Source organism: Streptomyces sp. CA-250714, from assembly GCF_050936705.1.
Lineage (GTDB): Bacteria > Actinomycetota > Actinomycetes > Streptomycetales > Streptomycetaceae > Streptomyces.
Genome location: NZ_JBNJMI010000001.1, coordinates 338,952 through 396,622, shown reverse-complemented (window position 1 = coordinate 396,622; position 57,671 = coordinate 338,952). Strand labels below are relative to the sequence as shown.

38 protein-coding genes and 2 pseudogenes (2 of these 40 cut by a window edge) are annotated in these 57,671 nt (G+C 71.1%); 19 read left to right on the top strand and 21 right to left on the bottom strand.

The window, feature by feature from the left end; genetic code table 11:
- A protein-coding gene (locus tag ACQEU8_RS01920) for an ABC transporter ATP-binding protein (protein ID WP_433102089.1) crosses the window boundary here: on the top strand, window positions 1-485 show its end. Its footprint begins 1,108 nt before the window's first position; 485 of the gene's 1,593 nt are visible here — the last part of the coding sequence; the start codon falls outside the window, past its left edge; it ends in the stop codon at window positions 483-485.
- Window positions 486-697: 212 nt separating this feature from the next.
- On the opposite strand, the gene amaB is transcribed toward ACQEU8_RS01920, so the two are convergent.
- The 3 genes and pseudogenes from amaB to ACQEU8_RS01905 form a co-directional block, all read right to left on the bottom strand.
- Complete coding sequence (gene amaB / locus ACQEU8_RS01915; protein ID WP_433096070.1) at window positions 698-2,227, bottom strand: L-piperidine-6-carboxylate dehydrogenase; 1,530 nt, start codon at window positions 2,225-2,227, stop codon at window positions 698-700.
- 37 nt (window positions 2,228-2,264) lie between these two features.
- A pseudogene (gene hglS / locus ACQEU8_RS01910) lies at window positions 2,265-3,661 on the bottom strand (2-oxoadipate dioxygenase/decarboxylase).
- A gap of 91 nt (window positions 3,662-3,752) precedes the next feature.
- Window positions 3,753-4,925 (bottom strand): NAD(P)/FAD-dependent oxidoreductase, encoded by a 1,173-nt coding sequence (locus tag ACQEU8_RS01905; protein ID WP_433096068.1) that lies wholly within the window; start codon window positions 4,923-4,925, stop codon window positions 3,753-3,755.
- A 175-nt stretch (window positions 4,926-5,100) separates the two neighbouring features.
- Here ACQEU8_RS01905 and ACQEU8_RS01900 point away from each other — a divergent pair, with 175 nt between their 5' ends.
- Both ACQEU8_RS01900 and ACQEU8_RS01895 read left to right on the top strand, forming a co-directional pair.
- Window positions 5,101-6,033, top strand: a complete 933-nt coding sequence (locus tag ACQEU8_RS01900; RefSeq protein WP_433096066.1) for a LysR substrate-binding domain-containing protein — start codon at window positions 5,101-5,103, stop codon at window positions 6,031-6,033.
- Between the two features lie 238 nt (window positions 6,034-6,271).
- Window positions 6,272-7,678 carry an amino acid permease gene (locus ACQEU8_RS01895; protein ID WP_433096064.1) on the top strand — a complete coding sequence of 469 codons (1,407 nt, stop codon included), beginning with the start codon at window positions 6,272-6,274 and terminating at the stop codon, window positions 7,676-7,678.
- A gap of 130 nt (window positions 7,679-7,808) precedes the next feature.
- Here ACQEU8_RS01895 and ACQEU8_RS01890 read toward each other — a convergent pair whose 3' ends face one another.
- On the bottom strand, window positions 7,809-8,726 hold the full coding sequence (locus ACQEU8_RS01890; RefSeq protein WP_433096062.1) for a LysR substrate-binding domain-containing protein: 918 nt from the start codon (window positions 8,724-8,726) through the stop codon (window positions 7,809-7,811).
- Between the two features lie 223 nt (window positions 8,727-8,949).
- Here ACQEU8_RS01890 and ACQEU8_RS01885 point away from each other — a divergent pair, with 223 nt between their 5' ends.
- From ACQEU8_RS01885 to pulA, 3 genes are all read left to right on the top strand, one after another.
- Window positions 8,950-11,931, top strand: coding sequence for an FAD-binding and (Fe-S)-binding domain-containing protein (locus ACQEU8_RS01885; protein WP_433102087.1), 2,982 nt, complete (start codon window positions 8,950-8,952; stop codon window positions 11,929-11,931).
- A gap of 29 nt (window positions 11,932-11,960) precedes the next feature.
- Entirely contained in the window at window positions 11,961-13,100 is a 1,140-nt protein-coding gene (locus tag ACQEU8_RS01880) for a Glu/Leu/Phe/Val family dehydrogenase (protein WP_433096060.1), read from the top strand.
- Between the two features lie 260 nt (window positions 13,101-13,360).
- Window positions 13,361-16,075 (top strand): pullulanase-type alpha-1,6-glucosidase, encoded by a 2,715-nt coding sequence (pulA, locus tag ACQEU8_RS01875; protein ID WP_433096058.1) that lies wholly within the window; start codon window positions 13,361-13,363, stop codon window positions 16,073-16,075.
- A gap of 82 nt (window positions 16,076-16,157) precedes the next feature.
- Here pulA and ACQEU8_RS01870 read toward each other — a convergent pair whose 3' ends face one another.
- Window positions 16,158-17,129: a glycoside hydrolase family 16 protein gene (locus ACQEU8_RS01870; RefSeq protein ID WP_433096056.1), complete on the bottom strand. Its 972-nt coding sequence runs from the start codon at window positions 17,127-17,129 to the stop codon at window positions 16,158-16,160.
- 214 nt (window positions 17,130-17,343) lie between these two features.
- Between ACQEU8_RS01870 and ACQEU8_RS01865 the strand changes: the two genes are divergently transcribed.
- Together ACQEU8_RS01865 and ACQEU8_RS01860 are read left to right on the top strand one after the other, a co-directional pair.
- Window positions 17,344-17,637: a hypothetical protein gene (locus ACQEU8_RS01865; RefSeq protein ID WP_433096054.1), complete on the top strand. Its 294-nt coding sequence runs from the start codon at window positions 17,344-17,346 to the stop codon at window positions 17,635-17,637.
- A gap of 139 nt (window positions 17,638-17,776) precedes the next feature.
- On the top strand, window positions 17,777-18,025 hold the full coding sequence (locus tag ACQEU8_RS01860) for a hypothetical protein (RefSeq protein WP_433096052.1): 249 nt from the start codon (window positions 17,777-17,779) through the stop codon (window positions 18,023-18,025).
- Window positions 18,026-18,227: 202 nt separating this feature from the next.
- Here ACQEU8_RS01860 and ACQEU8_RS01855 read toward each other — a convergent pair whose 3' ends face one another.
- The 3 genes from ACQEU8_RS01855 to ACQEU8_RS01845 all read right to left on the bottom strand — a co-directional run bounded on the left by ACQEU8_RS01855 (window position 18,228) and on the right by ACQEU8_RS01845 (window position 22,244).
- Window positions 18,228-19,658 carry a purine-cytosine permease family protein gene (locus ACQEU8_RS01855; protein WP_433096050.1) on the bottom strand — a complete coding sequence of 477 codons (1,431 nt, stop codon included), beginning with the start codon at window positions 19,656-19,658 and terminating at the stop codon, window positions 18,228-18,230.
- 341 nt (window positions 19,659-19,999) lie between these two features.
- Window positions 20,000-21,400, bottom strand: coding sequence for a glycoside hydrolase family 6 protein (locus ACQEU8_RS01850; RefSeq protein WP_433096048.1), 1,401 nt, complete (start codon window positions 21,398-21,400; stop codon window positions 20,000-20,002).
- 280 nt (window positions 21,401-21,680) lie between these two features.
- The gene (locus ACQEU8_RS01845; RefSeq protein WP_433096046.1) at window positions 21,681-22,244 is read right to left on the bottom strand and encodes a DUF2165 domain-containing protein; all 564 of its coding nucleotides are present in this window, start codon (window positions 22,242-22,244) and stop codon (window positions 21,681-21,683) included.
- Between the two features lie 113 nt (window positions 22,245-22,357).
- Here ACQEU8_RS01845 and ACQEU8_RS01840 point away from each other — a divergent pair, with 113 nt between their 5' ends.
- From ACQEU8_RS01840 to secD, 4 genes are all read left to right on the top strand, one after another.
- Window positions 22,358-23,866, top strand: coding sequence for a hypothetical protein (locus tag ACQEU8_RS01840; RefSeq protein ID WP_433096044.1), 1,509 nt, complete (start codon window positions 22,358-22,360; stop codon window positions 23,864-23,866).
- Window positions 23,867-23,929: 63 nt separating this feature from the next.
- Entirely contained in the window at window positions 23,930-26,596 is a 2,667-nt protein-coding gene (locus ACQEU8_RS01835; protein ID WP_433096042.1) for a hypothetical protein, read from the top strand.
- 248 nt (window positions 26,597-26,844) lie between these two features.
- Window positions 26,845-27,237 (top strand): hypothetical protein, encoded by a 393-nt coding sequence (locus tag ACQEU8_RS01830; RefSeq protein WP_433096040.1) that lies wholly within the window; start codon window positions 26,845-26,847, stop codon window positions 27,235-27,237.
- A gap of 456 nt (window positions 27,238-27,693) precedes the next feature.
- Window positions 27,694-30,003: a protein translocase subunit SecD gene (gene secD, locus ACQEU8_RS01825; protein ID WP_433102085.1), complete on the top strand. Its 2,310-nt coding sequence runs from the start codon at window positions 27,694-27,696 to the stop codon at window positions 30,001-30,003.
- Between the two features lie 153 nt (window positions 30,004-30,156).
- On the opposite strand, the gene ACQEU8_RS01820 is transcribed toward secD, so the two are convergent.
- A complete protein-coding gene (locus tag ACQEU8_RS01820; RefSeq protein ID WP_433096038.1) occupies window positions 30,157-30,921 on the bottom strand; it encodes a LysR family substrate-binding domain-containing protein in 765 nt (254 codons plus the stop codon).
- A gap of 59 nt (window positions 30,922-30,980) precedes the next feature.
- Here ACQEU8_RS01820 and ACQEU8_RS01815 point away from each other — a divergent pair, with 59 nt between their 5' ends.
- Window positions 30,981-31,403: a DUF5997 family protein gene (locus tag ACQEU8_RS01815; protein ID WP_433096036.1), complete on the top strand. Its 423-nt coding sequence runs from the start codon at window positions 30,981-30,983 to the stop codon at window positions 31,401-31,403.
- Window positions 31,404-31,507: 104 nt separating this feature from the next.
- Entirely contained in the window at window positions 31,508-31,933 is a 426-nt protein-coding gene (locus ACQEU8_RS01810; protein ID WP_433096034.1) for a VOC family protein, read from the top strand.
- Between the two features lie 114 nt (window positions 31,934-32,047).
- On the opposite strand, the gene ACQEU8_RS01805 is transcribed toward ACQEU8_RS01810, so the two are convergent.
- The 3 genes from ACQEU8_RS01805 to ACQEU8_RS01795 form a co-directional block, all read right to left on the bottom strand.
- A complete protein-coding gene (locus tag ACQEU8_RS01805; RefSeq protein ID WP_433096032.1) occupies window positions 32,048-34,291 on the bottom strand; it encodes a PIG-L family deacetylase in 2,244 nt (747 codons plus the stop codon).
- A gap of 495 nt (window positions 34,292-34,786) precedes the next feature.
- On the bottom strand, window positions 34,787-37,957 hold the full coding sequence (locus ACQEU8_RS01800; RefSeq protein ID WP_433096030.1) for a glycoside hydrolase family 2 TIM barrel-domain containing protein: 3,171 nt from the start codon (window positions 37,955-37,957) through the stop codon (window positions 34,787-34,789).
- A 215-nt stretch (window positions 37,958-38,172) separates the two neighbouring features.
- On the bottom strand, window positions 38,173-39,816 hold the full coding sequence (locus tag ACQEU8_RS01795) for a PucR family transcriptional regulator (protein ID WP_433096028.1): 1,644 nt from the start codon (window positions 39,814-39,816) through the stop codon (window positions 38,173-38,175).
- Window positions 39,817-39,992: 176 nt separating this feature from the next.
- Between ACQEU8_RS01795 and ACQEU8_RS01790 the strand changes: the two genes are divergently transcribed.
- Both ACQEU8_RS01790 and ACQEU8_RS01785 read left to right on the top strand, forming a co-directional pair.
- The gene (locus ACQEU8_RS01790) at window positions 39,993-41,483 is read left to right on the top strand and encodes a CoA-acylating methylmalonate-semialdehyde dehydrogenase (protein WP_433102083.1); all 1,491 of its coding nucleotides are present in this window, start codon (window positions 39,993-39,995) and stop codon (window positions 41,481-41,483) included.
- A 14-nt stretch (window positions 41,484-41,497) separates the two neighbouring features.
- Window positions 41,498-42,871, top strand: coding sequence for an aspartate aminotransferase family protein (locus ACQEU8_RS01785; RefSeq protein WP_433096026.1), 1,374 nt, complete (start codon window positions 41,498-41,500; stop codon window positions 42,869-42,871).
- Between the two features lie 38 nt (window positions 42,872-42,909).
- Here the strand turns inward: ACQEU8_RS01785 and ACQEU8_RS01780 are convergent, their stop codons facing one another.
- From ACQEU8_RS01780 to ACQEU8_RS01770, 3 genes are all read right to left on the bottom strand, one after another.
- The gene (locus ACQEU8_RS01780) at window positions 42,910-43,680 is read right to left on the bottom strand and encodes a sulfite exporter TauE/SafE family protein (protein WP_433096024.1); all 771 of its coding nucleotides are present in this window, start codon (window positions 43,678-43,680) and stop codon (window positions 42,910-42,912) included.
- 192 nt (window positions 43,681-43,872) lie between these two features.
- Window positions 43,873-44,505 (bottom strand): NADPH-dependent F420 reductase, encoded by a 633-nt coding sequence (locus ACQEU8_RS01775; RefSeq protein ID WP_433096022.1) that lies wholly within the window; start codon window positions 44,503-44,505, stop codon window positions 43,873-43,875.
- 174 nt (window positions 44,506-44,679) lie between these two features.
- Window positions 44,680-45,318: a COG4315 family predicted lipoprotein gene (locus ACQEU8_RS01770; protein WP_433096020.1), complete on the bottom strand. Its 639-nt coding sequence runs from the start codon at window positions 45,316-45,318 to the stop codon at window positions 44,680-44,682.
- Window positions 45,319-45,570: 252 nt separating this feature from the next.
- On the opposite strand from ACQEU8_RS01770, the gene ACQEU8_RS01765 reads away from it, so the two are divergent.
- Complete coding sequence (locus ACQEU8_RS01765) at window positions 45,571-48,081, top strand: SpoIIE family protein phosphatase (RefSeq protein WP_433096018.1); 2,511 nt, start codon at window positions 45,571-45,573, stop codon at window positions 48,079-48,081.
- A gap of 92 nt (window positions 48,082-48,173) precedes the next feature.
- Here ACQEU8_RS01765 and ACQEU8_RS01760 read toward each other — a convergent pair.
- The 4 genes and pseudogenes from ACQEU8_RS01760 to ACQEU8_RS01745 form a co-directional block, all read right to left on the bottom strand.
- A pseudogene (locus ACQEU8_RS01760) lies at window positions 48,174-48,544 on the bottom strand (glycosyl hydrolase); the annotation flags it as partial.
- Between the two features lie 100 nt (window positions 48,545-48,644).
- A complete protein-coding gene (locus tag ACQEU8_RS01755) occupies window positions 48,645-50,435 on the bottom strand; it encodes a hypothetical protein (RefSeq protein ID WP_433096016.1) in 1,791 nt (596 codons plus the stop codon).
- 192 nt (window positions 50,436-50,627) lie between these two features.
- On the bottom strand, window positions 50,628-50,987 hold the full coding sequence (locus ACQEU8_RS01750; protein WP_433096014.1) for a hypothetical protein: 360 nt from the start codon (window positions 50,985-50,987) through the stop codon (window positions 50,628-50,630).
- 312 nt (window positions 50,988-51,299) lie between these two features.
- Complete coding sequence (locus tag ACQEU8_RS01745; protein ID WP_433096012.1) at window positions 51,300-52,469, bottom strand: alpha/beta hydrolase family protein; 1,170 nt, start codon at window positions 52,467-52,469, stop codon at window positions 51,300-51,302.
- Window positions 52,470-52,553: 84 nt separating this feature from the next.
- Here ACQEU8_RS01745 and ACQEU8_RS01740 point away from each other — a divergent pair, with 84 nt between their 5' ends.
- A complete protein-coding gene (locus ACQEU8_RS01740) occupies window positions 52,554-53,534 on the top strand; it encodes an ArsR family transcriptional regulator (RefSeq protein ID WP_433096010.1) in 981 nt (326 codons plus the stop codon).
- 124 nt (window positions 53,535-53,658) lie between these two features.
- Here the strand turns inward: ACQEU8_RS01740 and ACQEU8_RS01735 are convergent, their stop codons facing one another.
- Entirely contained in the window at window positions 53,659-54,981 is a 1,323-nt protein-coding gene (locus ACQEU8_RS01735; protein ID WP_433096008.1) for a glucarate dehydratase family protein, read from the bottom strand.
- Window positions 54,982-55,797: 816 nt separating this feature from the next.
- On the opposite strand from ACQEU8_RS01735, the gene ACQEU8_RS01730 reads away from it, so the two are divergent.
- Window positions 55,798-56,721 carry a hypothetical protein gene (locus ACQEU8_RS01730; protein ID WP_433096006.1) on the top strand — a complete coding sequence of 308 codons (924 nt, stop codon included), beginning with the start codon at window positions 55,798-55,800 and terminating at the stop codon, window positions 56,719-56,721.
- Window positions 56,722-56,872: 151 nt separating this feature from the next.
- Here ACQEU8_RS01730 and ACQEU8_RS01725 read toward each other — a convergent pair whose 3' ends face one another.
- A protein-coding gene (locus ACQEU8_RS01725; protein ID WP_433096004.1) for an ATP-grasp domain-containing protein crosses the window boundary here: on the bottom strand, window positions 56,873-57,671 show its 3' portion. The gene runs 17 nt beyond the window's last position; the window shows 799 of its 816 coding nt (coding positions 18-816); its start codon lies beyond the right edge, outside the window; its stop codon occupies window positions 56,873-56,875.

Below are 57,671 nucleotides of genomic sequence, written 5' to 3'. Positions count from 1 at the left end.
TCTTCCAGGACGCGCGGGCCGCCTTCGACCAGCACCGTCCCGTCCACCACCAGGTCGCCCGCACCGCGGTCAGACTGCGGGGCGCCGACCCTGCGACGGCCGGGCGGGAGGCCCTGGCCACGCTCGCCCGGCTCGGTCTCCCGGCGGAGCCGGCCCAGCGACGCCCCGGAGAGCTCTCCGGCGGCGAACTCCAGCGGGCCGCCCTCGCCCGCGCCCTGCTGGCCCGGCCCCGGGTCCTGCTCTGCGACGAGATCACCTCGGGCCTCGACACCGTCGCCCGCCGGGGCATCCTCGACACCCTCGCCGGTCTGCTGTGCGACCGGGACGAGTTGGCGCTCGTCCTCATCACGCACGATCTGGACACCGCACGCCTGGCGGATCGCGTCGTCGTGGTGGACAACGGCGAACTCGTCGCGGAGGGGACCCCCGACGACGTCCTCCCCGGCCCCGCCACGGCACACGATGCGCGGGTGCCGATGACGTGACGCCGAGACACCGTGACGCCGAGACACCGTGATGCCGTCGCCCGGCGTCGCCGCTGCGCCGCCGGGGATTGGCATCGGGGCCGGTGGGCGAACGCGACTCGTCCACCGGCCCCGAAAGACCCACGGCCCACGCCCCACGGGCTACGAGCTACGGCCCACGGGCCACGGGCTCCCTCGCGCCGAGCCGGAAGCTCCCGTGGTGCCGCGTCGCTTCAGAGGAAGCTGACGTTCTGGGCCAGGGAGAGCTCGCTGGAGTAGTTGATCGTGTTGGTCGCCGAGCGCATGTATGCCTTCCAGGCGTCGGAGCCCGACTCGCGGCCGCCGCCGGTCTCCTTCTCGCCGCCGAAGGCGCCGCCGATCTCCGCGCCGGAGGTGCCGATGTTGACGTTGGCGATGCCGCAGTCGGAGCCGGCGGCCGAGAGGAAGATCTCGGCCTCTTGCTGGTCGCGGGTGAAGATGCTGGACGACAGCCCCTGCGGGACGTCATTGTGCAGCGCGATCGCCTCGTCCAGGGTGTCGTAGGTGAGCACGTAGAGGATCGGCGCGAAGGTCTCCTCGCGTACGACGTCGTTCTGCTCATCGACGCGGACCAGCACCGGCTCGGTGTAGGCGGCGCCGGGAGCGGCCTCGGACAGCCGTCGGTTGCCGCCCGCGAGGATCTTGCCGCCCTGCGCCTGGACCCGGGCCAGCGCGCTGTTCATCGCTTCGAGGGCCGTGGTGGAGATGAGCGGGCCGACCAGGGTGGTCTCGTCGAACGGGTCGCCGATGGGCAGTTTGCGGTAGGCGCTGGTGAGCCGTTCGACGAGCGTGTCCGCGATGTCCCGGTGGACGATCAGGCGGCGCAGGGTCGTACAGCGCTGACCCGCGGTGCCCGCCGCGGCGAAGACGATGCCCTGGACGGCGAGATCGAGGTCGGCCGAAGGGGCGACGATCGCGGCGTTGTTCCCGCCGAGTTCCAGCAGGCTGCGGCCGAAGCGCGCCGCGACCCGGGGGCCGACCTCCCGGCCCATCCGCGTCGAGCCGGTCGCGCTGACCAGAGCGACACGGGTGTCGTCCACCAGAACCTCGCCCACGGCGCGGTCGCCGAGCAGCAGGCGGTGCACATCGCGGGGCGCCCCGACCTCGTCGGCGGCCCGGGCCAGCAGCCGGTCGCAGGCCAGCGAGATCAGCGGCGTGAGCTCGGAGGGCTTCCAGACGACCGTGTCGCCGCAGGCGAGCGCCACGGCGGTGTTCCATGACCACACGGCCGCGGGGAAGTTGAACGCGGAGACGACACCGACCACACCGAGCGGATGCCAGGTCTCGGCGAGGCGGTGACCGGGGCGTTCGGAGGCGATGGTGCGGCCGTACAGCTGTCGGGACAGGCCGACGGCGAAGTCGCAGATGTCGATCATTTCCTGGATCTCGCCGAGGGCCTCGGAGCGGATCTTGCCCGCCTCGATGGTGACGAGATCGGCGAGGTCGCTCTTGTGCTCCCGCAGCAGTTCGCCCAGCCGGCGCACGAGTTCACCGCGGCGCGGCGCGGGCGTGGTACGCCAGTTGAGGAACGCCGCGTGGGCGTCGCCGACGGCGGCGTCGGCGTCGGCCGCGGTGGCGGCCTTCAGCCCGAAGAGCTCCTCCCCGGTGATGGGGGTGCGCGCCGCGAAATCGGCGCCTTCCGGAACGGTGACGCCGACGTTGCCGAGGCTGGTGAGCGCGCGGGCACGCAGGTCGTCCGTGGTGGGCAGAGCGGTGCTGGTCATGGTCATCCTTACGGGACGGGAGGGGAGGGGGGCGGGATCAGATGAGGGCGCCGTCGAGTTCCAGTTCGCGGGCGACCTGGGCCAGTGAGCGGTTCTGCTGCTGCTCGTAGAGGGCGAACGGATCGAGCACCTCGCGTCCGACGGCGTCGGAGAGCCACTCGGCGTCGTAGGCCGCGCCCTCCTGCGCGTTGTCGCGGGTGCCCTCCGAGCTGAGGTTGGACTGGAAGATGCCGGCGGCCGAGCGGGGCAGGAAGTCCTCGTAGACGATGGGCTCGGCCCGCGCCCATCCCCGCCGCAGCAGTTCGGCGAGGTCCGCCGGCGGAGCGCTGCCGTCGCGGGGCCGGCCGTCGGCCACCCGGTAGGTGAAATAGGCCAGTCCCTGGACGGCCAGTTCCTGTTCGGTCGGGGGCATGTGCTGCTCCCACACGCCGCGGGCGATGTCGCCGCGCTGTGCTCCGGGAGCCTCGGAGCTCTGCTGGTCGACGATGCCGAGCAAGCGGTCGTACAGGGCGCGGCCTTGCCGGGTGAGGGCGATGCCGCGCGCCTCGACCTCGCCGAACCGGACGCGCAGCGCGCCGCTGACGACGTCGCCGTCCGGGGTGCGCATCGCACGCGGCTCGGCGAGGGCCCGGAAGGAGGTCTGCCGCAGCAGGACATCCGGTCCTCGCCAGGCCGGTGGACCCTGGATGGTGTCGATCATCTCGATGCCGCGCTCGGTCATCCGGCGGTACAGCTCGTCGATGTCCAGGACGCGCGGGGTCAGGTGGTTGATGTGTGTGCTGCGTACCCCGCCGATGTCCGCGGCGACGGCGGAGATCCGCTCCAGCGTCTCGTACCAGGCCTTGTCCACCGGCTCGGCGGACAACTCGAAGGCTCCGACGGCCAGTTGGAGGAAGCGCTCGGCGTCCTCCTGGGGCAGCTCCCCTTCCGCTGCGGCGCGGTCGGCCAGTGTGAGCAGTTCCGGGGGAAGAGCTCACGGGCGGCGAGGAAGGACTCCAGGCGTGCGCGCAGATCGGGGTCGAAGAAGCGGGAGTCGGCCGGGGTGAGCATGGAGGTGAAGACACGGAACGGGTTGCGTGCCAGTTCCTCGTCGTCGACCGGCCGGAAAGCGGTGGAGACCACGGGCACGGCACTGGCGGCGGCCTCGCGCAGGTCGTAGAAGCCCACCGGGTGCATGCCGAGGGCGGCGAAGACGCGGGCGACCTGCCGCAGTTCCCGCGGGGTGCCGACGCGGATGGCACCGTGGCGTTCGGCCGTCACCCGGCCGATGGACCCCAGGCGCTCGGCGTCGGCGCCCCGGTCGCGCAGTACGTCCTCGTTGACCTCGCGGGAGACATCCACCAGCGTGGTGTAGGCGGGCACTTCCTTCCCGTACATTTCCGACAGCCGCGCGGCGAAGGCGGCCCGTAGCTGCCACTGGCTGAGCGTTGACATGGTTCGGCCTTTCGCTTCGGGAATTCACGTCGCTTCGGGGGTTCACGCGTTCCCTTCGGGCCCGCGCTGTCGCTTCGGGGCTGACGCCGGTTCACACCACGTGGGCCTCCGGTCGGATGTCCGCGCCGGTGCGGAAGCGGTCGGCGCTGAGCGGGGTGATGTCGGTGAACGGACGGCGTTCCAGACAGAGATCGCGCATGATCTCGCCCACCGCGGGTGCCTGGAGGAAGCCGTGACCGGAGAACCCCGTGGCGTACAGGAAGTTGTCGAGTTCGCCGGAGCGGCCGATCAGCGCGTTGTGGTCCGGTGTGTTCTCGTACAGCCCTGCCCATCCGCCGGCGGTCTCCATGTCGGCCAGTGCGGGGGCGCGGCGGCGGACGGCGGCGCGGAACAGCTCCAGCCACTCCGGGGTCCAAGTGGTGTCGAAGCCTTCCTCCTGCGCGGGGTCCGCCAGCCCGAACAGCAGACCGTCATCGCTGTTGTGGAAGTACGCGCTCGAGGAGAAGTCGATGGTGAAGGGGATACGGGGCGCGGGCGGGACGAGCGGCGTGGTGAAGGCCAGTTGGCGCCGAACCGGCCGTACGGGAAGGCTGACGCCGGCCATGTCACCGATCTGCCGGGACCACGCCCCTGCCGTGCAGACGACAGTGCCGCAGGAGATGGACCCGTGGCTGGTGTGCACCCGGGTCACCCGAGAGCCGGCCGTGTCGATACCGGTGACCTCGGTGTGCTCGGCGATGGTGACGCCCGCCCTGGCCGCGGCTGTCGCGTATCCCTGGACGACGAGCCCCGGGCGGGCGTGGCCGTCGGTGGGGGAGTACGCGGCAGCCACCAGGCCGTCGGTGCTGACGTAGGGGCACAGTTGCTGTGCCTGTGCGGGGTCGATCATGCGGGTGGGCACATCGAGGCTGTTCTGGACGGCGACACTGGTCTCGAAGTCCGCCGCCTGTTCCTCGCTGGTGAGCAGGAACAGATAGCCGACGGTCTCCAGCCGGATGTCGGTGCCCGGGCGGACCGGAAAGTTCTGGTACGCGTGCAGGCTGCGGCGGCCCAGCTCGATGTTGAGCGGGTCCGAGAACTGCGCGCGTACGCCGCCGATCGGTTTGCCCGAGCTGCCGCCTCCCAGCTCGCCGCGCTCCAGGACGACGATGTTGCGCACCCCGGCTTCGGCGAGGTGGAAGGCGGTACTGGCACCCATCACGCCGCCACCGATGATCACGACATCGGCGGAGTGCGGAACGGTGCGGAAAGCGGAGGAGGGCATGAGGCCGATCCCTTCCAACGGCCGGCAACGGGGCGGGCGAGGGGCGGCCCGGCCCGGGCGCGGCGTGGCTGTCAGTGCGTGGCGGAGCTGATCAGCTGTCTGCGCCACATCGTGCAGCAGCCCGACCGTTGACGTCCATGAACAGTTTCTGCGGCCTTTCGTTTACGGTGCCTATATGGAATGGACGAGTGCTCAGCTGCGTTCGTTGGTCGAGCTGACCCGGCGGGGAACCGTCACCGCGGTGGCACAGGCCCTGGGATACACCCCCGGCGGGGTGTCGCAGCAGATCGCCGCGCTGGAGAAGTCCACAGGTATGGAGCTGCTGCGGCGGGTGGGACGCCGGGTGGAACTGACCGACGCGGGTATGACGCTCGCCCGGCACGCCGAGCGCATCCTGGCCACCGAGGCCGAGGCCGTCGAGGCGCTGGAGCGCACCCGCACCGAGGTCTCCGGGACGCTGCGCGTCGGGCTCTTCACCACGGCCGCCGCCGAGATCCTGCCCCCGGCCCTGCGGCGTGCCCGGGAGCTGCATCCCGGCTTGACGGTGCGCAGCCGGGACATGGACGTGGACGACGTGTACGACGCGGTGGCCGGTGGCGCGGTGGATCTGGCCCTGGGACTGGACTACCCGGACGTGCCCATTCCGCGGGACTCGGCCCTGTGCGTGCTGCGGCTGTCCAGGGAGCGGTTCTCCCTCGCGGTCCCGGCCGGCGCGATGACCGGCCGCAGGACGGTCTCCCTCGCCGAGGCCGGGGAACTCGGCTGGATCCTGCCGCCGGCCGACAGCTACTACGGCCGCGCCGTGCTCACCGCCTGCCGCCGGGCAGGTTTCGAACCGCGGGTGCTGCACGAGGTGACCGACACGGCCGCGACCCTGGCCCTGGTCGAGACCGGGGTGGGGGTCAGCGTGGTGACCGATTTGATGCTGCGCCTGCGCGCTTCCCGTATCGACGTCATCGGACTGCGCGAAACCATGGAGCGGCACATCGTGGTGGTCTTCCGGTCCTCCGCACGGCACCGGCCGACGGTGGCGGCCCTGGTGGAGGTGCTGCGAGCAGCGGTGGGAGCTCGACCGGGAGAGACGGAGGATCAGCTTCCGTTGGGCTGAGGAGCGGAAGTTGTCGCCCTGCTACGTCTTCCCGGACAGCAGGCCCTGAGCGAGGGTTTCCGGCCAGTGGTGACCCACGCCACGGCGGCGGCCCCTCGTGTCGCCGTTGCCTCCCATGGAGCGAGCGATGTCCACCAAGCACCCCTCGAAGCCTGCTGCCCTTCCCCCGTTGCTGGGGAAGGGCCCCCGTGGAATCTTCAGACGAACCCTTCCCTCCGAACAGCCCACCGGTGAGCGCATGGTGCGCACCCTCGGACTGACGCAGCTGACGATGATCGGTGTCGGAGCCATCATCGGAGCCGGCATCTTCAGCCTGGCGGCGGCCGTCGCCAGGGACACCGCGGGCCCCGCGGTACTGATCTCGTTCCTGGTGGCCGGGGCCGCGTCGCTGTGCGCGGCCTTCGCCTACGCCGAGTTCGCTGGCATGGTCCCGAAGGCCGGTTCCTCCTACACCTACTGCGCCGCGGTCCTCGGGGAGATCGTGGGCTGGATCGTGGGGTGGGACCTGCTGCTGGAGTACACCGCGATCGTCGCGGTCGTCGCCATCGGCATGTCCGGCTATCTCGACTTTCTGCTGAACGCCGTCGGCCTCCATCTGCCGACCTGGGCGCTGGGCGCCCCCGGCACCGGGGACGGCCACCGGATCGACCTGCTGGCAGTGGTGATCTGCCTGGCCGTCGCCTGGCTGCTGACCCGTGGGACCCGCACCTCGGCCCGGGTGGAGACCGTGCTCACCATCATCAAGATCGCCATCGTGCTGCTGGTGATCGTCGTCGGCTTCGCCAAGATCGACACCGGCAACCTGCACCCCTTCGCGCCGTTCGGGCTCGGCGGAGCGTTCACCGGTGCGGCAACCGTCTTCTTCGCCGTGTTCGGCTACGACGCGCTGAGCACCGCCGCCGAGGAGTCGTTGGAGGCCCGCCGTAAGCTGCCGAAGGCCATGATGCTGTCGCTGGGCATCTCCATGGCGCTCTACGTCCTCGTCTGCATCGTGCTCACGGGACTCCAGCACTACAGCGAACTCAACCCCAAGAGCGGCATATCCAGCGCCCTGGCGAGCGTGGGGCTGGGCGGGCTGGCCAACGTCGTCGCGGTCGGGGCCGTCGTCGGCATCGTCACCGTGACGTTCTCCTTCATGATGGGCGCCTCCCGCCTGTGGTACGCCCTCAGCCGGGACGGGCTGATGCCGGCCTGGTTCGGCGCCATCCACCCCAAGCGCAAGGTGCCGCACCGCGCCACCTGGATCATCGGAGCCGTCTCCGCGCTGCTCGCCGGGGTGCTGCCCATCAACGCCGTGGCCGAACTGACCAACATCGGCGTCCTGCTGGCCTTCATGGTGGTGTGCGCGTCCGTGCTGATCCTGCGCTACCGGAAACCGCACCTCAAGCGCGGGTTCCGCTGCCCCGGAATGCCGGTGGTTCCCATCCTGGGCATCCTCTTCTCCGTCTGGCTGATGTCGTTCCTGCAGTGGGACACCTGGCTGCGACTGGGAGCCTGGCTCCTGGTCGGCCTGCTCATCTACGCCGCCTACGGCTACCGCCGCACCCGCCAGGTGATGCCCGGCGGCTCGGTGGACCTGGACGCCCTGGACGACATGTCCGACGCTGCGGAGCAGGACGTCGCCGTCGCGGAACGCGCTCCGTAAAGGGGCGCCCCGTAAGGGGCGCGGGGAACTGCGCGATTAGCCACAACGAACCCGCAGCCCGCGGGCTTCGGGCAGGGGCACCCCCACCCCGGAACAGGGGAGGGACGGCGCAAGAGTCACCGGCCAAGCCTTAGCCGGGGTCCTCATGCGCGGGGTGCACATACGGCCCCTCCGGCACGGCACTCCGCAAGGAGCGCAGCATCCGGCCGAGCAGCGGATTGCTGTTCTCGCTCCGGTGCAGCGCCAGCACCCGCCGGAACGCCGACCGCCGGCTGAGCCGGGTGGCCTCGACCGCCCTATCGGGCGAGTGCCCGAGCGCCGGTACGACCGCCACCCCGAGGCCGGTGGAGACCAACTCCCGTACGACGTCGTAGTTGTTGCTGCGGAAGGCGACCGAGGCCTCGAAACCGGCCGCCGCGCACAGCCGTACCAGGGTGAGGGCCCCGGCCGTGCCCTCCCTGCTGGTGATCCACCGGGCCCGGGACAGTCCGGACAGCCGACTGCTCAAGCCGCTGTCCCGGGCCCTGAGGAGCACCAGATCCTCCCGCAGCAGAGGGTGGCAACTCAGGCCCTCGGGCCACTGTCGGGGATCGAGGCCGTACTCGTACACCAAGGCCACATCCAGCTCGCCCTCGTTGAGCGCGGCCACGAGTTCGTCCGGTTCGCCCTCCTCGAGCTGGATCTGCGCTCGCGGGTGCGTCCGGGCCAGCTCGGACAACGCCGCGGGCACCAGCCGGACACCGGCCGTGGGGAAGCTGCCCAGCCTCAGCCGGCCACTCGCACCGGAGGCGAGCTGCCGCACCTGGTGGTCCAGTTCGTCCAGCGCTGCCAGCACCGGGATGCTGAGGTCGACCAGCCGATGGGCCGCCGTGGTCGCACGGATACCGTGCGCCTCCCGCTCGAACAAGGTCAGCCCCGTCTCCTTCTCCAGCGCCGAGATCTGCTGCGAGATCGCGGAGGAGGTGTAGCCGAGATCGCGGGCGGCGATGACGAACGAGCCGCTGCGCACGACGGCCCGCAGCGTGAGCAGATGCTGTGGTTTGAGCAACGGATCCTCCTGGGGTGCGGGCACGCCGCGGGCGTCCGGGCACAGGCGCGGGTGTGAGACGGGCCGGGCCGCGTGGTGCGGTAAAGCATAAGCATCGCTTCGCCTGGGCGGTGTTTTCTTTCGGCCTGCTGGGTCTTGTGGCTCCGGCCGCCGGACGCGGATCGTGGCGTGGACCGGGTCGAACACGACCGTGGAGCGAGAAGGAGCGACCGCAGTGACCGCAGTGCCCGCGACAGCGCACGTACCGGAACCTCTCGACGCGGCAACGGTGACCGAGGCGCTCAGCCGCGGCGGCTGCGGGGAAGTGCGCGGCGACCCGGGGAGCCGCGCCGCCTACTCGGCCGACGCCTCCAACTACCGGAAGATCCCGCTGGCCGTCGTCTTCCCGCGCCAGCGGCAGCACGTGCTCAACACCCTCGCCGTCTGCCGCCGTCTGGACGTACCCGTCACCTCACGTGGCGCGGGCACCAGCACCTCGGGGCAGGCCGTCGGCTCCGGCGTGGTCGTCGACTTCTCCCGCTGCTTCAACCGCCTGCTCGCACTGGATCCGGACGCCCGCACCGCCACGGTGCAGCCTGGCATCGTCCTGGACGACCTCCAGCGGGCCGCTTCCCGGCACGGGCTGCGCTTCGGCCCCGACCCGTCCACCCACAGCCGCTGCACGCTGGGCGGAATGATCGGCAACAACGCCTGCGGCTCGCACTCCGTGGCCTGGGGACGCACCGCGGAGAACATCGCGGAACTCGAAGTCGTCACCTACCGGGGCACGGTGCTGCGCCTCGGCGAGATGACGCGGGCCGAGATCGACGAGGCCGTCGCCGCCGGTGGCGACCGGGGCGAGCTCATCGCGTCCCTGCACCGGCTGGCCGAGGACAACCTGGCAACACTCCGTACCGAACTGGGGCGCTTCCCCCGGCAAGTGTCCGGATACGCGCTGGAACAGCTGCTGCCGGAGCACCGCTTCAACCTCGCCCGGGCACTGGTGGGCAGCGAAGGAACGCTGGCTCTCATCCTCTCCGCCACCGTCCGTCTCGTGGTGCCCCCGCCCGCCCGGGCCCTGGTCGTGCTCGGCTACCAGGACGCCTGCGCCGCGGCCGACGCGGTCCCCGAACTTCTTCAGCACCGACTGCTGGCCCTGGAAGGGCTGGACCGGGCGCTGACCGACATCGTCACCAGACCCGAAACCCGGCAGACGATCGACACCCTGCCCCGCGCACAGGCCTGGCTGTTCGCCGAACTCGGAGGCACGGAGGAAGAGCTGCCCGCACGGGCCGCAGCACTCGCCACGGCAGCGGGCACCACCACCGGCTTCACCAGCAGCGAAGTGGTCACCGACCCCGCGCGGGCCCGGCAACTGTGGCGTATCCGCGAGGACGGCGCAGGCCTGGCCACGCGGCTGCCAGGCGGGGGCGCCTCCCTGCCGGACGCGGACGGCACCTCCCGGTCGGCGGCGGACGGCGCTTCCCGGCCGACGGCCGCCGGGGGAGACGCCGAGGCCTGGCCCGGCTGGGAGGACGCCGCCGTTCCACCCGATCAACTGGGCTCCTACCTGCGCCACTTCACCGACCTCGTCCAACAGCACCGACTGCGCGGAGCGGTCTACGGCCACTTCGGTGAGGGCTGTCTGCACGTGCGCGTCAACTTCGACTTCACCACCGAGCACGGCACCGCCGTCTTCCGCTCCTTCGTCACCGACGCCGCGAAACTCGTCGCCGCGCACGGCGGCTCACTGTCGGGAGAACACGGCGACGGACAGGCACGCTCGGAACTGCTGCCGCTGATGTACGGGCCCGCCGTCATCGCGCTGTTCGAGCAGTTCAAGGCCGTATGGGACCCCGACAACGGGCTGAACCCCGGAATGATCGTCGATCCGCTGCCCGTCGACGGCAATCTGCGCGTCAGCCCGCACCGCACACCCCTGCCGCTGACCACCGTCTTCCCGTTCCACGCCGACGACGGGGACTTCGCCAAGGCCGCCCGCCGATGCGTCGGCGTCGGCAGATGCCGTACGGCCACGCCCGGTGGCGGCGGCGTCATGTGCCCCAGCTACCGGGTCACCGGGGACGAAAAGGACTCCACCCGGGGCCGTGCCCGGCTGCTGTACGAGATGACCCAGGGCGAGGTGATCACCGACGGGTGGCGGTCCACGGAGGTACGTGACGCACTCGATCTGTGCCTGTCCTGCAAGGGGTGCAGCACCGACTGCCCGGTCGGCGTCGACATGGCCACCTACAAAGCGGAGTTCCTGCACCACCACTACCGATGGCGCCTGCGCCCCGCCTCCCACTACTCCATGGGTTGGCTGCCACTGCTGGCCCGCGCGGCCGCACGTGTGCCCCGGCTGGTCAACGCGGTGACCGCGTCCCGACTCGCACCGGCGGTCAAACGTCTCGGCGGTATCGCCGCCGAGCGGGAGGTTCCGCGCTTCGCCGACCGCACCTTCCTGTCCTGGTTCCGTACGCGCACCGACCGGGGCGACGGCCACCGCGGCCCGGTCGTGCTGTGGGTGGACTCCTTCAACAACCACTTCAGCCCAGACGTGCTCAAGGCCGGGGTCGAGGTGCTGGAACACGCCGGGTACTCCGTCCAGGTACCCGACGGCACCCAGTGCTGCGGGCTGACCTGGATCACCACCGGGCAGCTGGGCATGGCTCGTCGTATCGCCCGCCGCACCGCCACAGCGCTCGCCCCCTTCACCCGTGCCGGAATCCCCGTCGTGGGGCTGGAACCCAGCTGCACCGCGGCCCTCAAGGCGGATCTGCCCGAACTCCTCGACGGCAACGCCGAAGCGCGGGCCCTGGCACAGCACACCCGCACCCTGTCCGAACTCCTCGTCCACCACACCCCGGGCTGGGAACCACCCCGTATCGAGGCGAGCGCCATCAGCCAGACCCACTGCCACCAGCACGCGACCAGCGGCTTCGGCGCCGACAGCACCCTGCTCGCGGCCATGGGGGTCAGCAACAGCGTCCTGAACTCCGGCTGTTGCGGGCTCGCCGGCAACTTCGGCTTCGAACGCGGCCACTACGACGTATCGGTCGCCGCCGGCGAAGAGGTCCTGCTGCCCGCCGTCCGCGCCGCCGCGCCGGACACCGTGGTGCTGGCCGACGGTTTCAGCTGCCGCACCCAGATCGCCCAGCAGACCTCGCGCAGCGGCACCCATCTCGCGCAACTGATCGTCCGCGCCCTGCACACCGAGTCCTGAATCCCTCCGAAGAGACAAGGAATCGCACCGTGACCGACGCCCTCTCCCTCGTCGACGACTGGGGCCCCGAAAAGATCGTCGTCGTCTCCCACCGGCGCACCGGCATGAAAGGCGTGCTGGTCATCGACAACACGGCCCGGGGCATGGGCAAGGGCGGGACCCGCATGGGCCCGCACGTCTCCGTCGGGGAGATCGCCCGGCTGGCGCGGGTCATGACCTGGAAGTGGGCCGGTGTCGACCTGTTCTACGGGGGCGCCAAAGCCGGCATCGCCGCTGACCCCGCCTCGCCGGACAAGGAGGCGATCCTGCGGGCCTTCGCGCGGGCGCTGTCCAACGAGGTGCCCCGCGAGTACGTCATGGGCCTCGACATGGGGCTGACCGAGGACGACGCGGCCGTCATCCAGGACGAACTCGGCGACCGAGGCGCCGCGGTCGGCACCCCCGGACACCTCGGGGGAGTCGCCTACGACGAGCTCGGGGTCACCGGTTTCGGAGTCGCCGAGGCCGCGGACGCCGCAGCCCAGCACCTCGAACTGCCGCTCAGCGGCTCCCGGGTGGCCGTACAGGGCTTCGGAGCCGTCGGCCACGCCGCCGCCCTGCGCTTCGCGGAACTCGGCGCGACAATCGTCGCCGTCTCCACGGCCCGGGGTGCCCTGCACGACCCCAGCGGACTCGATGTGCGGGCGCTCCAGGCGGCGCGCGAGGAACACGGCGACGCCTTCGTCGCCCGGCACCCTCAGGGCACTCTCCTGGCGCCGGGCCACGAACTCACCGTCGACTGCGACATCCTGGTGCCCGCAGCACTCCAGGACGTCATCGACGAGGCAACGGCCCACCAGATCAAGGCCAGGCTCGTGGTGGAGGGCGCCAACCTGCCCACTTCGCCGCAGGCGCAGACCGTACTCGCGGCACGCGGTATCACCGTCGTGCCGGACTTCGTCGCCAACGCGGGCGGCGTCGTCGCGGCGGCGTTCGCCATGGACGCCCGGTACTCGGGCTTTCGCCCCGAGACTTCGGCCATCTTCGAGTCGATCTCGGAACGGCTGCGTGCGAATGCGTTGGCCGTCCTCGAAGCAGCCCGGCGCAGTGCCACGACGCCCCACCTCGCTGGTCGCCGCCTCGCCGAGGAGCGCGTTGTCGCCGCGATGCGTAGTAAGCGACGGCTCTAGCGCTGAGGGGGTGCCCCTGCCGTTTGTTCGCGGGCTGCGGGTGCGTTGTGGCTGGGCGCGCAGTTCCCCCCGCCCCTTACGGGGCGCGTCCGCGTCCCCCCTGCTGCGCTTGGGCAGTCTGCGCCAGGGGCGCAGGGTGGGCAAGCGCAGCCCCATGCGGGGAGGGTGCGCAATGTCTTCCGTAAGTTTCAGCAAGCTGTTACGTTCCACCTCGCTCAAGCCCGTGCCCGGCCTGCCCCGCCAGTGAAGGAGCCCCGCCCGTGCAGCGACTCCGCCCAGCGCAGCGTCTCCGTACAGCTCTGCTCGCGGTCGTACTCGTCCTGCCCCTCACAGGCGCCTCGGCCGGTCCCGCCGTCGGGGCGCCAGGCAGGGGCGACACCGACCTCGGCAAGGCGTGGGTGCAGTGGATCGACCGCACGACGGTGGCCTGGCCCAAGACGCTGGGTGATCCCGAGGCGCCCCACCGGCTGGTCACCGATCCGCACGGTGATCTGGCCGTACGGGACGGCAGGCTCACCGGCGGGGGCCGTGTCCTTCCGCTGACACGGGTGCCGGGCGGCCTGGACCGCGAACAGCGCGCGAAGTGGCCGCACTTGGCCGCCGACTACGACGCCTACCGCGTATCCGGACAGGACCTCGGCGTACTGCGCAAGGCGTTGCGCGGGCAGATCGTGGCCACGGCAGGGGAGGATGAGCTGTCGGCTGCCACCGGCGTACAACTGCCCGGCGTCCTGGACGACCTGTACGCGGAGGAGGGGAGGGCGAAGCACGCGCGGCTCGGCCCCGCCTTCCATGGCGGTCGCCGCACCTCCCTCGCCGTCTGGGCGCCGACCGCGCGCAGCGTACGGGCGCTGGCCGCGGGCCGGTCCGTAGCTCTGCACCGGGACGAGGCGAGCGGCGTCTGGCGGGGCGAGGGCAACTGGCGCGGCGCGACGTACCGTTACCGGATCACCGTGTGGTCGCCCAGTGCGGGGAAGATCGTCACCAACGACGTCACCGACCCCTACTCCACAGCCCTCACCGCGGATTCCGAACGGAGCGTCGCCGCCGATCTGCGTGACCCACGGCTCGCGCCGCCCGGCTGGTCCCGGTTGCGGAAGCCCGAGCCCACACCGCTGCGGAACGCGCAGATCCAGGAACTGCACATCCGCGACTTCTCCCGCGACGACCGTACGGTGCCCGCCGGTGACCGGGGCGGCTACCGGGCGTTCGCCGCCCGCGGCTCGGACGGTATGCGGCATCTGCGGAAGCTGGCCCGCGCCGGAGCCTCCCACGTCCATCTGCTGCCCGCCTTCGACTTCAGTTCCGTACCCGAGCGGCGTGCGGACCGGCAGGAGCCCGCCTGCGACCTTCCCGCGCTGCCTCCGGACTCCGACCAGCAGCAGAAGTGCGTACGCGAAAGCGCCGGGAAGGACGCCTTCAACTGGGGATATGACCCGCAGCACTACACCGTCCCGGAGGGCTCCTACGCGTCACGGCCCGACGGCCCCTCCCGTACCCGGGAGTTCCGCGGCATGGTGCAGGGCCTCAACCGGGCCGGGCTGCGGACCGTCATGGACGTCGTCTACAACCACACGGTGGCGAGCGGCCAGGATCCGCGCTCCGTCCTCGACCGGATCGTTCCGGGCTACTACCACCGGCTGAACGCCGACGGCACCGTCGCCACCTCCACCTGCTGCGCCAACACGGCACCCGAGCACGTCATGATGGGCGAACTGGTCGTCGACTCGGTGGTCACCTGGGCCCGTGAGTACAAGGTCGACGGCTTCCGCTTCGACCTGATGGGCCACCACCCCAAGGCAAACATCCTCGCGGTCCGCCGCGCCCTGGACGCGCTCACCCCGGCCAGGGACGGAGTGGACGGCAAGAACATCGTGCTGTACGGCGAAGGCTGGAACTTCGGCGAGATCGCCGACGACGCCCGGTTCACCCAGGCCACCCAGAAGAACATGGCGGGCACCGGCATCGCCACCTTCTCCGACCGGGCCCGGGACGCGATCCGCGGCGGCGGCCCCTTCGACGAGGATCCGCGTGTGCAGGGCTTCGCTTCCGGGCTCTACACCGACCCCAACTCCGCACCCGCCAACGGCAGCCGGGCACAGCAGCGGGTACGCCTGCTGCACTACCAGGACCTGATCAAGGTCGGGCTCAGCGGCAACCTCGCCGGCTACCGCTTCACCGACTCCCGCGGCCGCCGCGTCACCGGCTCGGAAGTCGACTACAACGGCGCACCCGCCGGGTACGCCGAGCGGCCCGGCGACGCCCTCGCTTACGCCGACGCGCACGACAACGAGACGCTCTACGACGCGCTCGCCTTCAAACTGCCGCCCACCACGACGCCCGGTGACCGCTCCCGGATGCAGGTGCTCGGCATGGCGACCGCCGCCCTCTCGCAGGGCCCGGCACTCTCCCACGCGGGCTCCGATCTGCTCCGCTCCAAGTCCCTGGACCGCAACTCCTACGACTCGGGCGACTGGTTCAACGCTCTGCACTGGGACTGCCGTCGCGGCAACGGGTTCGGCCGTGGTCTGCCCCCGGCCGCCGACAACGAACCGAAGTGGCAGTACGCCAAGCCTCTGCTCACCAACCCGCGCCTGACGCCCGGCTGTTCGCAGATCTCGGCCACCGCCGCCGCCTACCGCGACCTCGTACGCATCCGCACCACCGAGCCCGCCTTCGGCAAGAGGACCACCGCCGAGGTGCAGCGCTCACTCTCCTTCCCGCTGTCCGGACCCGCGGCCGGCGAGACGCCCGGCGTGGTTACCGCTCAGCTGGACAATCTGGTGCTGGTCCTCAACGCCACCCCACAACAGCAGACCCAGCGCCTCCCGGGCGCCGCCGCACGCGGGTACCGGCTCCACCCCGTACAAGCTGCCGGTACCGATCCGGTGGTCAAGCAGTCCGGATACGAGAAGTCGACCGGCACCTTCACCGTCCCCGCCCGCACCGTCGCCGTCTTCCAGCAGCACCGCTGAAGCCCGGGGAACACCGCTGAGTGCCCCAAGCACGCGGTGCGCGGCCCCGGTCCAGGCCGGAGCCGCGCGTTCGTGTGTGGAGCTATCGCGCTGCGGGGGCGGTGACGTCCACGGCGACGTGGTCGACGAGCAGTGAGCCGCCGGACGCGGTGGCGGCGGTGGGGGTCGGGTGGCCGGCGACGCCGTCGGGGAACGCGCCTCCCATCGCCAGGTTGAGCAGGATGAAATGGCCGTGGTCGGTGGCGTTCTTCCAGGTGGCGGCGTCCATGTCGGATTCCCGCACGGTGTGGAAGTGCTGGCCGTCCTGGTACCAGCGCAACTCCTCGGTGGCGCCGGTGCGGTCGAGCTCGATGGCGAACTCGTGGAAGCCGCCCTGGCATGTGCCGCCACATGTGGCGTTCTTGCCGATGCCCTGGGTCTCGTTGCAGGGCCCGCCGGGGTTGACGCCGCAGTGGAGGACGCCGTGCGCGGCGCTCTGGCCGTTGACGTTCTCCATGATGTCGAACTCGCCCACACCGGGCCAGTTCTGGTAGTTGCCCCGGTAGTCGGCGCCCAGCGTCCAGAAGGCCGGCCAGTAGCCCAGCGCCCCCTCCCCGGAGACCTCGGGCAGTTTGAGGCTCCCGGAGATGCGCAGCTTGCCGCCCTCGGGCGCCGCGAAGTCGGTGCGCCTCGTCTCGATGCGGGCCGAGGTCCAGGAGTCGCCCTCCTTGAGGGCGGTGATCTTCAGATGTCCGTCGCCGTCGAGTTGCACATTCTCCGGCTTGTCGGTGTACGTCTGCACTTCGCCGGTGCCCCAGTTGGGCGGGCCGCCGGGATAGCCGTGGCCGGTGTCGATGATCCAGTCGTCCCCGGAGGGCAGTGAGCCTGCGGCGCCGTCGAAGTCGGTGCGCCACACCTCCTGGGTGACCTGTGCTTTCTTGCCGACCTCCGCACGCCGCTGCGGCGAGGCCTCGTCGGCCTGCGCCGTCGGCAGCGCCAGCGCGCCGAGGGCCGTCAGCGTTGCGACCAGCAATGCCGGGCGGCGCCGACGGTGTCTCCTTCCATGGCGAACCATGACGATGCGCTCCTTAACAGTGGGGGGTGGATGAGCGCTCTCACGGCACGCACCGTGCCGAAGGTCTGGACCAGCGTCAAGGCTTCCGGCGTGAACGGGCGGATACGGGCATCCGGCCTTCCGTTCGGGCGGTGCCCAACTGCAGTGCGGGCGGGCCCGGCGTCTGTTGCGGGGAGAGACGCAAAGGCTGGGCTCACCTAAATATGATCTCCGAGTGGTCGGGACCGTTCGGAGGAACCGGCAGCCCGCGGCGGGGAGTTGGAGCCGTGGAGAAGCCGGAGCGTACGCCCTGACGGCAGTCTGTGCCGCGCTGCGCCGCGACGCGCCCCGCTCCCTGGCCGCCCTCGCCGACGTCTTCACGGACCCGCTGATGGTGCGCGGCTGGGAGCGGCTCGACGACGTGGTGCGCAGTGGACGGCCGGTCTTCCCCGAGGTCTTCGGCACGGGCTACTTCGATGATCCCCCCGCCGCTGAGGCGACCGCGTTGCTCGAACTCCAGGTTGTATAGGCGGCATCGGGGGTATGGTCCCAGCAACTCTGGATGTCGGCTCCCGCCGGAGACTCCATGCGCTGGTGCGCCTGGGGTGCCCAGTTCGCGTCGCCGTCCAGCACGGTTCCCTTTCGGGGAAGACCCTGGAGGTTGACGTATGCCCATGTGGCTGTCGCGCCCGTTCCTCGCCGCACTGTTCCTGCTGCCCGTGCTGGCAGTCGTGCTGCTGTCCGCCCCCGCGTGGCTGACGTGGCCCTTTCTTCCGCCTCGGCGCCAAGAGTTCGTGCTCGAGGTTCTCGACCGCCTGGTCCGCTGGACCCGGGCCGCGATGCCCCGCACGGGCGGCGAAACCCCGGGACCGACTGCCGTCCCTCCCGGCGTCCGAACCACCCACAGGGGCGCGTGACGTCACCCGGCACCACCTCCTGGCCGGAGGCTGGGGGAGCAGCCTGCCCAAGCTTCGCAGACCCCCGCGCCCCGTCAGGGGCGCGGGGAACTGCTCCCCCAGCCTCCGGCCGGGTGGTGCCCCCACCAGCCACGACGTAGCCGCAGCCCGCAAGCGGCGGACAGGGGCACCCTCGGGGGAGCGCGGCGCACACCGGGCGGGGTCACGACGGCACGCGCGGAGCCTCAGGCGCGGCCTCCCTCGCTGCCGGCGGAGCCAAAATGGTGTGGGCCGGAATGTGCGCGGTGTCGCTACGCGCCAGCACCCAGTAGAGCGCGGCGGGCACGGCCAGCCCGACGAGCCAGGAGATGTCGGCCCCGCCGAGCGGATCCACCAGCGGGCCGGTGTAGAAGTGGGTCACCAGGAAGGGGAACTGCGCGGCGAGACCGATGGCGTAGACAGCGAGGGCCTTCCACCGCCAGGCGCCGTACCGGCCGTGCGGATCGCTGAGAGCCGGCAGGTCGTACCGCTCCTTGGCGATGAGGTAGTAGTCGACGAGGTTGATGGCCGACCAGGGCGTGAACGCGGTGAGCAGGAAGAGCAGGAAGTCCTTGAAGGAGGTCAGGAAGCTGTCCTTGCCCGCCAGCGCCACGGCCGTGCCGACGACCATGATGGCGGCGATGTAGCCGGCCCGGGCCCGCGGCCCCAGCTCGCGCTGGCCCCGGAAACCACTGACGCCGGTCACCATCGACATGAAGCCGCCGTAGGTGTTGAGGACGTTGATCGTCAGCTTTCCCAGGGCGATGACGAAGTACAGGAACGAGGCCATGAGCCCGACCCCGCCCAGCCCCACGACATAGCTCACCTCGTGGCCCACGAACGCCGGGCCGGCCGCCGCGGCGGCGAGCGCGCCGAACGTCATGGACCACTGCGAGCCCAGCACCGAGCCGCTCAGCGTCCACCAGAACGTGGCGCGCGCCGAGGTGGCCCGCGGCAGATAGCGCGAGTAGTCGGCGACGTACGGGCCGAAGGCCAGCTGCCAGGAGGCGGACAGCGAGACCGCCAGCAGGAAGAGCGGGAAGGAGAACGTGCGATCGGCGAGCAGCTCGGACAGCTCCGCGCGCTCCAGCAGCCGGAAGCCCAGATATACGAAGGCGAGCGCGCACACCAGGCTCGCCACCCTGCCCAGGGCGTGGATGACCCGGTAACCGACCGCGGCGGCCACCGCGGTGACCAGCGCGAACAGCATGATGCCCGGCGTTTCGCCGAGGTGGGTCAGCTCTCCGACCGCCTGGCCGGCCAGCACACTGCCGCTGGCGAAGAAACCGATGTACATCACGATCACAAGCGCCAGCGGCACCACCGCGCCCCGCACCCCGAACTGGGCCCGGCTGGAGATCATCTGCGGCAGCCCCAGCCGGGGTCCCTGCGCCGAGTGCAGCGCCATCACAGCGCCGCCGAGCAGGTTGCCGATCAGCAGGCCGAGCACCGCCCAGAAGGCCTGCGCGCCGAAGACGACGGCAAGTGCACCCGTCACCACGGCGGTGATCTGGAGATTGGCACCCAGCCAGAGAGTGAACTGACTGAACGCCTTGCCGTGTCGCTCCGCATCAGGGACGACGTCGATCGAGCGCCGCTCCACCACTTCGGCCATCGGCTGCACCTTCTTTCTCGCACCCCGCGGTTCTGTATGGGGGTATTCATGCTGGGGTCCGAGTGAATGGCCGTCAATACATCGAGGTGAATCTTGCGTAACGGCAGCCGGCTCCGCGGCCGGCCGGAGCGGCCGGCTGGAGCGGCGGCCTCCGCGGTGCTCGCGCCCACCGACGCGGAACGGCCGGGTCCGCGGGTGCGGACCCGGCCGTCGTCGTCGGACGCTGGGCGTCGATTCATCGGTCCGCCGACCCGTCCGTGGGGGTGGGGCCGGACGGCGCCGGTCCCCAGGCCGTCCTCAGGTCGCCCTCAAGCCGTCCTCAGGACGCCGGTGGACCGCTCTCAGGACACCGGCGGAGAGGCGTTCTTCAGCAGCTGCTGGAACTGTGCCGGGAACCACTTACCGGACAGCGGCGCGTCGGGCAGCGCTCCGGAGGGGTTGTAGCCGTTGCGTGCGTTCCCCTTGTACGTCGGGTCGCACATGCGGTCGAAGCCCTTGCCCTCGTTGTTCGGGATCTCGGTGCTGGAACCGTCGGACTCACCCGGCGGCTTCATCCACACGTACGCGTCGATACCGGCGGCCGGGGAGGCCTGCGGGCGCTCTCCGAGACCGGCGCCCGCCTGGTTGCACCAGTTGCCCGCGTGAATCCGGCGGTCGTAGCGCCCGCCGTCGACGTACGCGTCCACCGAGGTGGTGGGACCGGGCCCGGTGGGCCGTTGCGAGCCGCCCCAGCCGTTGCGCGAGGTGTCGATGAGCATGCCGATGTCGGACGAGAAGCCGGCCGAGACGGCGGCCTGCCGGAAGCCCTGGGCGAAGCCGAGTTCGTCGACGTACTGGTTCCAGTCCACCCACTTCGACTGCCGCACTGTCTGGCCGTTGACCGTGTCGGTGATGGAGAAGTTCTTCTCCTTCAGCGCGCTGTAGTTGGCGGTGTTGACGATGAAGCCGTGCACGTCCGCGGGTGTGGCGCCGCCCGCGTTGGCGGCCTGGAACATGAGGTTGGCCGCGGGCTGGAGGTTGCTGTCCCAGCCGAGCCAGCCGTGATGGCCGGCGTCGACGTAGTTGTAGACGTTACCGACAGCGCCGAGTTGCGCGAGGGCGTAACCGACGCCCTCCACGTAGTTGCCGTTCCGCTTCATCTCGTCGCACTCCGGGGTGGCGGTGGGCCGCCCGCTGGTGTTGGTGACGAGGTTCGGCAGTGAGTCCGGTTCGATCGTCGTCACCACCCGCAGATTGGCGCGGGAGGAGTACTCGCGCAGGATGTCGCGGATCGGGTTGATGTAGTCGTTCTTGTACCGCCCGATCTCCTGCGGCCCCAGCTCGCCGTTGGAGGCGAGAGCCGCGCAGTCACGCCCTGGCAGGTCGTAGATGACCAGCGGGACGACGATGGGTTTGCCGGCGGCCTGGCGCAGCGCGGTGTCGAGATGCTTCCGCAGACCCATGGCGTCCGAAGTGCCCTCGATCGCCGCGATGCGGTCGAGCCACACGCCGGTGCTCTCGTCGGCGACGGCGTCGCCACCGGGTTCGGCGGCCGCCTTGGCGGACCAGTCCGGGTTCACATATAACTGCGCGCCCTGGTACGGGTTGTCCAGCTTGGCCTGGACGTCGGAACCGGACTCCTGCGCGAAACCGGCCGCGCCGAGCGGGCCGACGGTGAGGGCGAGGGCGGCGGCGAGGGCGGCGCCGAGCCGTCCGGCCCGGCGACCGCGACTGCCGCGGTGTCGATCGGCGAGCTGTCTCATGAGATGTGTTCCTCCAACGGTTCGCTGTGGTGTGCGGGATGCGCCCGCGCGGATCCTGGCGGCCCCCTTCGAGCCGTCGATCCCCGCGGGCTCCCGTGGAACCCCCGTGGCATGGAACCGCTCCCACTGCTGCGACGCGGTGCTCAGGCCGACCGAATGGAAGCGCTCCCACGGACAGTAGCGCGGCGCTCCGGTTGCGCAAGGGGGCTCGCACGGCCGATCCCGCCGCGGGGACGCGCCCGGTCCCTCGCCCTCCGAGCCCTCCGCGGCGGGCCGGGCCTCAGTCGGAAGCGGCGGTACCTGAGCGGTTCCCCGTGGAGAGCACCGTCAGCAGGGCGAGGCCGCTCAGCAGGACGACGCGGGTGGCCGCCTCCAGGCCGTTCCACTTCTCGGACTGCCACATGGCGAACCACTCACCGCCGATGCCTATGAAGCCCGCGCCGAACAGCAGCAGAAGCATCAGCAGCCCGGCAGTTGACAGGAAGCGGGCCCGTCGCAGGTCGCGGCGCCGAAGCCACAGCCAGGTCGCGGCGATCAGCACGAGCGCAGACAGGGTCTCCCAGCCGATGATCGCGATGTAGGCCGCGTCCTGCCAGGCATGCGAGGTGATCGCGCGCCACATCAGATCGTCGTCCCGGAAGGTGGTGTCCATCGCCAGTACGTGGCGTACGAACTGTCTGTCGGTGTCGAAGTCGGTGATGTTCCCGAAAGCAACCAGCGCTATGTACAGGGCCACCGTGGCGGTCAGCACCGCGGCAGTTGCCTCGCGGACGCCGAAGTGGCCGCGGACGGCCGCCGTTTCGCCGTCGTGCGAGCTGCGCGAGTGATCAGGTGAGAAATTCATGATCCGACTATGGGCCAACGAGCCTCGTCGTTGAAGTCCGCCCGGGTGGCGGACCGGCCGCCGCACCCGGCCGCGGATCGACGCTGCGTGCACGGCCCGGGCAGGATGCTCGTGTGAACCACGTGCTGTGCGGGCTCGCCGCCAACCCGGCCCTGCCGTCCGAACTGGTCGACCGGCTGATGGAGTTGGCGGACGACGACATTGCCACAGCCCTCGCCTGCCGCAGCGACCTCAGCCGTACGCAGACGGCAAAGCTGGCCGCACAGTTCGAACACGCAGCAGTACAACTCGTCTACGAGGGCAAGCTGTCGGCCGCCGACACCGATCCGGCGACGCAGCCACGCGCTGCGCTCGCACTGCTGGAGGAGGGCTCCGGCCGTCCGGAATGGGCGCACCTCCTGGCCTCGGATCCGGTTGCCGAGCACCGGGAGAAGCTGGCCGGCTGTCCCGGTCTGCCACCCGACGTGGCCGAGAGACTGTCCACCGACGCCGATGTACGAGTCGTCGCGGAGCTCGCGCTCCGGACGACGCCGGCGAGGGCGGCCCGGCTCGCGCGGCATCCGCACGCCGAGGTGCGCAGCGCGGTGGCGGCCAACGAGGCGACACCACCGGCTGTACTGGCACGGCTGGTCACCGGCGACGGCCTGCCACCGGTCCGGCAGTGCCTGGTCTGCGACCGCGAGGCGACGCCCTTCGTGCACGATCCCAACTGCCCGCGCACCGACTGCCGACTGCGGCCCGGCGCCGCGTGCGACGGCTCCCACCAGTCCACCCTGCACGAGCTGTACGAGAGGGCGCTTCGTAACCCGGCGACACCGGCCGAGGTTCTCGTCGGCTTCGCCGGTCACCCCTCGCTCCAGTTGCGCTGGGCACTGGCCGCCCGCCCTGGCCTGCCGCCGCAGGTCTTCGCCCGGCTTGCGGGGGACCCCTCCTGTGGTGTCCGGGCCGATCTCGCGGAGAACCCGGCGATCGGCGAGGCGCTGATGCGACAGCTGGCCGCCGACGCCGACCCCGAGGTGCGGCGCGCCGTGGCGTTCAACCCCCGTGTGCCGCTGGATGTGCTGGCCCGCCTGGCCGACGTCACCAAGATCGGTGCGGTGCTGCTGCCCCGCGTCGCCGCCGCCTCTCGGGCCGAGGTCGAGGAGCTGGCCGTCTCGCCGAGCCCGGCCGTACGGATGCTCGTTGCCGCCCGGCGCGATCTGCCGGCGACGATCCGCGACGCGCTGGCCGCCGACCCCGACGCGAAGGTTCTCGCGTCCCTCGCCGGCCACCCGGGCCTGTCCGAATCCCGGCTGCGCGCGATGGCCGACCGGCACGGAGCCCGGGTCGTCGCCAAGGTGGCCACCAATCCGGACGCGTCCGCTGCGCTGCTGGAGCACCTGGCACAGCAGCAGCCGCCCGTACGCAGGGCCCTCCGCGAGATCGCGCGGCACCGCCGGGCAACACCGTCGGCGCTGCTCGGCTGCCTGGCGGACGACAAGGCGAGACGCATCGCCGCCGGGCGCCCGGCACTGCCGCCCGCTGTGCTGAGCGACCTGCTCGACGACGACTTCCAGGTGGTGGAGGCGGCAGCCGCCAACCCCTCGCTCCCGCAGGCCGTGATGTCGCAGCTCGTGCCCTGACCGCCCGCGGGAGGCGTCTGGAGATCAGCCGGAGTGTCAGTGGGGGGTCTTACGATCTCGGCCATGGAACTACGGGGAAGGACAGTGGCGTTGACGGGTCGGTTTCCCAACCTGTCGCACGCCACGGCGAAGGCGGGACTCGAAGCGCTGGGTGCGAGGGTGTCGAGTTCGGTGTCCGCGAAGACGGACCTGGTCTTCGCCGCGCACGACGTGGCGGGCCACAAGATCGGGAAGGCGAGCACGCTCGGCATCCCAATCTATGACGCGGAGGCGCTGCGCGCGGTGCTGAACGAGGCCGCCGAGCGCGCCCCCGGCGACGGGATCGGCGCTGCTGCGGCAAGGATCTTCGCGGACCACGAGTCCATGACGTCGGCCTCCGACCCGGCAGCGCTGCTGGATCTCCTCCGGGAAGCGGACTGGACCGCTTTCGCGGCAGAGCGGGATCTGCCGCCGCTCCGGGACCGACTGCTGTCCTTCGAGCGCACCCACGGAATCACCGAGGCCCACCGCTTCGCCACCGGCCGGATCCGCGGTCTCGACGGCACCCGGTTGCAGCATCCATACGGCCACATCACGGAGATCGAGTCGTCGGCGCTCAGCCCGTGCGGACGCTATCTGGCCACCGGAAGCTGGGGCGGCGACGACTACCACCGTGGTGGTGCGTTGCAGATCTGGGAGGTCGCCAGTGGCCGCTGCGTCAACGTCCTCGACCGCATCGAAGGCGGCGTCGGCTGGCCCGATTACGAAGACGTCATCCAGTGGTCGGCCGACAGCACCAGGATCGGACTCGCCTACGACACCAACCAGATCGGGGTGTTCGACCCCTTCGACTCCGCCACCTACACATATCCGCTGGCCAGCGCGTCGGTGACGGACGGCGGCAGCCGGCCGCCGGAGTGGACGCTGGCCCCCGACGGCAGGCGCGCGTTCATCCGGGCCGGGTGCGCGGGCACCATCCAGGGGTGCGTAGTTCCGCTAGACGCGGGCGGTCTGTACTGGCTGCCCGGTTACGCCTCGCCCTCGCACCCGTATCTGCTCGGCGAGACCCTCCCCGAGGACTTCCGGGAGAAGGGCGACGAACTGTGGCCGGAGAACAGGGCCACCTGGTCGCCCGACGGCAGCAGGCTCTACATCTACGACCACCGGCACAGGCGGAATCTCGTCGCCGACCTGGCCACCAGGCGCATCAGCTGGGCCACCGGGGAGGACGGGCCGAAGGCCGCCGCCGGGTCCGGCGGCCCGGTGACCGACAGGTCGGGCGGAGTACGAGTCCAGGTGGGGTCGACCGGGGTGACCTTCCGACGGCCCGACACCGGTGGGCTGTTGGCCGAATTCGAATTCCTCCGCGAACCACCGGGCCCCCGCCTCTTCGAGGACGACTACGTATTCGAGGAGCAGAACGTCAACTTCCCGCTCGACGACCGCACATGGTGTGCGGCTTTCGAGGAAGGCGTGGTCATCGCACCGCCGGACCGCGAGGAGGAGCTGGACGCGGTGCTGACCTGGTCCGTCGACCGGCGTTTCGGCTGGCCGGTGCGGTGGGGCGGGCTCGACGTCGTCCCGGACGCGCGGACCGCCGCCGAGCGGCTCGGGGACGACGGCCTGGGTTTCTTCGTCCAGGAGTACGTCGAAAGGCAGGCGGCCGCCGGTGCCGAGTACGCCACGGGGGCAGTCGGCGCACATGCGGCCGCCCAAGGGGACGGAGCCTGGCCACCGCCCAACACCGCGACGCTGGACGACCTCTTCTCGGCGGCCAGGGATTCCGTCTCCGCACTCGGGGACAACTGGAAATTCGCCGTGAACGAGAGCCTCGGTGACGCCGCACGGCTTCGGGCACGGCGAGGGGAGGCCGAGGGCGCGGCGGAACTGCTCGCGGCGGTGCCCGACGCCGACGAGCGCGTCGTGGCGTCCGCCCACGTGGCCACGATCCTGGCCCGTGCGGGCCGGAGCGAACAGGCCCGCGCCGCTTTCGACTTCGCCCAGGCGGGCGCGGAGTCGGCCCTCGGTCCGTACAACGTCGCCCGCGTCACCTCCGCGATCGCCGGTGCCCACCATGCGCTGGGTGACACGGCCGCCGCCGACGCCTGGTTCGCCCGCGCGCGCGATGCCATCGAGCCGGAAACCAACGCATGGCAGAACCGTCTCGCGGTCATCTGGGCGCTCACCGAGTGCGGGCGTGTCGACGAGGCGCGGTCGCTGTGGACGTTCCCCGAGGAGGAGCGCCGGTTCAATCGTCCCAACGGCATCTACTCGGAGGCGTGGCTGCTGTGTCTGCTGAACACCGATCGGCTCGACCTGGCCGAGGAGTTCCTCGCAGCCTGCGTCCCGCCCAGGGACCGTCCGTCCAGCATGATCAAGCCGCTGGTCGAGCTCGGCAGGCCCGATCTGCTCCGCTCATGGCTCGCCGACTCGTGGTACATACCCGACGAGGACTATGAGCGCGCCCAGGCAATCGCGGACGGCGCGCCGAGCCGGTCCCTGCCGCCGACACCGACCGACGAGGACGTCGCGGCCCTCGCCGAGGCGCACGCCGAGCTGCTCAGGACGCCACGCGCCAAACGCGGGAGGCCGACCGAGGAGCTCATCGAGAAGGCCGCGGACTGCGGGCACCTCAGTGCCGTACTGGACCTGCTCGGCAACCTCCCGGCCGGCAATTTCAACGACCGGCCGAAGGCCGCCTTCTCCGCACTGTGGCGCGCCGCCACCGGCCACTACCACGCCCCCTGGTGACGTCCTGTCCCAGGCTCCGGGCCCGCCCTCTCCGCGCAGGCGGGCGGGGTGTCGGTCACGGGGTCACCGTCTTGCCGCCGCAGGCCCGTGTGCCGATCCGCCCCGCTGCCCCGGAAACCCGGCGGTGATCTGCTGTGTGCCCGTTCCGTTCGAAGTACGCCGCGTAGACTGGCCCGCACTGGACACGGGCGTTCGACGGGGGAGGGACCATGCAGCCGCGCTCGCAAGGTCTTTCCTCGCGCCGTTCCGTGTCCGCGGTTCTCGCGCTGTTCTGGGGTGCTCTGCTGCTTCTGGCGGGCGCCGCGGCGGCGGCTCCCGTGCCGGGAAGCCCGCCGCCGACCGGCACCGTGACGGTGGACCGGGGAGCCCAGCACAGCGGGGAGGCCCGCTCCTCCCTCTCCCGGCCCGACACCCGGCGGAAGGCCGTCGCGCACAGCGCCATCGCGACGGCACCGCACGAGGTGCGTCCGCCCGGCCATCCGACCCACCCTCCGGCCGTGCAGACCACCGCCCCGGTTACGGCGGCTGCGCCGCTCGTCAGCCGGTACACCGGCGGCCCGTCCCAGGAACGCGCACCGCCGCGCTCCTCCCACGACCCGCGCACCAGCCGGGGCCCGCCCGGTACGCCGCTCGACGTCTGACCGAGTCGGCCGACTCCCTCCCGCGCCCGGGCCGCGTCCCTCGCCCGTGCCCGCTCCGTCCCGGACAACAGGCATGTGCCCGCATGCCGTTGTGACGGCCTGACCTGGGCCGTTGTCCGCGCCGGATGCCGCTGCGCGTTGCCGCGTCGCTGTACGGCCACGGGGCCCGCGTCGTGCGCCGGACCCACACGCGTCGTACGCCGGACCACACGTGTCGTACGGCGGATACACCGGCCCCCCGTGTGTCTCCTGCGGCGCAGGTATTGCGGTGTGGCGCGCGGGGCGGTAGGTCATGCGCTGCCGTGCCCCGCCATGTGCGTCGCGGTGTGGAGGTGAGCGGTCGGCTGCCATGTGCGCCGCGCTTGTCGCGCGGTGCCTCTTCAGCCTGGAGTGGTCTTGTCCCGTACGCCTCGCCGTACTCGTACCGCTGGTGCTCCGCACCGTTCCCGCGCGCCGATGTGGCGTGCGCTGCTCGCGCTTGTTGTCGTGGGAATCTCGCTCTTCTTCGCCCTGACGACCCCGGCCCGGCTGGGGCTGGACCTCAAGGGCGGAACACACATCGTTCTCGAGACCCGGGACGGCCCCGGCGTCCGGGCCGACGGTGCCGCCACCGACCGTGCGCTGGAGGTACTCCGACAGCGCGTGGACGCACTGGGCGTGGCCGAGCCGTCGCTGTCCCGCGCGGGGGAGAACCGGATCGTCGTCGAACTGCCCGGGGTGCAGGATCCCCGGAAGGCCGCCGAGGTGATCGGCCGTACCGCCCAACTGACCTTCCACCCGGTGGCGGAGACGACCGGGCGCGGACCCGCGCAGGACGCGCGGCAGGAGCGGGGCAAGGACGGCAGCAGGCTCCTGCCCGATCCCGACACCAAGGGCACGTTCCTGCGGCTGGGGCCGACGGCCCTGACCGGTGAGGGGGTGAAGAACGCCGAGCCGCAGCTCGACACCGCGCAGGGCAGCGGCTGGAGTGTGACCGTCGACTTCCGGGACGGGGCCTCCGATGCCTGGGCCGAACTGACCGGCCGGGCCGCCTGCCGCCCGCCGGACGCCCCGCAGCGGCGGGTGGCGATCGTCCTCGACGACCAGATCGTCTCGGCGCCCCGCATCCAGGAGGGTGTGGCCTGCCGTACCGGTATCACCGGCGGATCCACCCAGATCACGGGTGACTTCGGTGACGGTGAGGCCAAGGACCTCGCGGCTCTGATCAAGGGCGGCGCGCTGCCCGTCCCGGTCGAGGTGGTCGAGCAGCGGACGGTCGGGCCCTCGCTGGGCGCGGACGCCATCCGCGCGAGTGCCCAGGCGGCAGTCATCGGACTTGTGTGCACCGCGGTGTTCATCACCGTCGTCTACCGCCTGCTCGGGGCGCTGGCCACGGTCGCTCTCGCGCTGTACGGGCTGATCTCGTACGCGGCACTCGTCGCTCTCGGGGCCACGCTGACGCTGCCGGGACTCGCCGGTTTCGTGCTCGCCATCGGGATGGCGGTGGACGCCAACGTCCTCGTCTTCGAACGGGCCCGCGAGGAGTACGGCCGGCCCAGCCTGCGGCCGGACAAGGAGCGGCGGGAGCGGGACCTGCGGCGGGCGCTGCGCACCGGATTCCGGCAGGCGTACAGCGCCGTCGTCGACTCGAACGTCACCACGCTGCTGGCCGCCGGGCTGCTGTTCTTCTTCGCGACGGGACCGGTCAAGGGCTTCGGCGTGACCCTGTCGCTGGGCGTCCTCGCCTCGATGATCTCCGCGATGGTCATCACACGGGTGCTCGCCGAGTGGGCGGTACGGCGCCGCTGGGTGCGGCGTCGTCCCCGGATCACGGGCCTTACCGGCTCTTCCCGGCTGCGCCGTTGGCCGGCTGCGCGCGGACCGCGTTTCGCGCGTCGTCCCCGCCTGTGGCTGAGCGTCATGACCGGAGTGGTGCTGGTGGCTCTCGCCGGAATCGGGCTCCGCGGGCTGGAGTTCGGTGTGGAGTTCACCGGGGGTCGGCTGGTCGAGTACGGCACCAGCCGGTCCGTCGACGCCGAGACCGCGCGCAAGGCCGTGGCCGACGCGGGCTTCCCCCGCGCGGTGGTGCAGGAGGCGGGCGACGGCGGCATCTCCGTACGCACCGAAGAGCTCACCGACGCGGAACGGGACCATATCCGGGAAGGGCTGGAGCCGACCGGGGGCACCGTCTCGGTCGAGCGGGACGAACTGGTGGGGCCCAGCCTCGGCAGCGAACTGCGGGACAAGGCCCTGCTCGCGCTGGCCATCGCTGTCGGGGCGCAGCTGCTGTACCTCAGCATCAGGTTCCGCTGGACGCTGGCCACGGCGGCCGTGGCGGCGATGGTGCAGGACGTCCTGCTGGTGGTGGGGCTGTTCGCCTGGCTCGGCAAGCCCGTCGACAGTGTCTTCCTCGCCGCGCTGCTCACCGTCGTCGGTTACTCGGTCAACGACACGGTGGTCGTCCTCGACCGGCTCCGCGGCATGCGCCGCGCGGACCGCGCCACGCCGCTGCCGGAGCTGGCCGACGCCGCTGTGCTGCGCACCTTGCCGCGCACCGTGAACACCGGCATGGGCGCGCTGTTCATCCTCGCTGCCCTGATGTTCCTGGGCGGCACCTCGCTGACCGACTTCTCGGTGGCCCTGCTCGCCGGCGTCCTCTTCGGGGTGGCCTCCACGGTGTTGACGGCGACGCCGCTGGCCGTGGCACTGGAACAGCGCCGGCCACAGCCGCGCCGGGAACAACCGGCTGGGCGACGGGGTACGGACGGCTCGGGAGCGGTGGTGTAGAGAGCGGAAGCAGACGGTGGCGGCCTGCTGTTCCGCCGGGCCGCCACCCTGCTGCCGGGGTGGAGCTGCGCCGCCGGGTGGCGGACTGCCGCTGGCGTACTGCCGGGTGGCGGGCTGCCGCGTGCGGCGCTGCCGTGTGACGGGCTGCCGCGCTTACGACCGTCGGCGGGGCTTGCCGCGCTTGCCGCCCTTCGCGACGCCGCCGGAACCCGTGCGCCTGCCCCTGCCGGTCGGCTTGTGGGCGGCGGGCTTCCGCCGCGCGCCCCCCGCGTCGGGGCGCTTCTCCTTCGGCTGTGCCGGGGCGGGGCGGCGGCCCCGTGAGCTGTTGACGGTCCGCCCCCGGACGATCCCGATGAAGTCCTCCACCATGTCGGTGGTCTTCTCCTCCGGCCAGGACAACGCGACCCGCGACTGGGGAGCGTCCGTGACCGGCCGGTAGGTGAGATCCCTGCGGTGGTGCAGGCGGGCCAGCGACTGCGGAACGATGAGCAGACCGACCCCTGCCGCCACCAGCTGGACGGCGTCCGCCGTCGTGGCGGGGCGCTCCTTCGCTGCCTGTCCGGGCCGCTGCTCCCAGTCCAGCACCTCGTCGAGGGGGTGCAGCACGATCTCGTCGGCCAGGTCCTCGGCGGACACCTCGTCGGCCGCCGTCACGAGGTGGTCCTTCGGGACCACGACCACCGTCGTCTCGGTGTAGAGGGGAATGGCGCTCAGCTCCGTACGGTCGACAGGCAGCCGTACGAAACCCGCGTCGGCGCCGCCACGGCGCAGTACGCCGGGCGCTTCGGCGGCGGACACCGCCACGAGATGCAAGGGAATGTCGGGCAGTCGCTCCTGCCAGATCCGCACCCACTTGGTGGGGATCACGCCCGGGACGTACGCGAGCCGGAACGAAGGGGGAGCTTCCGAGCCTGTCACGTGGCCAGGCTACCCGGGCGTGGTCGGAGGCGGCACACACGCTCGATATGCTGGACGCCATGACGTCGCACCAGAGCACCCAGACCATGAAGCCCGCGACCGCGGCGAAGAAACTGGGTGTGTACCTCGATGCCACCCCCGCGGAGTTCCGGGAGGGCGTCGTCTCGCGCGACGAGCTGAACGCGCTGCAGGCCGATCCGCCCGAGTGGCTGCGGAAGCTGCGCCGCAACGGCCCGCACCCCCGTCCTGTGGTCGCGGCGAAGCTGGGCATCTCCACCTCGGGCCTCGTCCGCGGTGGCGTCACCGAGCCGCTCACCACGGAGCAGATCGAGGAGCTGAAGAGCGCCGACCCGGAATGGCTGCGAAAGGAACGCGCCACCCAGGCCGAGGTGCGGAAAGAGGCGGTACGCCTCAAGGAGAAGCGGCTCAAGGAGCAGGAGAAGAACGCGGAGCGTGGCGCATCCCGTCCCCCGCGCTCCTGACCGCGCTCGGTTTCTGACCTCACTCGGCTGAATCCCGCGCCCTCTCCGAGACGCGTGCCTGTCGCCTCCACCCCTCGCGCGGCCGCAGGCGACACAGTGGGGACATGAACGCAGACGACAGGAACGTGCTGGCCGGTGCACGCCCCGCGACCAGGCTTCCGGCCCAGGACCTGGACCGAGCGCGGCGTTTCTACTCCGAGCAGCTGGGTCTGGAGCCCGTCGACGAACGGCCCGGTGGGCTGCTGTACCGGTGCGGCGGCGTGGAGTTCGCCCTGTTCAGGTCGACCGGAGCCGCTGCCGGCACCTTCACGCAGATGGCGTGGGAGGTCGACGACATCGAGGCGGCGGTCTCGGAGCTCCAACGGCGTGGCGTGGTCTTCGAAGATGTCGACGTGCCGGGGCTCCGGACGAGCAACGGCATCGCCGAGGTCGAAGGGAACTACCCGAGCAAGGGCGCACGAGGTGAGCGCGGCGCCTGGTTCCGTGACAGCGAGGGGAACATGCTGGCGGTCGGCCAGCCCATCCGCTGAAGCGCCCGACCCGACGGTGTGGCCCCGCCGGGCCGGAGTCGTCTCCGGCCCGTCGGGCGGCGTCGTCAGCCGAGGTCGGGCAGCGGGCGCCGGGCGACCTCCCGGCCGCCACGGTCAGGCGCGGTGCCAGCCCGAGGTGCCGTGCTCGCCGGTACGAGCCCAGTACAGGCGGCCGTCCAGGCCCTCCACCACAAGATCGGCTCCCCGGCCTCCGAGGGCCGGGACAACTGCGGGGGCGCCGGCGAACAGGAAGCCTGTTCTGCTCCAGCGCACCCGCGAGGACACCGGCTCGGCCCGCGACGCGGCCGCAGCCGCGCCGGGGCGCTCGTCGAGGACGGCCGTCTGGAGATCGCCGTTCTCCGCGCGGGCGGCGAGCAGGGTGCGGCCGTCGCGGAGCGGGGTGACGGCGACAGGACCGTAGCCGGCTGCCCCACCCAGGTCCGTGACACGCGAGGGGTCCGTGACACGCGAGGGCCGCGTCGCCGCACTCGACGCCCTGCCGGGCGGCGCGGCGCCGACCCGCGCGGTGAGTATGTGCCCGGAGCCGGGGGCGCGCATGTAGAGGCGCACGGCGTTCCGGCCGTCGCGATGCACCGTCAAGGGACCGGTGACGGCGGGCAGCCCGGTGGCACGGGGACCGGAGAGCGTGCCGGAGACCGGACCGCTCCAGGTGAGGACCGTCCTCGACGTCGCGCCGAACACGTGCAGCCGACCCGCGCCGTCCACGGCGACGGCCGGGTCGCCGTGCACTCCGCTGCCGCCGAGCGCCTGCCACGGCTTCCAACTGCCGTCCGGCAGGCGGACACGGGCGCTGAGCCGGTGTCGGCTGGTGCGGACGACGGTGGTCACGGTGCCGTCGGGGGTGACGGCGACTGCCGGGGCGCTGATGTCCGAGAGGCCCGCGTCGTCCCCGGATTCGGGGGCGCCGAGGGGCTGCCACGGGCCGAAGCCGCCGCCGGGGCGCTGCACGATCCAGCCGACTTCCTTGCGGTAGCCGCCGGGGCCGTCCTCGGTGACGGTACGCGTGCCGAAGAGGGCCGTGTGCCCGTCCGGCAGGCGCACGGTGCTGAGCGCGGGGTCGATCCCCGTCTCGGGCAGCAGAACCGGTGCGCGCCAGTGGGCGTCTGCCCCGGCGGGCCGGTGGCGGACGGCGACCCTGCCGTCGAGGACGGAGTACGCCCACAGCGAGCCGTCCCTGTCGGCCCGCAGCCACGAGACGGAGTCGCCGCTGGTGTGCCGTATGCCGTGCGACCAGCCTTGATGCTGCTGTCTGGGCACCATCTTCAAATCGCCGCAGCCGGCCCGGTACCGGCAGCGCCGCTCGGCGCGGTCGGCCCAGGCGTAGGTGTCCAGGGTGCGGAGCTTGTTCTCCGCCGTTCTGCCGCCGAGGACGTGGGGCAGGCCGCCGTTGAAGTAGCCGAGATAGGTCTCGACGGTGAAGTGCGGGGCCTTGCCCTCCGCCGCCTCGGCCGCGTGCCGGGCGAGGGCCTCCTGCACGAAGCGGGCGCCCGCGAAGTGGTCCTGGTGGTCGGCGTACTTGCCGTTGCGGTCGAGCCGGCCGGGCGTGGGGTCCTGCATCCGGATCTGCGTCGGCCGGAAGTGGCGCAGATAGCCGGCCAGAGTGTCGAGGAGCTGCTCCCGGGTGTAGCGGAAATGCCGGGTGACCGGTCCCGCGGACGTCAACTGTGAGGCCAGCCGTGCCGTTTCGCCCCGCCACAGGCCGTGGAGGCTGTGCGGGCGGTGCCCGGTGATGCTGCCGGCTTCCCGCAGGAGGTTCCACACCAGGCGTATGTGCGGGTGCCCCCGCAGCGTGTCCAGCTCGGCGAAGCCGCCGCCCGCCGTGCGCAGGACGGTGCGCTTCCAGGGGGTGGAGCGGTCCCCGGTGGCCATCTCCGCGTAGGCGGCGCGTATGCCGTTCTGCCGGGCCTCCGCGTACGCGGCCTTCGTACCCCGTTCTCGGCGCTTGCGTGCCGGTGCGGCGGCTCCCGGCAGGTTTCTGCGCGGAGCGTTGACGCCGTCGGCCTCGCCGGACGTCAGATACACCGTGGTCAGCGGGCGGCCCGAGCGGATCGACTGCGCGATCTCCGGGTTGACGAAGAACAGGTCGTCGTCCGGGTGCGCGACGATCTGGAGCACGGATTCCGCCGTGCGGACGGGGGCGCCCGCTCCGGCCCAGGCGCCGGTGGGGACGGGTGCGGCCTGCACAGGCGGGCCGCTGATGTGCTGTCTTCCGGAGCGGTCGGTGGCCTGGCCGTGCGCACAGCCGGTCAGACCGGCCAGCAGGCCGAGGGCGCACAAGGGGCCGATCAGCGCGCCGGGACGCCGCCTGTCGGCGGCGGCTCGGGATATACGGGGCATGTACGGGTGCTTTCTGCATGCATGATCACGTCGTCATGCATGATCGTTCTGAGGCGCGGAAGGATGTACGGATCGCCTTGAATTGTGGAGGCATTCCAGGGGCGCACCGGCGCGCCGGACCGAGCCCGCCGCGGGTCCTGGCGCCCGGCATGGCCTGCCCGTCCGCGGTAATTGCCCGGTGGATCACCGGTGTTCAGCACCCGGCCCGCACGCTCCGGTCGGCCCGACAAGCAGCGCGGCTGTGGGCCATCACACAGTCCGGCGGCCGTCGTCAGGAGCCGACCGGGCAGTGTCGGCGGTTGCCCGTCGGCCCGGACGGCTCCCTGGGACGGCTGTCGTACGACGCACAGCTGTCGGCTCCGGCGTTTGCGGCCGACAGCGATCGGTCCGCTCGCCCGGACCCGAAGGAGAGGGCCTCGGACGTGGACGTGAGGGAGGCGGCGTGCGGCGTGAGGGAGGTGGCTGCGGCACGTGAGGGAGGCGACGTGCGGTGGCTCAGTCCCGGCGGCCGTCCGCCCCCTCGGTGGCGGTCCGGGCTGTGAGGCGCACGATTCGGAGGAAGCCGTTGTCCTCGTGCGGGCGGGGGCTGGTCATGGCGAGTCTCACCCTGGTGGTCGCGACGGTGTCGAACGTGATGCGGGTGGGTTCGCCGGACCCCGGTGCCCAGCTGACGCGGAGATGGTCGACCGGCACGTACGCCCGGCCGTTCCAGTAGTTGACGGCGAGCGCCTTCGGCAGCGCGTGGGTCTCGTCCACGGTGAACGACACCTCGAGGCCGCTGACGCGCCTGCGGTCCGGCCAGCCGAGCGACACCCAGTCCTCGGCGTGGGCCTTGCTGACCGGGTGCAGCAGCGCTGTCGCCGGCATCCGGTAGAAGTTCGACCAGCCGGTGGCGGGATCGTCGTCGAGCATGGCCGCGGGCACGGTGTCGGGCGCGCCGGAGAAACTCGCGTCCGCGCTGGGCCCGTCGCCTCGTTCCGGCTGCTGCGTCTGCTGCGGCTTTCGCGCCGCGTCGGGGGCGGGCAGAGCGGCGGCAGCGTCGTGCCCGCGGCCCCCGCCGGTGGCCTGGATCCTCGTCGATCCGGACCGCAGCCCGTCCGCGCGTGCGGTGACGGTGACCGGTCCGGAGTCCCCTCCTGCCTGCACGATGGCGAGCGCTTTGCCGTGGAAGGCGGCGCGTACGGGGGAGCGGTAGTTCTCCGCGCTCTCCTGCTGCCCGTTGTCCACGCCCACAAGGCGGCTTCCGCCACCGGTCACATGGAGCGTGATGCGGTGGTCCGCGTCCGGCACCAGGACGCCCCGCGCATCGGTGACCTCGGCGGTGACGAAGCACAGCGAGCGGCCGTCGGCGGTGATCCGCCTCCGGTCCGGGATGAGCCGGACGGCGGCCGGTTCCCCCGCGGTCCGCAATGTGTCCCGGGCCACCTCGGCGCCGTCCCGGCGGGCCACCGCGACGAGTTTGCCCGGCTGGAAGGGGACCTGCCACGTCAGATGCAGTTTGCCCGCGCTGCCGTTCGGGCTGGTGTAACTGCCGGGGTACGGCCCGGAGGTGACCGTCTTGTCGTCGCCGGTCTCCTCGGTCGTCTCCCAGTACTTCCGGCCGTCCTCGGTCGTCTTCCGGTCGAAGGACTTCGCGCCCAACGACCGCCCGTTGAGGAAGAGTTCGACGGTTCCGACGTTGCTGTAGGCCCACACCGTCACCTCCTCCTTGCGCCGGTGCGTCGTCCAGTCCATCGGCACCAGGTGCACCATCGGCTCCGCGCTCCACTGGCTGCGGAAGAGAAAGAACTGGTCCTTGGCGAAGCCGGCGGTGTCGACGGCGCCGAAGAAGGAGGACTTGACGGGGAAGACGTCGTTGTACGGGGTGGGCTCGCCCAGGTAGTCGATGCCTGTCCACAGGAACTGGCCGGCGAAGAACTCCCGGTCGCGGTCCTTCTTGAGGGCGTACTCGCCGCTCATGGTCCACGTCTCCAGGTTGTTGTCGTAGGAGGAGGCGCCACGGCTGCCGGGCGTGTAGTTCTCACCGGTGTTGAGCTGCCCGGGGTTGTCGTACACACCCCGGGTGGAGGTGGACGAGGACGACTCGGCCTCCAGGAGGAAGACGCTCGGGTACTTCTTGTGCAGGGCGTCGACCGAGGCGGCCGTGTTGTAGTTCAGCCCGACGCCGTCGAGCATCCGCAGGATCCGGTCCTGCGGAGAGCCGTCCTCGGGAACGGTGCGGTATTTGTCCGAGCCCAGCACAACGGGCCGCGTCGTGTCGATGGACCTGACGGCCTTGATCAGCCTGTCCGCCATGGGCACGCCCGCCTCGCTGGTGCTGTCGGGGATCTCGTTGCCGATCGACCACATCACCACGGCGGGGGAGTTCTTCGCTGCGTGGACCATCTCCTTGACATCGGCATCGCTGTGCTCGTCGAAGAACCGGCCGTAGTCGTACGGGTTCTTGGGGGTGCGCCAGCAGTCGAACGCCTCGACCATCATCACGATGCCGAGCTCCTCGCACATCTCGACCACCTGCGGCGCGGGCGGATTGTGGGAGGTGCGCAGGGAGTTGACCCCCATCTCGCGCATCACCGTCAACTGCCGCCGGGCCGCGTCCGGGTGGAAGGCGGCGCCGAGGGAGCCCAGATCGTGGTGGAGGTTGACGCCGCGCAGCTTCGCCCGCTCGCCGTTCAACGAGAAGCCGCGGGCCGGGTCGAAGGCGAACCAGCGCAGACCGAAGCTTGTGGTCGTCTCGTCGACGACCTTGCCGCGTACGGTGATCCGGGTGACGGCCGTGTAGCGGTACGGCTTGTCGAAGGACCACAGGTGCGGGTCGTCGATACGCAGATCGAGCCGCGTGGCGCCGGGGCGGTCGTCCAACGTCGCCGGTGCGCTCGCCTCGGCCACGGTCTTGCCGTCCGCGTCCTTGAGGACCGCCGAAAGCTGTGCCCGTACCGACCCGGGCTTGTGGCTGACCGCGCGGACCTCCACACGGACGTCGGCGTGGCCGGCCTCGACCGACTCCTTCAGCTTCGGCGTGGTGACGGTGACGCCGTGCCGGGTGATGTGGACCGGGTCGGTGAGGATGAGGCGCACGTCTCGGTAGATGCCGCTGCCCGAGTACCAGCGGCTGCTGGGCACCTGGTTGCGGACCTTCACCGACAGGGTGTTCGGCGTCTTTCCGTCGGTGTGGACCAGGTCGGTCAGATCCAGCGCGAAGCCGGTGTAGCCATACGGGTGCGTGCCGACGAGCCGGCCGTTGCAGTAGACGTGCGCGTCCATGTAGACCCCGTCGAATTCGACGGACAGCCGCTTCCCCGCGGCTTCGGCCGGCAAGGTGAAGGTCCTGGCGTACCAGCCCAGGCCGCCCGGCAGATAGCCGCTGCCCGCGGTGGTGTGCTCGCCCTTCTCCGGGGAGAGTTCGATGCTCCAGTCGTGCGGCAGGTCCACGTCTCGCCACAGCGGTGCTCTGTCGTCCGGCTTCGGGGCGTCGGCACCTGTGGTGTTGACCAGCGCGAACCGCCACCCGCGCCGGAAGTCGACCGTCCGTCCCGACGCGGGGACGGTCGCTGTCGCGGCCGACTGGCCGGCAGCCGCAGCCGGGGCCTGACCCACCACCGGCGCTCCCAGCACTCCGCCGAGCACGGCGGCTCCGCCCAGGGCCGCTCGTCGTGAGATCGCCATCCGTGGCTCCCGCCCTCGTCGTTGTCGAATCGCCGCGTGGTCGGCGCGGCCCGCGGAACCACGGGAGTTTGTAGGGAGTTGTTGGATTGCGTCAATAGGGCCCCCAATTCTGCCCAAGAGGAAACCTGGGCTGCTGCCCAAGAGGGAACCCGGCCCTCTTCTCGGCCGTACCGATCACTCGTGCCACCGCAGGCTCCCTGCGGCTCATCTCCCGGTCAGGTCCCCGCTGTTCCCGGTCCCTGGGGCGCGCTGTGGTCGGCTCGGCGGGCGTCGATGACCATCAGCGCGGTGTGGAGGGAGGTGCGGGACTCGGCGCTTTCGAGGGAGACGCCCAGGATCTTCTCGATGCCGCGCAGCCGGCTGTAGAGGGTGGGCCGGCTCAGACCCGTGAGGCGTGCGGTGTGCGTCTTGGAGCCCGAGCATTCGAGGTGGGTGCGCAAGAGGGCCAGCAGGTTCTCGCCGGTGCGCGCGTCGTGATCGAGCAGCCGCCCCAGTTCGATCTCCGCGAACGCCTGAAGACGGTGGTCGTCGCGGAGCAGGGCGACAAGTCCGCGCAGCCGTACGTCCGTCGAGCGGTAGAGGCGGTTTGCTTCCGGCATGGTGAGGCCGACCTCGGCGACGTGCTCCGCCTCGGCGAGGCCCTGCGCGGCGCCGACGAGGGTGGCGGACGCCGGTGCGGTGCCGGCGGCCCAGCCGTCGGTGCCGCTCCGTCCGGTCAGCCGTTCGCGCAGGCCGGTGCAGACGGCGCCCAGCGCGTGGTCGGCTCCCTTCGGCGGGCAGGAGATCACCGCCGAGACCGTTCCCTCCCGGCGTATGGAGGCGATCGTGCTCTCGCCGGTGGCGGCCACCGCCTGGCGCACCGCGGTCAGGAGCCGACGGTCGACCTCACCCTGGGTCAGCGCGTCGGTGTCGGGGCGTCGTGGCACGCGTACGGACAGTGGTACGTACCGGCTGCTCGGGCTCAGCCCCAGCGCGGTCGCCCGCGCCATGGCCTCGCTCTCCTCGCCGACCCGGCCGCTCAGCAGGTCGTCGAGGAGGCCGCCGAGTGCCTGGGCGACGAGGGCTTCACGCTCCTGCTGGATCATCCGGTGCAGCTGCAGCGACTGGGCCGCGCGTTCGAGGACCATACGCGCGCGGGACGTATCCGGCGTCCGGACGGGCAGGACGAGCCGGCCCCACCGCTCGGAGCCGACGCCCACGGGCACGGCCGACCAGCCGGAACCGTCTTCGGAGGTGTCGGCAGAGTCGTGGCGTCGCGAGCGTTCGGCCCACTGGTGCAGCAGGGCGGTGGTCGGGGTGTCCAGCGCGCAGAAGGCCAGCACATGCCGGCTGACGTCCTCCAGGACGAGCGGGGTGCCCAGTGCCTGTGCCGCGCGCGTGACGATGTCGGTGGTCGACGCGCGGGCGAGATTGAGCGAGGTGAAGACCTCGTGGGTGGTGCGGGCGAACTCGACCTCCTCGTACTGGTCGGCCACGATCAGCCGGTGCACCTGCTGGGTGACCTCGATGAAACGGGTCCTGCGGGACAGGGTCACCACGGGCAGGGACAGTGAGTCGGCGAGGGGCCCGAGGTGCTCCGGCACGGTGCTCAGATGGGTGCCCAGCTCGATGACGAGGCCCGCCACGTCCTGTGCGGCCAGCCTGGTCAGATAGTCCTTGGCCCGGGGTGCGCCGTCGGCCAGGGGGAGCCCGGTGGTCAGGACGAGTTCGCCGCCCTCCAGGAGGTCGGTCAGATCGGTGAGATCACTGATGTGCACCCAGCGGACCGGGCGGTCGAGGTGGTCGTGGCCGCCGATGATGTGCGGTCGGCCCGCTGCCATGGCGGATAGCTGGAGTACTTCCCGGACGGTCGGCTGCATTTACGCATCGTAAATTTCTCCCCTTGGGTCTGTACAGATTGTCGGTCGGTGTTCTGGCAGCCTCGGAGCAGGCAGGCGGGTGGCGCCCACCCGGAGCCGTGCTTCCCGGGCGCCGCGGGTCTGCCTGCTGTGAGTGATCGAGCGAGGGCGAGGAAGCAGTGGCAGCGACCAGCGATCTGACCCGCGTCGGCCATTGGGTCGACAACAAGGCGTTCCCCGGCACCAGCGGACGTGCTGCCGCAGTGACCAACCCTGCGACCGGCGCGGTGACCCGCGAGGTGGCGCTGGCCGACGAAGCGGACTCCCACTCCGTGATCGCGGCGGCGGCCGCCGCCTTCCCGGACTGGCGGGACACGTCACTGGCCAAGCGCATCGGCATCGTCTTCCGCTTCCGCGAACTGCTCAACCAGCGCAAGGGCGAGCTGGCCGAGATCATCACCGGTGAGCACGGCAAGGTCCTGTCCGACGCGCTGGGCGAGGTCACCCGCGGCCAGGAGGTCGTGGAGTTCGCCTGCGGCATCCCGCACCTGCTCAAGGGCGGGTTCAGCGAGAACGCCTCGACCGAGGTGGACGTGCACTCGGTCCGGCAGCCGCTCGGAGTGGTCGGCATCATCGCGCCGTTCAACTTCCCCGCGATGGTGCCCATGTGGTTCTTCCCCGTAGCCATAGCGGCCGGCAACACCGTCGTACTGAAGCCGAGCGAGAAGGCGCCCTCGGCCGCGCTGTGGCTGGCCGAGCTGTGGGCCGAGGCGGGCTTGCCGGCCGGTGTCTTCAATGTGCTGCAAGGCGACAAGACCGCGGTCGACGCGCTGCTGTCCCACCGGTCGGTCAAGGCCGTCAGCTTTGTCGGCTCCACACCGATCGCCCAGTACGTGTACGCCACAGGGACGGCCAACGGAAAGCGGGTGCAGGCCCTCGGCGGTGCGAAGAACCACGCCGTCGTCCTGCCCGACGCCGACCTGGACGGGGCCGCCGACGCCATGGTCAACGCCGGGTTCGGATCGGCGGGTGAGCGCTGCATGGCCATCTCGGCCGCCGTTGCGGTCGGCCCCGTCGCCGACGAACTGGTCGCGAAGATCGCCGAGCGGGCCCGGCTCATCAGGACCGGTGACGGCACCCGGGACAGCGACATGGGCCCCCTGGTGACCGCCGCGCACCGCGACCGGGTCGCCTCCTACATCGACCAGGCCGAACAGGACGGCGCCCGCCTGGTCGTGGACGGCCGGCAGGTCAGCGCCGACGGCGGCCAGGACGGATTCTGGCTCGGCCCCACGCTGCTCGACCACGTCACCACCGACATGAGCTGCTACACGGACGAGATCTTCGGACCGGTCCTGTCCGTCCTGCGGGTGGACACCTACGACGAGGCCCTCGAACTGATCAACTCCAACCCCTACGGCAACGGGACGGCGATCTTCACCAACGACGGCGGCGCCGCCCGCCGCTTCCAGAACGAGGTCGAGGTCGGCATGGTCGGCATCAACGTGCCGATTCCCGTACCGATGGCGTACTACAGCTTCGGCGGCTGGAAGAGCTCCCTGTTCGGGGACACCCATGCGCACGGCACCGAGGGCGTGCACTTCTTCACCCGCGGCAAGGTCGTCACCACCCGCTGGCGGGCCCCCAGCCACGGCGGCCTCAACCTCGGCTACCCACAGACCGCCTGAAGGAGACCACGGCCGTGACCCTCATCCACACCGAACTCGACACCCGCGCCGTCGCCCGGACCTACGAGCTCGACCGCCGCCACGTCTTCCACTCCTGGTCGGCCCAGGCCGAACTCGACCCGATGGTCATCACCCGCGCCGAGGGCTCCTACGTCTGGGACGGCGAAGGCAACCGGCTGCTGGACTTCTCCTCCCAGCTGGTGAACACCAACATCGGCCACCAGCACCCCTACGTGGTGGAGGCCATCGCCCACCAGGCCCGCACCCTGGCCACCGTCGCCCCGCAGCACGCCAACGACCAGCGCTCCGAAGCCGCCCGGCTGATCTGCGAGCGCACCCCCGGCGACCTCGACCGGGTCTTCTTCACCAACGGCGGCGCCGACGCCAACGAGCACGCCGTACGGATGGCACGGCTGACCACGGGCCGCCCCAAGGTCCTGACCCGTTACCGCTCCTACCACGGCGGGACGCAGACCGCGATCAACCTGACCGGAGATCCGCGCCGCTGGCCCAACGACACCGGGACCTCCGGCGTGGTCCACTTCTTCGGCCCGTATCTGTACCGGAGCGCCTTCGACGCGGCGACCGAGGCGGAGGAGTGCGGGCGCGCGCTCGCACATCTCGAGCAGGTCATCGAGCTGGAAGGCCCCGGGACCATCGCGGCCATCCTGCTGGAGGCCGTACCCGGCACCGCCGGCATCATGCTGCCGCCGCCGGGCTACCTCGCGGGCGTGCGGGAGCTGTGCGACCGGTACGGCATAGCGTTCATCGTCGACGAGGTGATGACCGGGTTCGGCCGCACCGGCGCGTGGTTCGTCTGCGACGACGAGGGCTTGGTCCCCGATCTGCTGACCTTCGCCAAGGGCGTCAACTCCGGCTATGTGCCGCTCGGTGGCGTCGCCATCGGCGACCGGATCGCCGACCACTTCGCGCACCGCCCCTATCCCGGCGGGCTCACCTACTCCGGCCACCCCCTCGCGTGTGCGGCAGCCGCTGCCGCCATCACCGTCATGGAACGCGACGGCATCATCGACAACGCCCGGCGCATCGGCACCGACGTGATCGGCCCCGAACTCCATAAGCTCGCCGCGCGGCACCCCAGCGTGGGCGAGGTCCGCGGTCGCGGCGTCTTCTGGGCGGTGGAACTGGTCAGCGACCCGCACACCCGGCAACCCGTCGCACCGACCGGCGGCAGCAGCCCCGTTATGGCGGAGGCTGTCCGCACCGCCAAGCGGCTCGGACTGCTGCCGTTCACCAATGGGAACCGGATCCATCTCGTGCCGCCGTGCACGATCAGCGAGTCCGAGGCGCGTGAGGGGTTGCACATCGTCGACCAGGTCCTTGGCCGGGTGGACGCGTTGGTAGCGGGAACGGAGGCGTCCCACTAGGGCTTGTCCGCCGGGTCTTGCCGGGCCCTCTCGGTTGTTCAGGTGAGGGGGTGCCCCGCTCCCTGGACGAGCAGGCGGATGACAGCTGCGACGCCGATGACCACGACGGTTCCGCGCAGCACGCTCGGCGGAAGTCTGCGGCCGACTTTCGCGCCGAGCAGTCCGCCCAGTGTGGAACTGGCGGCGAGAATGCCGACGACCGGCCAGCTGATGGGGGCGACGAAGGCGTAGATGACGCCCGCGACGACGTTGACCACGGCGGTCAGGGCGTTCTTCAACGCGTTGAGTGTCTGCAGGGAGTCGGCGAGCAGCAGCCCCATGACGCCGACGAGCATGATGCCCTGCGCCGCCGTGAAGTAGCCGCCGTATACACCGATGAGGAAGATGAGGACGTACAGCAGCGGTCCGGAGCGGTGCGCGGCGTCCCTCGTACGGAGCCGTTTGGCAGCCAGTGGCTGGAGCGCGACGAGAACGACGGAGATGCCGACCAGCCACGGCACGATGACCTCGAACGCGTCCTGGGGCAACGACAGCAGCAGTACGGTCCCGCCGATGGCGCCGAAGAACGACGCCACCGCGTAGCCGAGTACCCGGTTGCGCTGTCCGGACAGCTCGTGGCGGTATCCGTACGCGCCGGTGAGCGAGCCGGTGATCAGTCCGACGGCGTTCGACGTCGTCGCGGTCACCGGCGGATAGCCGAGCGCGACGAGCACCGGGAAAGTCACCAGAGTGCCGGAACCCACCACTGTGTTGATCGCACCTGCCCACAGCCCGGCCACCGCTATCAGCGCAACCTCCCACCCCATCATGGCGGCAACGTTACGACCAGGCCCAAGGACGACGATCGGCGGCTGCGCCCCAAGGGGCGCGGGGCTGTGTTCATGTGCGGCTCCGCCGCGTGGGCGCGACCAGCCACAGCACCCGCACCCCGCGAGCATCGGGAGGGGCACTCCCTGACCGGAACAACAGAGAGGGCCGGTCAAGAGGCGCCGGACGCGGCCCTAGGCCGCAGGCGCAGGTTGGGTGACCACCTTGATATTGAACGTATGAGCCCCAAGTCCGCCCGCGATACCCATGAAGAGCAGCGCGAAGTGCTCCTGCCCGCGTGCGGTGGTGAGGCCGCCGAGGTCCAGTTGGGACGACGGGGGCCAGCCGAGGTCGGTGAGAAGGCGGCCGGTGGTTCGTTTGGCCTCGGCGTCGTCGCCGGAGAGGAAGACGGTGCTCGGGCCGTCGAGACCGTCCGGGGCGGTCATCACGGTGGCGTCCATGGTGCACAGCGTCTTGACGACGGGGGTCAGGGGAAAGGCTTCCTGAATCTGTTCAGCCAGACTGCTGTTGGGGTGGGAGAGCTCCGTGAAGTCATCGGAGAGCCCGACCCCGATATCGATCAGCAGGGTGCCGGCCAGCGCCGGTGTGCCGATGGAGTGCAGCAGCTCCACGGAGACGGCCCCGGGGGTGGCATTGACCAGTACCTGTGCGTGGGCGGCGGTCTCGCTCAGGCCCGCCACGGGGAGACCGAGGTCTGTACGGTCCTCGGGCCGGCGTGAGCCGAGGAGTACATCGTGTCCCGCGGTGCTCCAGCCGTGGGCCAGCGCGCGGGCGACGTTGCCGGTGCCAAGTAGTCCTATTCGCATGGTGTGACGCTAACCATTGCCGCGGCTCGGCGAATCGGACCGCGGGCCCGGGCCGACCGGCACCGAAGGCCTAGTTCTGGGTGCGTAAGCCACTTCGCCGCGACAACGGGCGGGCCTCACCGAATTCGCCACCCTCTGACCCGGAGCCCGTGAACGGGCTCCGGGGCCGGTGCCTCAGTACCCTCCGTCGCGGTCCTTCGGCTTGGGTGAATCACCGGGCTTCGGCTTGTGCACAACGGCCTTGCCCTTGGTGTCGACGACATACCATTTGGCGCCGAACTGGTCGAGCCCCTGGCCATGCGTCTGCCCGGCCTTTTCGTCCCCCTCGAACCGGTAGAGCGGATGACCGTTGTAGGTGACCTGCTTCTCGCCGTTTCCCCTGCTCGTCGTGGACAGCTCGGATTTCTTGACGCCCTTCCCGGCCCGTGCCTTCTTGTCCACCGTCATGGGCGGCCATTCCTCCGCGCAGCCGCCGTGGCAGGTGCTCTTGTCCTTCTTGTCCCTCTTGAAGAGGTAGAGCGTTCTTCCTTCGCCGTCCACCAGTATCTTTCCGTACTTCCCCTTCTTGACCTTCACCGTCTCCGCGGCCTTCGTGGACTTCTCAGCCCTGGGCTGCGCGACTCCGGCGGTGAACACGCTGGTCCCCGCCGACTCGGTCGACCGGGGCGCCAGCACCCCTACCGGGGCGCCCACCTCGGCGTTCGAGCCACCCCTGTCCGCGGTGGGGGCAGTGGCCCCAGCGGTTCCAGCGGCGACACCGCCGCACAGAATCGCGGTGGCAAGGGGAATCGAGATCCTCGTGAACGTAGTCATGGAATTCCTCCCGGTCCTCGAATGGCCGCCCCCACGCGCTGTGCCCACGGCCCCCGTACCGGTGCTCCCGGCTCATGCGCCTGTACTCAGTAAAAGGGCTGTCGAGGTGGGCGCAACCGCAGGTTTCCGCGCCGGGCCTTTCACATTGAGTGGCCAATTCGTCGCGCTCAGCGAAAAGGCACCGCAGGGCGGGGGAGAGGCGTGGCTCGTAGACTGAAAGCGGAAGGAAACCCGCCAGAAGGGCGGCGGTACATGGTTTCTTCCGAAGGAAATATCCCCTCGGAACCGCTCAGGCCGCTGGACGCGGCGGACCCCGCCATGGCGGTGATCGATGCCCACGGCACGGTCATCGGCTGGACCCCGGCGGCGGAGGGCCTTGTCGGTCACCCGGCGGCGGACGTGGTGGGCCGGTCCGCCGAGGACCTGCTGACATCCCGCGACGATGTGTCGCGAGCGGCGACCGTGGCCGAGCTCAGCCGCGCGCACGGCAGCTGGTCGGGCCTCGCGACGGTACGGCACCGCACTGGCCGACCGGTCGAGGTGGGGCTGCGCGCCTGCCCACTGTCCGATCTCGACGGCCGTGAATCCTGGCTCGTCTCCGCGGTCGACTTGGGCAAGGCGCCCTCGTGGGCGCTCGGCGGCTCGGTGCTGGAAGCGTTCCTGACCCGATCACCGCTGGCCATGGCCGTACTCAGCCCGGACCTGCGGTACGTGTGGATCAACGACGAGCTGGAGCGCCGCGGCGGGGTCCCACGCGAGCAGCGGCTGGGGCGCCGACTGGCGGACACGCTTCCGGGCCTGGACACCGACGCACTGGAGGCGCGGATGCGGCAGGTGCTGGCGACCGGCGCCCCGGTGATCGACTACGAGTACCGGGGCTGGACCATGGCCGACCCGCACCGGGAACACGCCTTCTCCAGCTCCTTCTTCCGCCTCGACGACGCGGACGGCAACGTCATGGGCCTGTGCTACATGGTCATGGACGTCACCGAGAGATGGCGGGCGCGCGAGCGGCTCACTCTGATCAACGAGGCGGGTACCCGCATCGGCAGCACGCTCGACGTGGAACACACCGCGCAGGAACTGGCCGATGTCGCCGTGCCGCGCTTCGCGGACTTCGTCACGGTCGACCTGGTGGAGTCGGTGGTGCACGGCGAGGAGCCCGTACCGGGGCCGGCCGGCACCCTGCCCACCTTCCGGCGCTCGGGACTGCGGTCGGTCAGCGAGGGCACCCCGGAGGCCGTTGTGCAGCGGGGGGAGCAGGTCACCATCGACCCGGCGTCCCCCTTCGTCCGCGCGTTCCACACCGGCGAGGCGCTACTGGACCGGGACCTGGCCGGCAGCAGCAGCCGGTGGCTCGACGACGACCCCGCCCGCGTCGAGAAGATCCGCCAGTTCGGCATGCACTCGCTGATCGCCGTTCCGGTGCGTGCGCGCGGCACCATCATGGGCGTGGCGTCGTTCGTCCGCTCGCGCTATCCGATGCCGTTCGAAGAGGACGACCTGCTGCTGGCCGAGGACCTGGTCTCCCGGGCGGCGCTGTGTGTCGACAACGCCCGCCGCTATACGCGTGAGCACACCGCGGCCCTGACCCTCCAGCGCAGCCTGCTCCCGCACGCCCTGCGCGGTGGGACAGCCATCGAAGTGGCGTCCCGCTATCTCCCCTCGGGGGCGCACGACGGCGTCGGCGGCGACTGGTTCGACGTGATCCCCCTCTCCGGTGCCCGGGTGGCTCTCATCGTCGGTGACGTGGTGGGGCATGGCATCAACGCGGCGGCGACCATGGGCAGGCTCCGTACGGCTGTGCACACGCTCGCCGACATGGAACTGCCGCCCGACGAACTGCTCGCGCACCTGGACGATCTGGTCATGCGCCTCACCGAGGAGGAGTCCCGCCTGGAGGCGAGCGCGATCACGGTGCTGGGCGCCACCTGCCTGTACGCCGTCTACGACCCGGTGACCCGGCGCTGCACCATGGCGCGGGCCGGCCACCCGCCGCCCGCGGTGGTGTACCCGGACGGCACCGTCACATTCCCGGACCTGCCCGCGGGACCACCGCTGGGTCTTGGGGGTCTGCCCTTCGAGGCCGCGGAGCTGGAACTGCCCTCGGGAAGCCTCGTCGCCCTGTACACCGACGGACTCATCAGCGCGTGCGCCCCGGACATCGATGTGGGGCTGAGCTATCTGAAGGACGTACTGGCACAGCCGGACATGCCCCTGGAGCGCCTCAGTTCGGCCGTGCTCGACAGCCTGCTGACCAGTCCACCGTCGGACGACGTGGCCCTGCTCATCGCCCGTACGCACGAGCTGACCGGGAGCCATGTCGTGACCTGGGACCTGCCCAGCGACCCGATCATCGTCGCGAAGGCACGGTCCATGGCCGCCCGCCAGCTGGCGGATTGGGGACTCGAGGAACTGATCCTGACCACGGAGCTGATCGTCAGCGAGCTGGTGACCAACGCCATCCGGCACGGTGCCGGACCGATCCGGCTGCGTCTGATCCGGCACTCGGTCCTGATCTGCGAGGTCGCCGACGGCAGCAGCACCTCGCCCCGCCTGCGCCACCCGCGTACCACCGACGAGGGCGGACGCGGCCTCTTCCTCGTCGCCCAGCTCAGCCGCCGCTGGGGCACCCGCTACACCGAGGGCGGCAAGCTCATCTGGGCCGAGCAGGACCTGCCCGCGTCGACCGAAACCGTCGCCGACCTGCTGACGGACTCCCTCGTGGAAACCCCCACCGAGTCCCCGCAGCCCGCACGTTGACGCCTGCATGGATCCCTGCGGGCCATGCATCACCCATGCCGGGGTGGCCTGGTCCCGGGCGTCCTGGGCAGGTCCCGGGGCCGGTTTCGGCGCCGGCTCTTGCTGCCGGCCGGCACGGTGCGGCCCACATCGAGGTGCGCCTCGTCGTAGATGTGCCGTGCGGGGGCCCGCGTCCGGGTCGTGACCGGGGACGACTCGGATCCGTACAGCCAGGCGTACTTGGACGTCGCGCTGGTCCCGCTGCCGCCCGGTGCGTCCGGGATGGAAGCGGGTGACCAGGGTGTTGGTCTCGGCGATGGTGGACTCTACATACTGGCCGGTCGGTCTGCTGCAGTGTCACCTCCTTCCGGCCGGATGCCTCCCCCGCCGGATCGCCGATCTTCCGGTCGGGCCCGACCACTTGGGCGTCACCACGGGTGGTGCCGGACTCGACCTCGACGGTGGTGTACGGCATGTCGGCGCCGGTCCTGGCGGGGCCTTGGTACGCGCGCGAGGACCCCCCCGTGGCGACGGTGCGGGAAGCCGAAAGCAGGAGCCCCTGACAAGGCACCGCCGCGACCGCGTCAGCCGGTGAGCGCCAAGAGCTGGCGGGCCAGTTTGCGTACCGTCAGGTCCGGGTGGGGCGTGCCGTCGCAGGGGGAGCCGGAGACGACGCGGCGGGGGGAGAAGGCGATGTGTTCCACGGCGGGACGGGCTGGCGCCGGGAGCAGGCGCATTGCCGTCAGTGCCCGCAGGGCGCCGGGGTGCGGCTCGTGCAGGTCGCCGCGGCGGGTGAGCTGGTCCGCGATCACCGGCGCGGTGTCGTGCGTGCGGCCTGTGATCCGCCAGATCGCGGCTGCCGCGTCCGCGCGGCTCTCCCGGGCCGGCGCCCTCAGGCGCTCCTCCACCAGGGGCAGCAACGCCGCTGCGTCCGGGCCGAGTTCGCCTGCGACGGTGACGGCTGCCCGGCGTTGCTCGACGGCGTCCGACAGCGAGCGGACCACGTCCACCGCCGGGCCCGCGTCGCCCGTGACCCGGGCCAGCGCCGTTGCTGCGGTCAGATCGCCGGCCTCGGCCCGTGAGCGCAGGGCGCGTGCCGCCGCAGGGCCCGCGTCGCGGCCCAGCGCGGCCAACACCTCGGCCGAGGCGGGCAGCATACGGATCAGGTCGTCCACACAGGTGGCGGCCAGCGCGGGGAAGTGGAGCAGCGCGTCCAGCCACTCGACACGCAGCCCGGCGGCGACGCGCCGGGCCACCGCTTCAGCCGCCGTGCCGAACACCTCCACCGCCGCGGGCACGACTGCACCGGGCGCGGTGAAGGGGGTCAGTTGCAACGTCGCGGATTCATCGGGCAGTTCGTCCATGAGGCGCAGCACGAGACCGATCGCGCCGGGCACGCGCAGCCGCACCGCGGCGTGTGTCGCCGCCACCCGCACGGCAGCGTCTTCTGCTCCCAGATGGGGCTCCAGCCACGGCGCCGGCTCCCCGCCCTCCAGTGCGGCGCCCACCCTCGCCACTCCGCACAGGTCCTCAACGTCGCCGGCTGTTGCCGCGAGCCAGGGCAGGACGTCCCGCTCGCGGTCGCGCCATGTCTCGGTGAGCTGCCAGGCCAGCGGCAGCCCCTGTTCGACCGCGCGGAGTGCTGCGTCCGGGTCGTCCAACAGCCGGTCGGCGAGCGGCCGGTAGGAGGGCGGCCACGGGTGGTCCGTCTCGTCGGTGGGCGCCGCCTTGTGTGCGGCGAGGGCGGAGTCCACCAGGGCGGTCGGCAGCGGCAGCGGCGCCGTTCGCAGCAGGTCTGTCGCCGCCGCCCTGCGTACGAGTGGCTCGGGAGCGGAAAGGAGTGCTCGGTTGCGTGCGTTGCTGTTGTCCGGCGATACGTCGAGCAGACCGAGCGCCGTGACGAGATCGGCCCGTATCTCGGCGTCCTTCTCCTCGTCCAGCCGCGCCCGCAACAGCGGGAGCAGAGGCAGGGAAGCCTCCTCGCAGGCGGCGGTGATCCACACCATCGTGCGGCGGACCGACCCGTCCTCGTCCGCCCCCAGGTGCAGGAGGGCGGGGAGCGCGGCGGCTACCGCTCGGCGCACCTGCCGGTACTCGGGGCCCGTGCCGTCGGCGGCCGCGTGCAGCAGCCACAGCAGCGGCAGTCGGCCACCGGGTCCATCCAGGGCGAGCCGTGCGATGAAGGGTACGGCCGCGGCTGTGGCCGAATAGACCGATCCCTGGTGGCACAGCGCCGAGAACAGCTCGTCCAGTGCCTCGTCGCGCACCCCTGGGTCCACCGAGCCGGCCGCCCGCAGCAAACCGGGCACGTCCTCCGCCGGCCCGTACGCGTGCTCCAGCGCCGCCCAGTCGACATCCTCGATCCCGTCCAGCATGCGCGTGACCCTATGCCACCGGTGCGGAGGGGGTGCCCCTGCCCGACGCTTGAGGGCTGCGGGTGCGACGTGGTTGCTCGCGCAGTTCCCCGCGCCCCTGACGGGGCGCGTCCCCCGCGAAGCTTGGGGGAGCGGGGTGGGCAAGCGCAGCCCCCGCGCCGGGAACGCTGCCGGAAACGGCTTAACGCGGCGTCACCCGGCGAGCTCGCCGGGCGGGGGAGTCGGCTGCTGTTCGTGCGCTCGAATCGCCATCCCCACGGAGGCGACATCCACATCGACGGCGACCTCCTCGCCCTCCCAACGGCCGCGTTCGGAGATCGTCAGACCGATCAGGGCCAGTTCCGCGGCGTGTTCCCGCGCCGCGTGCTGCTCATGACTCTCCTCGCCGGGCTCATCCGCTTCGTCTCGGTCCCAAGCGGCGATCGCGGCCTCGGCCAGCCCCTTCGGCAGGCGCACGGTGATGCGGTCGACCTGCGTTTCGACACATGCCCCGATCGCCGCCACCGTCTTCGCGTCGTCCCGATACCTGGCGTACTGCGCTTGATCGCTCACAGGGCGAGGGTACGCATGGCCTCTCGATCCGGTCGAACAGGACAGGCAGGGCCGGCCAGCGCCAAGCTCACCCCGTTCACGCGCCGGTCACGGCCAGCAAGACCCCACAGGGCGAGGGTGGCGGTCGGCAGGGGTGGCCGGGACCGTGGTGACCACGAGGGCCGACGTACGGCAGCCGCAGCGTGTCAATTCGTGGCCGGGTCACATTTCGGCCTCAACCACCCCGTGCGCCAGGCGAATTGGTCGAACACTATTCAGGACGTGATGTCTCTTGCGCTATGGCCGCGCCGAATCGCCGACGGCCTCAGTCGGTCACGAGACGGCCCGCAACTGCCGGGCGAAGAACGCGCGCAAGCAGTTGCGCACCAGCGGCACCGACCTTTCGGGGGCGATCCCTCCGACCAGACTGCTGCGGCCCTCAGCGGACATGAGTCCGGCATCTTGCAGCTGGGGCGCCATCGATGCGTAATCCGTGAACACCCAGTGCGCGGCATTTCCGATCTGCCGTCGGTGGACAGCGCCCCGTACGACCGACCAGGAACGCTCCAGCTCGCTCCGTCCCGTAAAGCCGTCGCTGCGCAGCAGAAGCAATGGCCGGTCCACCCGGTGCGCGGCGACCGGGAAGAGTTCGCCACCCGGGTGGTCCAGAAATCCCTCCATATTGACGGCGGCCTTGATGCGACGGTCCTCGTACATCGCCTGGGCCGCCGTCGTCCCACCCGCCGAGTGACCGTAGACGCCAATTCGCCGCAGATCGAGCGTACGGCCCAACTCGTTCCGCTCAGCCGCCAGATTTTCCAACTGGTCCAGTACGAAGCGGGTGTCCGCGACCCGGGTGTCGATCACCGTACGGAAGAGGGGCGGGTCCGTCCTGGGGTCTCCGCGGAGGACGCTTTCGCGGAGGGAGTTGTCGGGGAACTCGACCTCGGTGGCGTCGCCGGGATGGTCGATGGTCACCACCACGTAGCCGTGGCTCGCCAGCTCCTCCGCGACCGAGGTGCCCAGCGTGCGTGGATCGCCGCCGCCCGGGGTGTAGAGCAGCACCGGCCGCCGCCCGGGCCGCGCAGGCGCGCCGGTGTGCGCATGGGTCATGGTGGCCGCCCAGTCCACCCCGGTCCGCGGCAACTCCGAGTGGAAGAGGGGAGCGAGCTTCCGGAAACTCTGCGCGGCGCCGGCCGACATCTGCGGCGCGACCGGGTGGCCGCGAACGTCGCCGGCCGGGTGGAGCACCGAGACCATCAACTCGCGGACGCTGTCCGGCTGCCACGGGTCGCGCCTGGAACGGTCCGTCATATGCAGCACAGTGACGCCGACCCGGTGCGGGCCGGTCGGCGCGGGCAGGCGCGGGGCGAATCCGTCGCTCCCGGCAGCCCGAGCCACGCCGCCGCCCGCCGACAGCAGCAGCGCGGTGGCGGCCACGACGGCCGACTTGGTGAGGGAACGCCGACCTACAGTGAAGGACGCAAAGGAAGATGAAGACATGCCTGGATGCTGGCGCCCGGCAGGGAGGGCGGCCATGGTTCAGGCCCTCGCCGAAACGCTGGCACAACACCGACGGGGAGCGTAGTGATCCGGATCCACTGCACCACCGCCGACCTCGCCCGTGTCCGGTTCGCGACTCGGCCGGCTCCGCTGCAGGAGCTCAACCTGGCCATGAGCACCTTGTGCGGTCGTGACGACGCCGTGCTCTTCGACCGCTGGAGACGACGGCTGTTCCGCGCGCTCCCGGCCGCCGCCGAGCCGTTCGCCGACCTGGTCCCCGCAGGCGAAGCGCCCGCGTTCATCGACGTGTTCAGCGACAACGTGAAGGACGGCCTGGACACCGTCCGATCCGCCCGCCCGGATCTGGTCCGTTCCGAGCTCGAGCGCGTCTACGTCGGACATCCGGCCGCGCCCCCGCGGTGGATCCACCGCCTGCACCGAGGCGACACCGACGCCTGGCAGTTCCTGCTCCGGGCGCAGCACACCGCCTTCGAGACGGTGCTGCGCCCCGTATGGTCCGTGATTCAGGACCTGCACCACCAGGAGTTCGTCCGGTACGCCGTTGCCGCGGCCGAAGGCGGAATCGGCGCTGCACTCGCCCGACTCGTCCCCGGCAGCAGACTGCAAGACGGCACGTGGCAGCTGCCAGGGGCCGGATCCCGGGACATCGAGCTCGGTGGCCGAGGCATGGTGCTGCTGCCCACCTTCCACTGGAGGAGGCATCCCCTCGTCGCCGACCTGCCCGACAGCCCGCTGTACGTGACCTACCCGGCGGGCCCCGGCCTGCCGCTCTCGCTGGTCGCCGCCGGCAGCTCGGACGACGCGCTGGCCGCGGTGCTCGGCCGGACTCGACTGGAGACACTGCTCCTCCTCGCGGACGAACACACCACATCCGGACTCGCCCGGCGGCTCCGCGTCAGCAACGCCACTGCCTCCGCCCACGCCGCCGCCCTGCGCGCAGCGGGCCTGATCACCACCACCCGCGCCGGACGGTCCGTACTCCACCACCGCACCGAACTGGGCAGCCTGCTTGTGCAGCAACGCTCGTTGCCGCCCGGCCCGTAGAACTGGGACGAGTCCGGTGCCCCGTCAGGGGCGCGGGGAACTGCGCGACCAGCCACAACGCACCCGCAGCCCGCGGACAACGCACAGGGTCACCCCCTCACCGGAACAACGGAGAGGGCCCGGACTACCAGCGCGGGAAGGAAGGGAGGGCCCAGTCGGCGTCGGCAACCCGCATGGCAGCCGCGTCATCCCGATCCCGCATCGCCCCGTCGTCCTCCAACCAACGCCGATGCAACGCAGCAAGCCTGCCCTGATCGAGCTCGACACCCAGCCCAGGGGCATCGGTGACGTCGAGGCAGCCATCGCGGAAGCTGAGCCGCTCCGCGACGACATCCTCGGCCTGCCAGGGGTAGTGACTGTCGCAGGCGTAATCCAGGTTCGGCACGGTAGCCGCGACATGCGTCATCGCGGCGAGGCTGATGCCCAGGTGGGTGTTGGAGTGCATGGACAGGCCGACGCCGAAGGCCCGGCAGATTGCGGCCAGTTCACGGGTGCTGCGCAGCCCGCCCCAGTAGTGGTGGTCGGAGAGGACGACCTGCACCGCGTCCTGGGTGAACGCCTCGCGGATCTCACCGAACGTGGTCACACACATATTGGTGGCCAGCGGCACTCCGGCCTTCGCGGCGACCTCGGCCATCCGGCCGGTACCGCTGGTCGGATCCTCCAAGTACTCCAGGACGTCGTGCAGTTCCCGCGCCACGTATAGCGAAGTAGGCACGGACCAGGCACCGTTGGGGTCGAGCCGCAGTGGCCGACCCGGGAAGCGCTCCGCCAGGGCGCGGATCGCGGCGATCTCCTGGTCGGGCGGGAAGACACCGCCCTTGAGCTTGAAAGAGGCGAAGCCGAAGGTGTCGGCGAAGCGTTCGGCCTGCGCCACCACACCGGCCGGGTCCAACGCCGCACCCCAGTCGTCGGCCTCGCCGCCCGCACCCTGCGGGTGTCCGGCCCAGCGGTAGAAGAGGTAGGCGCTGTACTCGACGCGGTCGCGCACCTTGCCGCCCAGCAGCGCGTGCACCGGCAGGCCCACCGCTTTCCCCCAGGCGTCCAGACAGGCCACCTCGAAGCCGGAGAGCACCGAAAGACGCAGCTTGTCGGCCGTCTGTACGCCACGCAGCCCGCCGACGTCCACCGAGTTCTCAACCCGGGAGGCGTTCACCGCGACCTCGTCGGCCAGCGCGAAGAGCCCGTTCAGATCCGTGACCCTGCGCCCGGCGAGCATATCCGCGAACGGCCGGGCGAGCTCCAGATACTTGGTGTCGCCGTATGTCTCCCCGACACCCGTCACACCGCCCGCCGTGACCACCTCGATGATCAGACGCGGGGTGTACGGCTGGTGGACGCCCTGGGTGTTCAGCAGCGGCGGGTCGGCCACCAGGATCGGCGTGAGCCGCACCTCGCTGATCGTGAGCTGGCGGGTCTGCGGCGTCAGGGACGGTGCGTGCGTCATCGTGCGGCTCCCATGAGTCAGAAGTGCTTCGAGTACGGCGAGATCGTCCGGCCCCGGCCCGGTGAGCGGGGCGGCCCGCATCGGCCCGACCGGCCGCCCGCGAAGCCGGGCCGCGCCGCCGCCTCCACCAGCGATACCGCACGGCCGGGAACACGGTCGCGCGGCTCGACGAGCAGCACGTTGAAGCAGCGGGCAGCTGCTCCACCGCCGCGTCGTCGCCACTGCGCCGGTCGCTGAAGAAGGCGGTGGCGATGTCGGGGGCGAAGGCGTGCACGAGTACGGCGTGATCCCGATCTCGGCGTACTGCCGGGCCGCTGTCGTTGCCGCAGCGGCCTCGTCGGCCGTCATGCCGTCTCCCCATACAGATGTCGTCTACGTATGGAGACGGAGGTTAGGGATGTGAACAAAGGGCGTCAATAGACCGGACACGGCTGGGCACGCTCCCGTTGGCCGCAACATCGAGCTGCTGGAACTGCCCGCACACGCATCGCGGCGACGATCCGCTCCCTTCGGCCGTCACCGTGATGTGTAAGTCCGCGAGAAGTTCGAAGCGGCGCCGGACCGCCTCCCCCTCACCCGCCGCAGGCTGGTCGAGTCGGACCCACCGGTGGTTCCGCGTACTTCTTCCGATGTTCCTCAGACGCTGCCGGATCACATCAACCCCCTGCCGAGCAAAGGAAGTTGCCCCGAAGGCGCCGGTGCCGTGGCCTTGCGGGGCACCGCATGAAAGGAGAAAGCTTCGGGATGCGGTGTCGACGGCGTTTGAGGGGGAGAGGGCCATGTCGGAGGCGGGGCAGGACCGTTCGGCGGAGCGCGGTGATCTCGAGTTCGCTGCCCACCAAGCCGACGCCGCGGAGATCCGCCGGCAACCAGGTGATCGGCGGGCAGCACGACACCGTCGTACAGGCCGGGTCGATCGCGGGAGACGTGCACGTCCATGCGCCCGGCAACGACGAGGGCAAGGCCATCGAGAACCCGGTCATCGCCACGGTGAGGGCCCCCGGCGGAGCGGTGGTGGACACGGACCCGCCAAGAGTCATGGCTCGTGGCGGACACGGTCATTTCGTCACCCTGGAGGCGCGTCCGACGACGCGTGCGGTGGTCCTGCGTGCACTACGGCCGGTGATCATCTCCCGCCGTCCGGCCCGGAAGGCGTGCCTGGGCAGAACGACGGTCCCCCCGCCCGGGCCGCTCGGCCCCGTGTGTGCGGCACCTATGCGGGTGTGGGGGTTCAGCACCGACCTCGACGCGTATCCGCTCCGGCTGACTCCGCTGCCAGGGGACCCCGACTTCCCGTTCAGCATCAGCGCCACCGATGTCGAAGAGTTCTGCGTCACGCCGACCGCGCGGACCGAGGACGAGATCAGCTGGCAGCTCGAACTCGACTGGACCTGCGCCGGGCGCCGGGGCACCACGGTCGTCGACAACGACGGACAACCTTTCGAGCTCTGGCCCGGCGCCCGCCCCTCTTCGGACCTGGACTGGGGCTGCGGAGGCGAGCACCGTCCCGGGTGCCCGGCTCAGCGGCTCGCGGCGCAGGCCGGTCAAGGTGTGGTGGGCTGGTTCTCGCATGCCGAGGACCGAGGCGTGATCTTCCCTGACAACGAAGGCTCGTACATGTACTTCGCGGGCTCGGTGGCGGCCGGATTCCGGGCCCCTCTACGCGGCGGACAACGCGTCTCCTTCGACGCCCGCCTCACCCCGACCGGGCTGGAGGTCACCGCCCTCCGCCCCCGGTAGCCGACGGAGCCCCGCGTCCTGCCCCGTCTCTGCGAGCCGCCATTGCCGCAGCTGACGGTGCCGACCGGCCGAGCGGGCGGACAGGCTCCCGCGCGCCGTGGTCCGCTACTCCCGCGCGCCGTGGTCCGCTACTCCCGCGCGGCGTGGTCCGCTACTCGCCCGCCGGCTCCATGGCCGGTACGGCGGCGGCCCCTTCGCGTACTGCGAGTTCGGCGAGGGCTCGTGGCGCCTCCACCTGTCCTCGCATCCCCGGGAACGCGTTGACGTCCACGATCAGGGGGACTCCGCCGCCGACGTCGAGGATGTCGAGGCCGTACACCTCCAGATGGAAGACCGCGCCGACTTGGCGTGCCAGGTCGCGCCACTCGTCGGGAAGTTCGCCCGGAGCGAGCGGCACGGTAGGGCTGTGCTCCGCGTCGGCCAGCTCCGAGCGACGCAATCCCGCGAAGAGCTGCCCGGAAATGACCCATATCTTGTGATCCCAGCCGTCGTTCGCCGTGAACGGCTGTACGACGACCGGTTCGGCGGCCCACGTGGCGTTCAAGGTACACAGGTGCTCCGGGGTTTCGACGCGGGCGACGAGGTCGCCACGCCGGCTGTGCCGGCTCTTGACGACGACGGGATGGTCGAGGCGCTCCGTGGCCAGTTGCCGCAGCGCGCTCACCGTGCGGGTCCGCGCGAACGGCAGCCCGGCCCGGTGCGCCAGCTCGGCCATCCGTGTGCGGTCCTGACAGAGTTCGGTAGCCGCGGCCGAGTTCACCACCACCGCACCTCGCTGCTCCAGGGAACGAGCCAGGGCGAGTGCGCGCGGCGTACGGGCTTTGAGGAGATAGACATCGGCGAGCGGGACGCAACCGGCGGCGGCTTCCGGGTCGACTGCCTCGACTTGGTGGTACGGCCTGAGCAGGGCCGCCGTCCCGGAGAGGAGGGGGTGGTCGGGCCTTGAACTG

Excerpts from the sequence above, each read along its gene's own strand:
- ACQEU8_RS01845 (WP_433096046.1), bottom strand. The coding sequence starts at position 22,244 with ATGAATTTCTCACCTGATCACTCGCGCAGCTCGCACGACGGCGAAACG.
- ACQEU8_RS01765 (WP_433096018.1), top strand. The coding sequence starts at position 45,571 with ATGGTTTCTTCCGAAGGAAATATCCCCTCGGAACCGCTCAGGCCGCTG.
- ACQEU8_RS01905 (WP_433096068.1), bottom strand. The coding sequence starts at position 4,925 with ATGCCCTCCTCCGCTTTCCGCACCGTTCCGCACTCCGCCGATGTCGTG.
- ACQEU8_RS01850 (WP_433096048.1), bottom strand. The coding sequence starts at position 21,400 with ATGAGACAGCTCGCCGATCGACACCGCGGCAGTCGCGGTCGCCGGGCC.
- ACQEU8_RS01755 (WP_433096016.1), bottom strand. The coding sequence starts at position 50,435 with ATGCTGGACGGGATCGAGGATGTCGACTGGGCGGCGCTGGAGCACGCG.
- amaB (WP_433096070.1), bottom strand. The coding sequence starts at position 2,227 with ATGACCAGCACCGCTCTGCCCACCACGGACGACCTGCGTGCCCGCGCG.
- ACQEU8_RS01900 (WP_433096066.1), top strand. The coding sequence starts at position 5,101 with ATGGAATGGACGAGTGCTCAGCTGCGTTCGTTGGTCGAGCTGACCCGG.
- ACQEU8_RS01855 (WP_433096050.1), bottom strand. The coding sequence starts at position 19,658 with ATGGCCGAAGTGGTGGAGCGGCGCTCGATCGACGTCGTCCCTGATGCG.
- ACQEU8_RS01860 (WP_433096052.1), top strand. The coding sequence starts at position 17,777 with ATGCCCATGTGGCTGTCGCGCCCGTTCCTCGCCGCACTGTTCCTGCTG.
- ACQEU8_RS01735 (WP_433096008.1), bottom strand. The coding sequence starts at position 54,981 with ATGACGCACGCACCGTCCCTGACGCCGCAGACCCGCCAGCTCACGATC.
- ACQEU8_RS01795 (WP_433096028.1), bottom strand. The coding sequence starts at position 39,816 with ATGCAGCCGACCGTCCGGGAAGTACTCCAGCTATCCGCCATGGCAGCG.
- ACQEU8_RS01780 (WP_433096024.1), bottom strand. The coding sequence starts at position 43,680 with ATGATGGGGTGGGAGGTTGCGCTGATAGCGGTGGCCGGGCTGTGGGCA.
- secD (WP_433102085.1), top strand. The coding sequence starts at position 27,694 with ATGTGGCGTGCGCTGCTCGCGCTTGTTGTCGTGGGAATCTCGCTCTTC.
- ACQEU8_RS01810 (WP_433096034.1), top strand. The coding sequence starts at position 31,508 with ATGAACGCAGACGACAGGAACGTGCTGGCCGGTGCACGCCCCGCGACC.
- ACQEU8_RS01770 (WP_433096020.1), bottom strand. The coding sequence starts at position 45,318 with ATGACTACGTTCACGAGGATCTCGATTCCCCTTGCCACCGCGATTCTG.
- ACQEU8_RS01815 (WP_433096036.1), top strand. The coding sequence starts at position 30,981 with ATGACGTCGCACCAGAGCACCCAGACCATGAAGCCCGCGACCGCGGCG.
- ACQEU8_RS01835 (WP_433096042.1), top strand. The coding sequence starts at position 23,930 with ATGGAACTACGGGGAAGGACAGTGGCGTTGACGGGTCGGTTTCCCAAC.
- ACQEU8_RS01745 (WP_433096012.1), bottom strand. The coding sequence starts at position 52,469 with ATGTCTTCATCTTCCTTTGCGTCCTTCACTGTAGGTCGGCGTTCCCTC.
- ACQEU8_RS01805 (WP_433096032.1), bottom strand. The coding sequence starts at position 34,291 with ATGCCCCGTATATCCCGAGCCGCCGCCGACAGGCGGCGTCCCGGCGCG.
- ACQEU8_RS01800 (WP_433096030.1), bottom strand. The coding sequence starts at position 37,957 with ATGGCGATCTCACGACGAGCGGCCCTGGGCGGAGCCGCCGTGCTCGGC.
- ACQEU8_RS01775 (WP_433096022.1), bottom strand. The coding sequence starts at position 44,505 with ATGCGAATAGGACTACTTGGCACCGGCAACGTCGCCCGCGCGCTGGCC.
- ACQEU8_RS01895 (WP_433096064.1), top strand. The coding sequence starts at position 6,272 with ATGGTGCGCACCCTCGGACTGACGCAGCTGACGATGATCGGTGTCGGA.
- ACQEU8_RS01870 (WP_433096056.1), bottom strand. The coding sequence starts at position 17,129 with ATGGTTCGCCATGGAAGGAGACACCGTCGGCGCCGCCCGGCATTGCTG.